At 50.4% G+C, this 57,671-nt stretch carries 47 protein-coding genes and 1 pseudogene (2 of these 48 cut by a window edge); 20 read left to right on the forward strand and 28 right to left on the reverse strand.

The genetic code is table 11. The annotated features are described in order from the left end of the window. The 10 genes and pseudogenes from IPN95_11200 to IPN95_11245 form a co-directional block, all read left to right on the forward strand. Nucleotides 1-614, forward strand: partial view of a hypothetical protein gene (locus IPN95_11200; protein ID MBK9449947.1) — the 3' portion only. The gene continues 31 nt to the left of window position 1, outside the view; the window shows 614 of its 645 coding nt (coding positions 32-645); its start codon lies off the left edge, out of view; it ends in the stop codon at nucleotides 612-614. Beyond that, nucleotides 611-1,225, forward strand: a complete 615-nt coding sequence (locus IPN95_11205; GenBank protein ID MBK9449948.1) for a hypothetical protein — start codon at nucleotides 611-613, stop codon at nucleotides 1,223-1,225. The genes IPN95_11200 and IPN95_11205 overlap by 4 nt, the downstream gene beginning before the upstream one ends. Next, the gene (locus IPN95_11210) at nucleotides 1,222-1,791 is read left to right on the forward strand and encodes a hypothetical protein (protein MBK9449949.1); all 570 of its coding nucleotides are present in this window, start codon (nucleotides 1,222-1,224) and stop codon (nucleotides 1,789-1,791) included. Before IPN95_11205 ends, IPN95_11210 begins: the two co-directional genes overlap by 4 nt. A 177-nt stretch (nucleotides 1,792-1,968) precedes the next feature. Further along, complete coding sequence (locus IPN95_11215; protein MBK9449950.1) at nucleotides 1,969-3,525, forward strand: serine hydrolase; 1,557 nt, start codon at nucleotides 1,969-1,971, stop codon at nucleotides 3,523-3,525. 160 nt (nucleotides 3,526-3,685) lie between these two features. Continuing rightward, a complete protein-coding gene (locus IPN95_11220; protein MBK9449951.1) occupies nucleotides 3,686-4,033 on the forward strand; it encodes a hypothetical protein in 348 nt (115 codons plus the stop codon). A gap of 2 nt (nucleotides 4,034-4,035) precedes the next feature. Further along, nucleotides 4,036-4,893 carry a 50S ribosomal protein L11 methyltransferase gene (gene prmA, locus IPN95_11225; GenBank protein MBK9449952.1) on the forward strand — a complete coding sequence of 286 codons (858 nt, stop codon included), beginning with the start codon at nucleotides 4,036-4,038 and terminating at the stop codon, nucleotides 4,891-4,893. Nucleotides 4,894-4,934: 41 nt separating this feature from the next. Next, on the forward strand, nucleotides 4,935-10,034 hold the full coding sequence (locus IPN95_11230) for a hypothetical protein (protein MBK9449953.1): 5,100 nt from the start codon (nucleotides 4,935-4,937) through the stop codon (nucleotides 10,032-10,034). 42 nt (nucleotides 10,035-10,076) lie between these two features. Continuing rightward, entirely contained in the window at nucleotides 10,077-11,255 is a 1,179-nt protein-coding gene (locus tag IPN95_11235) for a hypothetical protein (GenBank protein ID MBK9449954.1), read from the forward strand. 135 nt (nucleotides 11,256-11,390) lie between these two features. After that, a pseudogene (gene fumC / locus IPN95_11240) lies at nucleotides 11,391-12,795 on the forward strand (class II fumarate hydratase). 203 nt (nucleotides 12,796-12,998) lie between these two features. Continuing rightward, nucleotides 12,999-15,257, forward strand: a complete 2,259-nt coding sequence (locus IPN95_11245) for a patatin-like phospholipase family protein (GenBank protein MBK9449955.1) — start codon at nucleotides 12,999-13,001, stop codon at nucleotides 15,255-15,257. Between the two features lie 11 nt (nucleotides 15,258-15,268). Here the strand turns inward: IPN95_11245 and IPN95_11250 are convergent, their stop codons facing one another. Beyond that, the gene (locus IPN95_11250) at nucleotides 15,269-16,156 is read right to left on the reverse strand and encodes a nucleoside hydrolase (GenBank protein ID MBK9449956.1); all 888 of its coding nucleotides are present in this window, start codon (nucleotides 16,154-16,156) and stop codon (nucleotides 15,269-15,271) included. Nucleotides 16,157-16,294: 138 nt separating this feature from the next. Continuing rightward, nucleotides 16,295-17,020, reverse strand: coding sequence for a glycosyltransferase family 2 protein (locus IPN95_11255; GenBank protein ID MBK9449957.1), 726 nt, complete (start codon nucleotides 17,018-17,020; stop codon nucleotides 16,295-16,297). 56 nt (nucleotides 17,021-17,076) lie between these two features. Here IPN95_11255 and IPN95_11260 point away from each other — a divergent pair, with 56 nt between their 5' ends. Beyond that, nucleotides 17,077-17,151: a hypothetical protein gene (locus IPN95_11260; protein MBK9449958.1), complete on the forward strand. Its 75-nt coding sequence runs from the start codon at nucleotides 17,077-17,079 to the stop codon at nucleotides 17,149-17,151. On the opposite strand, the gene IPN95_11265 is transcribed toward IPN95_11260, so the two are convergent. After that, complete coding sequence (locus tag IPN95_11265) at nucleotides 17,144-17,533, reverse strand: hypothetical protein (GenBank protein MBK9449959.1); 390 nt, start codon at nucleotides 17,531-17,533, stop codon at nucleotides 17,144-17,146. The two genes, IPN95_11260 and IPN95_11265, sit on opposite strands and share 8 nt — an antisense overlap. A gap of 89 nt (nucleotides 17,534-17,622) precedes the next feature. On the opposite strand from IPN95_11265, the gene IPN95_11270 reads away from it, so the two are divergent. Then, entirely contained in the window at nucleotides 17,623-17,862 is a 240-nt protein-coding gene (locus IPN95_11270; protein MBK9449960.1) for a hypothetical protein, read from the forward strand. On the opposite strand, the gene IPN95_11275 is transcribed toward IPN95_11270, so the two are convergent. Next, nucleotides 17,859-18,935, reverse strand: a complete 1,077-nt coding sequence (locus IPN95_11275) for a nucleotidyltransferase domain-containing protein (protein MBK9449961.1) — start codon at nucleotides 18,933-18,935, stop codon at nucleotides 17,859-17,861. The genes IPN95_11270 and IPN95_11275 overlap by 4 nt on opposite strands. Nucleotides 18,936-19,047: 112 nt before the next feature. Beyond that, nucleotides 19,048-20,199, reverse strand: coding sequence for a DUF1016 family protein (locus tag IPN95_11280; GenBank protein ID MBK9449962.1), 1,152 nt, complete (start codon nucleotides 20,197-20,199; stop codon nucleotides 19,048-19,050). A 260-nt stretch (nucleotides 20,200-20,459) separates the two neighbouring features. Between IPN95_11280 and IPN95_11285 the strand changes: the two genes are divergently transcribed. Further along, complete coding sequence (locus tag IPN95_11285; GenBank protein ID MBK9449963.1) at nucleotides 20,460-22,079, forward strand: DUF4139 domain-containing protein; 1,620 nt, start codon at nucleotides 20,460-20,462, stop codon at nucleotides 22,077-22,079. Nucleotides 22,080-22,091: 12 nt separating this feature from the next. Then, nucleotides 22,092-23,786, forward strand: coding sequence for a DUF4139 domain-containing protein (locus tag IPN95_11290; protein ID MBK9449964.1), 1,695 nt, complete (start codon nucleotides 22,092-22,094; stop codon nucleotides 23,784-23,786). 75 nt (nucleotides 23,787-23,861) lie between these two features. On the opposite strand, the gene IPN95_11295 is transcribed toward IPN95_11290, so the two are convergent. The 5 genes from IPN95_11295 to IPN95_11315 all read right to left on the reverse strand — a co-directional run bounded on the left by IPN95_11295 (nucleotide 23,862) and on the right by IPN95_11315 (nucleotide 27,539). Beyond that, complete coding sequence (locus IPN95_11295) at nucleotides 23,862-24,845, reverse strand: cytochrome-c peroxidase (protein ID MBK9449965.1); 984 nt, start codon at nucleotides 24,843-24,845, stop codon at nucleotides 23,862-23,864. Between the two features lie 43 nt (nucleotides 24,846-24,888). Further along, complete coding sequence (locus tag IPN95_11300) at nucleotides 24,889-25,644, reverse strand: hypothetical protein (GenBank protein MBK9449966.1); 756 nt, start codon at nucleotides 25,642-25,644, stop codon at nucleotides 24,889-24,891. Nucleotides 25,645-25,707: 63 nt separating this feature from the next. After that, a complete protein-coding gene (locus IPN95_11305; GenBank protein MBK9449967.1) occupies nucleotides 25,708-26,505 on the reverse strand; it encodes a hypothetical protein in 798 nt (265 codons plus the stop codon). Nucleotides 26,506-26,582: 77 nt separating this feature from the next. After that, nucleotides 26,583-27,236, reverse strand: a complete 654-nt coding sequence (locus IPN95_11310) for a hypothetical protein (GenBank protein MBK9449968.1) — start codon at nucleotides 27,234-27,236, stop codon at nucleotides 26,583-26,585. A gap of 117 nt (nucleotides 27,237-27,353) precedes the next feature. Beyond that, nucleotides 27,354-27,539, reverse strand: coding sequence for a hypothetical protein (locus IPN95_11315; GenBank protein ID MBK9449969.1), 186 nt, complete (start codon nucleotides 27,537-27,539; stop codon nucleotides 27,354-27,356). 114 nt (nucleotides 27,540-27,653) lie between these two features. On the opposite strand from IPN95_11315, the gene IPN95_11320 reads away from it, so the two are divergent. Together IPN95_11320 and IPN95_11325 are read left to right on the forward strand one after the other, a co-directional pair. Beyond that, nucleotides 27,654-28,349, forward strand: a complete 696-nt coding sequence (locus tag IPN95_11320) for a hypothetical protein (GenBank protein MBK9449970.1) — start codon at nucleotides 27,654-27,656, stop codon at nucleotides 28,347-28,349. Further along, nucleotides 28,346-29,254 (forward strand): alpha/beta fold hydrolase, encoded by a 909-nt coding sequence (locus tag IPN95_11325; protein ID MBK9449971.1) that lies wholly within the window; start codon nucleotides 28,346-28,348, stop codon nucleotides 29,252-29,254. The genes IPN95_11320 and IPN95_11325 overlap by 4 nt, the downstream gene beginning before the upstream one ends. Before the next feature lie 215 nt (nucleotides 29,255-29,469). Here the strand turns inward: IPN95_11325 and IPN95_11330 are convergent, their stop codons facing one another. The 4 genes from IPN95_11330 to IPN95_11345 all read right to left on the reverse strand — a co-directional run bounded on the left by IPN95_11330 (nucleotide 29,470) and on the right by IPN95_11345 (nucleotide 33,463). Next, a complete protein-coding gene (locus IPN95_11330; protein MBK9449972.1) occupies nucleotides 29,470-30,690 on the reverse strand; it encodes a hypothetical protein in 1,221 nt (406 codons plus the stop codon). Next, nucleotides 30,680-31,282 carry a sigma-70 family RNA polymerase sigma factor gene (locus IPN95_11335; protein ID MBK9449973.1) on the reverse strand — a complete coding sequence of 201 codons (603 nt, stop codon included), beginning with the start codon at nucleotides 31,280-31,282 and terminating at the stop codon, nucleotides 30,680-30,682. The genes IPN95_11330 and IPN95_11335 overlap by 11 nt, the downstream gene beginning before the upstream one ends. Nucleotides 31,283-31,376: 94 nt before the next feature. After that, nucleotides 31,377-32,270: an Abi family protein gene (locus tag IPN95_11340; GenBank protein MBK9449974.1), complete on the reverse strand. Its 894-nt coding sequence runs from the start codon at nucleotides 32,268-32,270 to the stop codon at nucleotides 31,377-31,379. A 209-nt stretch (nucleotides 32,271-32,479) separates the two neighbouring features. Continuing rightward, complete coding sequence (locus IPN95_11345; protein MBK9449975.1) at nucleotides 32,480-33,463, reverse strand: hypothetical protein; 984 nt, start codon at nucleotides 33,461-33,463, stop codon at nucleotides 32,480-32,482. Between the two features lie 656 nt (nucleotides 33,464-34,119). Here IPN95_11345 and IPN95_11350 point away from each other — a divergent pair. Then, a complete protein-coding gene (locus IPN95_11350) occupies nucleotides 34,120-35,049 on the forward strand; it encodes a DUF4846 domain-containing protein (GenBank protein MBK9449976.1) in 930 nt (309 codons plus the stop codon). A 128-nt stretch (nucleotides 35,050-35,177) separates the two neighbouring features. Here IPN95_11350 and IPN95_11355 read toward each other — a convergent pair whose 3' ends face one another. From IPN95_11355 to IPN95_11365, 3 genes are all read right to left on the reverse strand, one after another. After that, complete coding sequence (locus tag IPN95_11355) at nucleotides 35,178-35,777, reverse strand: M23 family metallopeptidase (GenBank protein ID MBK9449977.1); 600 nt, start codon at nucleotides 35,775-35,777, stop codon at nucleotides 35,178-35,180. A gap of 35 nt (nucleotides 35,778-35,812) precedes the next feature. Beyond that, entirely contained in the window at nucleotides 35,813-36,553 is a 741-nt protein-coding gene (locus IPN95_11360) for a M23 family metallopeptidase (GenBank protein MBK9449978.1), read from the reverse strand. A gap of 556 nt (nucleotides 36,554-37,109) precedes the next feature. Next, the gene (locus IPN95_11365; protein MBK9449979.1) at nucleotides 37,110-38,489 is read right to left on the reverse strand and encodes an exonuclease; all 1,380 of its coding nucleotides are present in this window, start codon (nucleotides 38,487-38,489) and stop codon (nucleotides 37,110-37,112) included. Nucleotides 38,490-39,359: 870 nt separating this feature from the next. On the opposite strand from IPN95_11365, the gene IPN95_11370 reads away from it, so the two are divergent. Next, complete coding sequence (locus IPN95_11370; GenBank protein ID MBK9449980.1) at nucleotides 39,360-40,499, forward strand: T9SS type A sorting domain-containing protein; 1,140 nt, start codon at nucleotides 39,360-39,362, stop codon at nucleotides 40,497-40,499. Between the two features lie 88 nt (nucleotides 40,500-40,587). Here IPN95_11370 and IPN95_11375 read toward each other — a convergent pair whose 3' ends face one another. Continuing rightward, nucleotides 40,588-41,181 carry a PorT family protein gene (locus IPN95_11375; protein MBK9449981.1) on the reverse strand — a complete coding sequence of 198 codons (594 nt, stop codon included), beginning with the start codon at nucleotides 41,179-41,181 and terminating at the stop codon, nucleotides 40,588-40,590. Between the two features lie 138 nt (nucleotides 41,182-41,319). Here IPN95_11375 and IPN95_11380 point away from each other — a divergent pair, with 138 nt between their 5' ends. Next, entirely contained in the window at nucleotides 41,320-42,093 is a 774-nt protein-coding gene (locus tag IPN95_11380; protein MBK9449982.1) for a hypothetical protein, read from the forward strand. A gap of 19 nt (nucleotides 42,094-42,112) precedes the next feature. On the opposite strand, the gene IPN95_11385 is transcribed toward IPN95_11380, so the two are convergent. The 10 genes from IPN95_11385 to IPN95_11430 all read right to left on the reverse strand — a co-directional run bounded on the left by IPN95_11385 (nucleotide 42,113) and on the right by IPN95_11430 (nucleotide 55,764). After that, on the reverse strand, nucleotides 42,113-43,300 hold the full coding sequence (locus tag IPN95_11385; protein ID MBK9449983.1) for an ankyrin repeat domain-containing protein: 1,188 nt from the start codon (nucleotides 43,298-43,300) through the stop codon (nucleotides 42,113-42,115). 206 nt (nucleotides 43,301-43,506) lie between these two features. Continuing rightward, on the reverse strand, nucleotides 43,507-45,117 hold the full coding sequence (locus IPN95_11390) for a hypothetical protein (GenBank protein MBK9449984.1): 1,611 nt from the start codon (nucleotides 45,115-45,117) through the stop codon (nucleotides 43,507-43,509). Between the two features lie 188 nt (nucleotides 45,118-45,305). Further along, on the reverse strand, nucleotides 45,306-46,469 hold the full coding sequence (locus tag IPN95_11395) for a glycosyltransferase (GenBank protein ID MBK9449985.1): 1,164 nt from the start codon (nucleotides 46,467-46,469) through the stop codon (nucleotides 45,306-45,308). Beyond that, complete coding sequence (gene asnB / locus IPN95_11400; GenBank protein ID MBK9449986.1) at nucleotides 46,466-48,331, reverse strand: asparagine synthase (glutamine-hydrolyzing); 1,866 nt, start codon at nucleotides 48,329-48,331, stop codon at nucleotides 46,466-46,468. The genes IPN95_11395 and asnB overlap by 4 nt, the downstream gene beginning before the upstream one ends. Continuing rightward, nucleotides 48,331-49,392 (reverse strand): glycosyltransferase family 4 protein, encoded by a 1,062-nt coding sequence (locus tag IPN95_11405; protein MBK9449987.1) that lies wholly within the window; start codon nucleotides 49,390-49,392, stop codon nucleotides 48,331-48,333. Before IPN95_11405 ends, asnB begins: the two co-directional genes overlap by 1 nt. Continuing rightward, nucleotides 49,389-50,738, reverse strand: coding sequence for an O-antigen ligase family protein (locus tag IPN95_11410; protein MBK9449988.1), 1,350 nt, complete (start codon nucleotides 50,736-50,738; stop codon nucleotides 49,389-49,391). Before IPN95_11410 ends, IPN95_11405 begins: the two co-directional genes overlap by 4 nt. Nucleotides 50,739-50,766: 28 nt before the next feature. Next, nucleotides 50,767-51,897: a glycosyltransferase family 4 protein gene (locus tag IPN95_11415; protein MBK9449989.1), complete on the reverse strand. Its 1,131-nt coding sequence runs from the start codon at nucleotides 51,895-51,897 to the stop codon at nucleotides 50,767-50,769. A 4-nt stretch (nucleotides 51,898-51,901) separates the two neighbouring features. Further along, nucleotides 51,902-53,197, reverse strand: a complete 1,296-nt coding sequence (locus IPN95_11420; GenBank protein ID MBK9449990.1) for a hypothetical protein — start codon at nucleotides 53,195-53,197, stop codon at nucleotides 51,902-51,904. A 148-nt stretch (nucleotides 53,198-53,345) separates the two neighbouring features. Continuing rightward, a complete protein-coding gene (locus IPN95_11425; protein ID MBK9449991.1) occupies nucleotides 53,346-54,368 on the reverse strand; it encodes a hypothetical protein in 1,023 nt (340 codons plus the stop codon). Further along, nucleotides 54,343-55,764, reverse strand: coding sequence for an MBOAT family protein (locus IPN95_11430; protein MBK9449992.1), 1,422 nt, complete (start codon nucleotides 55,762-55,764; stop codon nucleotides 54,343-54,345). The genes IPN95_11425 and IPN95_11430 overlap by 26 nt, the downstream gene beginning before the upstream one ends. Before the next feature lie 666 nt (nucleotides 55,765-56,430). Between IPN95_11430 and IPN95_11435 the strand changes: the two genes are divergently transcribed. Beyond that, on the forward strand, nucleotides 56,431-57,671 hold the 5' portion of the coding sequence (locus tag IPN95_11435; protein ID MBK9449993.1) for a hypothetical protein. Its footprint extends 1,141 nt past the window's final position; 1,241 of the gene's 2,382 nt are visible here — the first part of the coding sequence; its start codon is at nucleotides 56,431-56,433; the stop codon falls past the right edge of the window.

Below are 57,671 nucleotides of genomic sequence, written 5' to 3' on the forward strand. Positions count from 1 at the left end.
ATGACGAACGGCAGGTAAAACATGTCGGCGGAAGGGTGTTTTGGGTGGCGGCTGTCATTCAATTGTTGGCGATGATTTTGTTGGTAGCTGGCTTCTATTTCTATCAGTATCAGCGTTTTCGCCAGATTGAGGAAGCCATGAATTCCCTGCAGTTGGATCGCGGGGATCCACAAAATTCCACAAGCAGCTCCTTGGAGGACGGAACTGTCTACTTTGAAGTCCATTTTTGGTACTGGATGGCCCTACCATTTGGAACTGCCCTTTTTGCTGCCGGATTCGTCTTTTGCTTTGGAGCTTGGCTATCCGGTCGGAATGCTGCAAGGCGTATCATGCAAAAGCAAGTTCCCTATGCAAGAGCTGGCCTTTTTGCCATGCTGGGACCGTCCCTCGCAGCTGCGATCACCTTATTCGGCATCGAAAACATCCTCAGTCACCGCACTTGGGAAGACATCAACAATAGGCTATGGGACGAGGGGATCATTGTATTCCTGGGCTACACGGCAATGTTTTTGTTTCCTGCTGTGATCACCGGCATTCTCGCCGGATTTGTCACGCGGCAGAAGCTGGCAGCGATGGAATTCAAAAGAACGCAGGAAATCCAATCTGAAAAATGACGGAATTCCAGTTGCAACCACCCATTGAAAATGTCGTCACCGAGGCAAAAATGGCCAGTTTCCGGAGGTTGGGGGGAACAGTTTTTGCCATCGGCGGATTCTTCCAAGGATTGTCGACCCTGCTGATTTCACTCGGAATACTTACCCGAAACTACGTTTACATTACCGCGAGTTTCTATGGCGAGGACCTGACTTGGAACGGCTTATGGACGGAATTGAAATCAGAGTCGGCGTTGTTGATCGCGCTGGGATCAACCGCGGTACTGCTGATTGGGCCCTCCTTTGGGATGGGGCGTTGGGCGGGAAGAAAAATCGGCCTCAAAAAGTTGCGCTACGGTTGGGTGGGCTTGATCACTGCAATCATTCTATCGGTTTTTGCCTCGATTTGCATGTGTTTCATCGCCTGCATGCTGGATGATGAACTCGCAAAGGATTTTTGGTACGATGGAACCCTGATTTTGTCACTTTTCACGGCACTGTACCTCCTGCCAGGCATTGCCACTGGAATTGTTTCGGGATTGGTCGTGCGGCAAAGGATTCGGTCGAAGTTGCAGAAAACACTGACGGATACCGGAGCGTCGACACCATCAGGAATATGTCCACAACGATGATTACTGGAACCGAAGTTGAGAATGCGCAGCGATTGAAAACAGCGCAGCGACTGGGTTCGGTGACCATGATGGTATTTGTAGTTCTACTTCTGATCCTGATTTGGTGGATATTTATCGGAATAGAATTTGCAGATCAACCAAGCAATGAAAAAAATACTAGTCCTTTATTGAAGGTTTTTGTAACCCCTTTAGCCCAATTCCTTAAAGGTCGATGGGTGGCATTTTTGTTATCATTTGTGATATTTTTCGGAACTGCTTGGATTACGGGACGTATGGCTGGGCGTCGAATTTTACATTTTGGGGCTGGCCTATGGCCAGCGTTTGGTGCTTTTTTCCTCCTTTTTTACTGCATTCCAATCCTCATTTTTCCGGTTTTCGCTTTATTGGGAGATACCGACGGAAGGCTTTACAGACGTCTTGTGAATCGGCCCGAAGAGTGGCTTAGATTATCGTTTGCGATGGTCGCTTACGTAGTTCTCCTGTCCGCAGTTCTTGGAACAGTTTATCGACTATTGTTAAAATGGTGGTCCAGAAAGAGCAATTTGGAGCAGATTAAGCTTCCCTGATATTTTTAGCTCGGCTTCTGACGAATTCGTAAACGCTCACGGGTTCAGTTTTTTGAGTGCAACCTATCCACGGTTGGCTGAACGGTCGAAACTTCCCGAGAGTCATGATTTATGGAATTCCAAGCATTTGCCCATCCCACAACGATGATGTAATTTTCGCATTCCAAAAATATTCCGATGAATAGACGTTTGTTCCCTTCGTTTTTTGCCGCTTGCCTTTTGGCTTGGGTCCTGGTTTTGCCTGCCAATGCCACCGCCCAGAAGAAAAAGACCGTTGCTGACGCTTCTACCCAACTTCAGCAATTGGTGGAGAGCAGCTTTAATACCTTCAAAACGACCGGGTTGAGTGTCGCGATTGTCAAAGACGGGCAAGTGGTCATGGCCAAAGGCTTCGGCAGTGCCAATACCGAGTCCAATACGCCCGCCGCAAGCGGCTCCCTTTACAACATCGCCTCTTGCAGCAAAGCTTTCACTGCAGCTGCAATCGGCTTACTCGTCGAGGAAGGCAAACTTCGCTGGGAAGACAAAGTCCGCGACCATTTGCCTGATTTTCAGATGGCTGATCCTTATATCACCGCGCAAATGACCATCCGCGACCTGCTTTGCCACCGCAGTGGCCTCGGCACGTTTGACGGCGACCTCCTCTGGTACGGCACCAATTACACCGACGAGGAAATTGTCGCCCATATCCGGCATCTGCCCATCCGGCAAGAATTCCGCGCCGAATTTGGCTACCAAAACAACCTTTACACGGTGGCTGGACTGGTCATCAAAAAAATCACCGGCAAAACTTGGTCAGAGTTCGTTACTGAACGCTTTTTCAAGCCTTTGGAAATGAACGCCACCTACCCGAGCAATGATGAATTGCCCTCGAATGCACCCGTTGCGCGCGGCCACCTCGAAGGCAAAGTGCAGCCGATTTACAACTACGAAGGCGGCAAACCCGCTGCAAGTATTTACAGCAGCGTCGACGATTTGACCCATTGGGTGCGCATGTGGCTCGACGGCGGCAAATGGAACGGCAAACAAATCCTGAGCCCGGGTACGATGCGGGCATTGACGTCGGGGCAAACCATGTTGGGCGTGAGTCCAACTTGGCAGGGCTGGGGTATCCATTTTCGCAGTTATGCACTGGGTTGGAGCTTGTTCGATTATTCGGGGAAGAAGGTCATCGAGCACAACGGCGGCATGCCGGGCTACATTTCGAAGGTGATGATCGTACCGGAAGCCGGCTTGGGATTGATTGTCCTCAACAACGGCAACGACGGATTGGTGAACGACGCCATCCGCTTCAAGGTGCTCGATCATTATTTCGGCGGAAATGGTCAGGAATGGGACAAGACTTTCAAGGCCTTTGCGGACCAAGGTGAAGCCGGACAAAAGACGGAAACCGCCATGCGTGAGGGTAGCCGCGTCCCCAATACGCAACCTTCGCTCGGATTGGCCGCCTATGCGGGCACCTATTTTGACAAAACCTACGGCGACGTCAAAATCGAGCAGTTGGGAGCAGGCCTGAAATTCACCATGTTGCCCACAAAAGAGCTGTTTACGGGCACCATGGAGCACTTCCATTACGATACCTGGAAAGTGCAATTCAATGATCCCTACCTTCCATTTGCCTTGGTTTCCTTCGAATTGGGCCCGAAAGGCGAAGTTCAAGGCTTCAAAATCGACCTCCCCAACGGAGATTTTCACTTCTACCAACTCAACTTTAGAGTGAAAAGTGAAAAGTGAAAAGTAAGTAGTCGTCCACCGCTTGTTTGCGTTGCGACTTTTCACTTTTAGTTTTTCACTTTTCACTTACTTATCCACATTCAGTGGCGGCTCAACTGTGGGTTTCTTGGCCGCATGGGCGCAGGCCTTGGCCTTATATTTGTAGCTGAAAGGAAGAAGAATGAATATCCTGCCACTTTTGTTGATGGCCTGTTGGGCTATTGTCGGTTCGTCGAATCATGGACGGCCGGTGGCGGCTGTGGATCCCTGTCAACTGCAAGGTGCGGTGTTTGTGGAGGAGGTCGAGGGCTTTGCCACCTACCGTGTTTTTGTGGAGGATATTGAAAATTTTGCCGATTTGAGGGTTTACAAAGAACCCGTGCGTGGATTTGCCGACAAACCTGGCCGATGGCACTTCACCGATACAAAAGCTTTCGCCGATTTTTCCGTTGCATTCGTAGACGTGAAGGTGCGGGCTGATTTCTCGATTTATTATACCGAATTCCAGAGCCTTTCCGGCTGCAAATAACGATGGTTGTAGAAGCTTCGATTCAGCTCAATCTCGATATCCCCAAGGAGGATTTTGACCAAGTGGTGGCCGTACTTTCCGAGATCGGCTACTATGCGTTTGAAGAAACACCTTCGGTGTTGAAAGCCTTCATCATGGAGAGCGACTATGACAGCGCAGCATTCGATCAAGCGATTCAGGACTTTTTTCCTGAGCTTCGTTTTTCCAAGACCGTGGAAAGGATCGAAGCGAAGGATTGGAACGCGGAGTGGGAGGCGAATTTCCACAGCGTGACCGTAGGCGACTTCTGCGAAGTGCATCCGCCGCATCGCGCACCTGATCCCAATGTCAAGTACCATTTGCTTGTGGCACCTAAGATGGCCTTCGGGACCGGGCACCATGCGACCACTTGGCTGATGCTCGAGGAATGCAGCCGGCTCGATTTCGCGGGGAAGGATGTGCTCGACATGGGCTGTGGAACCGGCGTTTTGGGAATTCTCGCCCATCAGTTGGGTGCGGCGCATGTCACCTGCATCGACTTTGATCCGTGGTGCGAGGAAAATACCCGCGAAAATGCCGGATTGAACAACATCGCCGATCTGGAAATCCTGCTGGGAGACGCCTCGGCGATTCCGGATAGACGTTACCAGATTATCTTAGCCAACATCAACCGAAATGTATTGTTGGCCGACCGTGACCATTATGTCAATGCACTTTCGCCCGGTGGAATCATCGCCATGAGTGGATTTTATGACTTTGACGAGGAAAAGGTCACCGCGCACTACACCGCTGCCGGACTCCATCTCGTGCAACGCTGCGAAAAGACCAATTGGGTCATGCTGGCTTTTGAAAAGACCGACAATACTGCTCTGAATTCATGAAGAAGGTAGGATTTCTTGCGAATATGATAGATCGAATTCCGATGAGGCGCAACGCAAAACGATTGTTTTCCAATTTGTTGGGCTGTTTCATGTTGATGGGCATCGTTTTGGGCTTTGCTGGACAGGCGCTTTCCCAAAATTCCAAAACCCTCAACGACGACCCTGCCAAATTCATCGTCGAATTTGAAAGTCGCATTGCACCTCTTGGCGACAAGGCGACGCAACAGTACCTGAAAGTCTTCCGGTTGAATTGGGAGACAGGCAAATACACCCGTATGGAGCAGGAAAGGTTTGTGATCCAGACCAATATCATGCTGCTCAAGAACTACCAAATCGCCGGCGAGGTGCTTTCCTACGCCAAGGCGTTCGAATTGCTCCACAGTGACACCGCCAAGGCCAAGCTGAATGTGGACGCATTTTTCAATGTCGCTGACTCCTGCATTTTGACGTTGGATCGCGTGCAGTCTGGCAAATTTTACGGGTTCATTCAACAATACCTCGGCACAGGCGCCGTCGTCAAAACTTCAGGATCGAGTTGGTCGATGAGTCAAATCGACCCTGTTCTTGATTTTACGACCAAAACCAATCCCGAGACCGGCAAGCCCGTCCATTTTGCCTTTTTGACCTTCAACAATACGGATCTCGTTTACCGAAATGCAAAGGACAGCACGCGCATTTACGGCACTTCCGGGGAGTTGAACTTGATGAACAAGGCTTTCAATGCCAAGGGGGGTAAGCTCGACTGGTCCAAAATGAAGCTCGATCCCAACGATGTCTATGCCGAATTGATGGATTACGGCTTGAACCTGAACTATTCCTTCGTCAACATCGACACCGTTATTTTTCATTACAATAGCCTCATTTCCAAGCCGCTCAAAGGTCGTTATGAGGACATGAACAAAGGCTACTCCGACATCAACAAAGCCAATTACCCCTACTTCAGAAGCTACGATGGCGGGGTTGTGATTGAGAATTTTATCAAAAACGTGCGCTACGAAGGTGGTTTTTCCTTGCGCGGGGTGAAGAAGATCGGTTCGGCCTATTTCAAGTTGGTCGACATCCCCAAGGTGGAGGAAAAAGAAGAAAAGAAAAGCGCCGGCGCTGAAGAGACGCCCGATACCTACGAAGAGGATTTTGGCTATAAATACGACGAAAGCGCCTATTATTTTGACGAGGACGACGTCATCGAAGGCGGGGGCGAAGAGAATCCGGAGGATTTGGAGGACTTGGAGTCAGAAGACCCGACCGAGGGAGGTGTATTCGATGACTTCAATCCAGACTTTTTGGACAAGGAGCTCAAGCTGTTCAAGGCGCAGTTGACTATTTTCAGGAATGGCGAACCGGCGATGAACCTGCGTGCAATGGAATTTGTCTTGGACCTGGAGAAGCTCGTGTCCAAGCGCACCGAGGTCGCGATGTACCTCAGCAAAACCGACAGCATCACCCATCCAAGCGTCGACGTGATCTATGAAGTGGATTCGAATACGGTCACGCTCATCAAGGACGTCAAGGACAAGCTCAGCCATCAGGCATTTTTGAGCCCTTACCACAATTTTTACCTCTACTTTGATGCCATCAAGTGGAAGCAGAATACCGATATCATCGAATTCACCTCCATCATTGACAAGGAAAACCAAACCTCTGCGATTGAATCCAAGGATTTTTTCAAGCTGCAGCGTTGGAACCAATTCAAGGGCGTTTTGCCTTTCAATCCAATCGGAGCGATCTACCGTTTTGCACAAACCCATGAAGGTCAGCCGATTTTTGCCGAATCCATCACCACCGAATACAAACTCGACGATGTGATCGACGCCCTCAAAATGGCTTTGGTCGACGTCGAAGGTTCGGGCTTCATCCAATACGACCGCAAAACCGGCGAAATCAAGCCGTTGCCCAAGCTTTTGGACTGGGCAAAAGGTGCCCGCGGACGCAAGGATTATGATGCGATCCAGATCACATCCAACGTCAAGACCGGCAACAATGCCGAGTTGAACCTGACCGACATGAACATCGCCATGAAAGGCGTGGCCTTTTTCCCGCTGAGCGACAGTCAGTTCGTGCGTGTTTTGCCCAACCACCAAGAGGTCACGGTCAAGAAAAACCGGGATTTGCAGTTTGACGGAACCGTTGCGGCTGGAAAGCTGAATTTCTACGGTCGCGTCACCCCAGACAACGTCGACATGTCCGGGATTCCGGGGAAATTCACGTTCCAATACGAGAACTACAAGGTTTTGGTGGACTCCTTGGATTCCTTGCGGTTTATCCTTGTGCGCAATCCGCCGCTTGGGTATGTGTATTCGCCGCTGCAGCGCGCCTTGCGTGCGACCACGATCGAGGGCGTAACCGGGGCGATCTACATCAACAAGCCGACCAACAAAAATGGCTTGGAGCCGCATCCGGAGTATCCTGTCTTTGACAGCTATACCAAGTCCTTCATTTATTGGTACAAGCCCGGCGTGCGCGACGGGGTTTACACCAAAGACAAGCTGTATTTCAGCATTGACCCGTTTGTATTGGACTCCTTGGAGGATTTCAAAGAATCGGCATTGAGCTTTGAAGGTGAATTTTATTCCTCCGAAATCTTTCCCAAAATCAGGCAGAAACTGGCTGTGATGGAGGACTTTACGCTCGGAATGAAGGACGTCACACCGCCCGATACCGGTTATGCAGCCTATGACAACAAAGGGCGCTTCATCGGGGAAATCAGACTCGACGGCGATGGTTTGAGCAGCAAGGGTCAAATGAATTTCCTGCACACCGTTGCCAAGTCCGACAGCTTCCAACTCTATTTTGACACGGTCAAGGCCGTGACCAATCAATTCAATATGCCCGGTGGCCTTTACGAAGGGGCGTATTTTCCTGAGGTTCAGGCCAATTCGGTCAATTATAAATGGCTGACCAAAAAGGACGAGATTGAGTTGGAGACGATGGACAAAGGCGAACCGATCGTCATGTTTGGCGGGGAAGGAACCTTCGAAGGAAAGTTGCGCATTACCAAGGAAGGCCTCCGTGGATCAGGCAAAGTGCGGATGGGCAATGTATTGGTGGAGAGCAAAGACATCATTTTTGGCGAGAAGGATTTTATTGCCAACGACGGGGTATTTACGGTGTTTGACCAAAACAAGCCTGACAAACGCCTTTTTGTTGCCAAAGACAGCAAGGTGAGCTACGATGTCGCCAAGCACCACTCTTCCTTCGTGACGGAAAAGGTCGGTGAAGCCACCGTTGCATTCCCTGAGCAGAAATACCGCAGTTCGCTCGCAAAGGGCGAATATGACCGCAAAACCAACGATGTAAGGCTGGAAAGTCCCTCGATCAAGCCCGGTCAAAACTATTTCTACAGCTCGGACCCCTTGCAGGATAGCTTGGTATTCATGGCCAAGGACGCGCATTACAACTTTGATCAGCAACGGATCGAGGTCAAGGGCGTCCCCTACATCTATGTTGCCGACGCGAAGATTTTGCCCGACAGCGGTGCCGTGGAAATCAAACCCAATGGCTTCATGCAAAAGTTGGAAAATGCCGTGGTGGAAGCCAATCAGGTGACCAACTATCACCGGATGTACGAATCCAGCCTCGAAATCACGCATTCGAAGCGCTACACAGGCAAGAGTAAATATGACTATCCACCGGTGATGGGCAAAAACCAATACATCAACATGGTGGAGATGAAGGTCCAAGGTGACACCATGTCGATTGCAACGGGTGAAATCAAGGAGGAGGAGAAGTTCTATTTGACCGATCGTATTTTCTTCAAAGGAGCAACGCGCCTCGAGGCCCCCAATAAGTATATGCGCTTTACCGGTGAAGTAAAGATCGATTCGGAGAATCCATTTTTTGCTGACAAGTGGTTCAAATACAACGATATCGTGAATCCAGACTCTGTGTTTGTCGAAATCACGCAGACGCAATTGGGTAAGCTGATCGTCGGCTTGGATTACATGAAACGCACGCGAACCTTTTATTCCTCATTCTTGGGTCCCAAAAAGAATGTGGATGATATGGAAGTTGCCCGCGCCACCGGTGGTCTGACATTCGACCGCAACACCGACGAATTTAAGATCGGTCCGAAGGCAAAGTTGACAGGTAAAGAATACCGTGGCACGACCAGCAGTCTCGACGATAAAAATGACATCGTGACTACCGTTGGTATGCTCAAAATCCCTAACAACTTCGCCAAGAACACCATCGAGATGTCGCTTGCAGGTAAATGGCGGGATGAGCGGACCCAAAAGGAAATCACGAGTGACCTGATCGGCAACTTCAATTTCAGCTGTATTTCCAAAGAAGCTTGGGCTAAGCTCTATGCCAAAGCCCAGGTTGTGACGGCGATCAACAATACGGTGGATTGGAACAATCAGGCCTTCCGTGAAGGTTTGGCAGAATTCCTTGACCCCAACCTGGAGCGCGAAGACAAAAACATGCAAATGTTTCTGGATCAGGTTCAAAAGGCCATCTCTTACAATGAGATCAAACCTTCCAAGCTGATTGCGGGTTCATTGCTCCTTTCTGGAATTCAATTCCGATTTGACCGGGAATTCAAGTCTCTCTGGTATTCTGGTGAGGTGGGGATCCTGGGCATCAATCAGGAGCCTGTGAACAAGGTCACGACCTCCAACTCCAAAATCGAATACGCCCGCGGAAAATATACCCCTGCCGGCATCACATTGCCCGATACTTTGCGGATGTACCTTGAGTTTGACGAACTCAACTGGGTCTTTTATGAATTCTATGGCGATGTCCTCTACACGATTTCGAGTGACCTCGACGGGTACAACGCTGTCTTGCGTGCCGAGAAGGAAAAGCGGAAGAAAAATGATGGCTACCGTTTTGAACTCAGCGATGATGCTGCCAAGGATGCCTTCCTCACGAAGTTTGTAAACAAGTATATCTGGCGAACCGGTCGCTCCAACGGCGGTGGTGATGAGGAAGAAATTCCTGAGAATACCCCTGGCGGCAATACTCCTGGGGAAAATACCCCTGGCGGTAACACTCCTGGTGGAAATACCCCTGGCGGCAACACCCCCGGCGGTGACGACAAGAAGGAGGGGGGAATCATCGACGACGGGCTTGATGGCGGAGGCGATGAAAAGAAGGAAGGCGGCGGCATCGACGACGGAATGGACGACGGCGGCAATTGAGGTTTTGAGAGCCTAGTTGTTTTCTGAATAATACCAATTTGAATGATACGCAAAACGTTGCACGTTTTGTACTTGGCAGCTATTGCTGTTGTGGTACCTATGTTTGCCCTTGGGCAACAGCCGATTCAGCAGGTGGATCGCGGGTCGATGATCTCAAATTCCTTTCGGTCAAACGCCATTCGATATCCGGATTCCATGGGAAGGGTGGGCATGGTCTGGTCGGCAAGCGATGTTGATTGCGGTTTGCACCGCAATGCTGTCACCGGGCGGCTTTATACCTCCTTCATGGACGGCTATGCCCACAATGACCCGGATTTGGCAAGAGCATTGGGTAGCATGCGGATGAATTTGAACAACAACGAATTCATTTTCGGCCCGCAGGTTAAGGCAGATTCAAACGACCTTCGCGGTACAGAATGCAAGTTCAATTTCTATGACAGTACGACCACAGTCACCGGAAAATTCGATTTTTTGCCGAATTTCCCGCAAAAGACCGTCGAGATGGAATTCGCAGGTGCATGGAAGGAAACGCATCGGAAGCGCGAGGCAAGGACGGACCTCGTTGGCCGGTTTGATTTGGGATGTATCCCCAAAAAGGCTTGGGAAAAGCTAGCAGACAAAGCAAAAATCACAACCGCAATGAACAAAGACGTCGATTGGCAAGACGAGACATTTCTGGAGGGATTGGCCGAATTTCTTGATCCGAACGGCAAAAAGACCGCAAAAAACCTGCCCACTTTGCGCAAAGAATTGGTCGAAGCTGACGTTTATTACCGGATTGAAGCACCTGCAAAAATTCCATCGTCGCTGTTGCTTTCCGGCCTCAAGTTTTACTATGACGTCGAATTGAATTCCCTTTGGTACAGCGGCGAGGTCGGCCTGCTTGCCATCAATGGGATTCCCATCAACAAGTTGACCACCAACAACTGCAAGCTAGAGTATGTCATGGCACCCAAGCGCCCGAATGGAATAGTGGTTTCGGATACCTTGCGTATTTATTTGGAGTTTGATGAGTTGAATTGGGTCTTTTTTGAGTGTTTTGACGATGTTGTCCGCACCATTTCCAGCGACATCGATGGTTACAATGCTATTTTGGAGGCCTCCAATCCCAAGAAAAAGGGCTTCCGATTCAAAAAAATCGAGAGATACGAAGTTGAGGAGATGCTGAGTTCTTTTCTCGATCGCCATATCTGGCGCACGGGCCGACTCCGGCAGAATTGAACTTGGGAGGCGCCCAACTGCTATTCATTTCCCGATTTTCCTGATGAAGGTCTTCGTTTTGGCCGCGTTTTCACCTCCGATAGATTCGCCAATCCTTCGTAGATTCGCCCAAAATTCACGAAAATCGTTCCGCACATGGAAATCCGGATAGAAAAAGACACCATGGGAACCGTCGAGGTCCCCGCCAATCGTTATTGGGGCGCGCAAACGCAGCGTTCGATCATGAATTTTCCGATTGCGCGCGACATCAACCGCATGCCGATCGAGATCATCCGTGCATTTGCCTATTTGAAAAAGGCGGCTGCCCTCGCCAACCGCGATCTCGGGGCCTTGGCCGATGACAAATGCGGTCTGATCGGGCAGGTTTGCGACGAAATTCTCGCCGGCAAACTCGACGACGAATTTCCCTTGGTCGTCTGGCAGACGGGTTCCGGCACACAAAGCAACATGAACGTCAACGAGGTCGTCGCCTACCGTGCCCACGTGGTGCGGGGTGGCTCCTTGACCGACAAAGACAAATTTGTGCATCCGAATGACGACGTCAACAAGTCGCAATCGAGCAACGATACCTTCCCGACAGCGATGCATATCGCGGCCTACAAGATGTTGATGGAGACGACCTTGCCTGGCATTCAGGCCTTGCGCGACACCTTGGCAGCCAAGTCATTGGCCTTCATGAGCGTGGTCAAAATCGGGCGCACTCACTTCATGGACGCGACCCCGCTCACGCTCGGTCAGGAGTTTAGTGGCTATGTCGCGCAACTCGACCATGGCATGCGCGCGATCCGCAACACGCTCCGCGCACCTCAGCGAACTCGCCCTCGGCGGTACAGCGGTCGGCACCGGCATCAATACACCCAAAGGCTACGCGCCCTTGGTCGCCCAAAAAATTGCCGAATTGACCGGTTTGCCCTTCATCACCGCCCCCAACAAGTTTGAGGCACTCGCCGCCCACGATGGCATTGTGGAAGCCCACGGCGCCCTCAAAACCGTGGCCGTAAGCCTGATGAAGATCGCCAACGACATCCGCATGCTCAGCTCCGGCCCACGTGCCGGCATCGGCGAAATCTACATCCCGGACAATGAACCCGGCAGTTCCATCATGCCGGGCAAGGTCAATCCCACACAATGCGAAGCCATGACGATGGTCGCGGCCCAAGTGCTCGGAAATGACGTTGCGATCAACATCGGCGGCTCCAACGGCCATTTTGAACTCAACGTGTTCAAGCCGATGATGATCTATAACTTCCTGCACAGCGCCCGCCTCATCGGGGATGTTTGCAATAGCTTCAACGAGCGTTGTGCCTCCGGCATCGAGCCATTGCATGAAAACATCAAGAAGCACGTCAACAATTCGTTGATGCTGGTCACGGCACTCAATACCAAAATCGGCTACTACAAAAGTGCTGAGATTGCCCAAAATGCACACAAAAAGGGCCTCAGCCTCAAGGAAAGCGCCTTGGAGCTCGGCTACTTGACGTCCGAAGATTTTGACGCCTGGGTGATTCCCGGCGACATGGTCGGCGATCTTGGCGTTTGAATTTGAGTGCGAGAAGGATTTTCAGGTGTCGTTGGCGCTACCCAAAGTTTGGGATGAGCGCCAACGACACTTTTTTCCGCCAATTCCGCGAACTGCAATGGCTTTGCACACAAGCCGCAAGATGGACCGCTCATCTGCCAACTCTTTCCACGGACTGACCACTCTTTTTTGCACTGAATCGCCACGCTGACTATATTACAAGCATGTTCAAGGCCTTTTGGGAGATATTGGAGAGCGGGTACTATTCTTTGCCGGCGCAGTTGCTGGTGATGCAGGTGCGTTACCAAAAGTATGTGCTCGCTTGCTGGGTATTCTTTTTTCTCGCCATCACCAACAACTTCGGGGAAATGTTGGGCGTGCCCTACCTTTTCCTTGAACCAGAGTACTTGGGGCATATTTCGTTCACCAGCCTGTTTTTGACGGGTTGCGGAATGGGAACCTTCATCGCGAGCTATATGATCTCCACTTACGTGAGCGACAGCTACCGTTTTCACTTCCTGGCGATGGAGAAAAGACCCTTTTTGGTGTACTTTTTGAACAATCTCCTGATTCCCGTTGGGTTTTTGGCGGTTTATTCGATCAGCTTTGTCCAATTTCAGAAGTACAGCATCGGGCACTTTGAATGGAATATTCTCACCAAGCTTTTGGGCTTGTATGCGGGATTGTTTTCGGTGATTTTGGTGATTCTGCTTTACTTTTCAAGGGCAAGCAGGAATTTTGTCGCGATCATCGGTGAGCGTGCTACACGCAACCTGAATCCCCGCCGCGTGATCATTGCCAAGGCACGCGCGGGCATGGGCCTGCGTACACGTGTCGACTATTATCTGGCTACACCTACCCGCCTCGCCTCCCCTGACCCGAACGAGCCTGCAGAATTGCGCCAATTGGTCAAAATTCTGAATCAAAACCATGGAAACGCGCTTTTCCTCGAATTCATATTGCTGCTGCTCATCATGGGTTTGGGTTTGTTGGAGGAGAATCCGACGTTTCAGATTCCAGCTGGCGCAAGCGTGTTTTTTCTGTTTTCGATCTTTTTGATGCTGGTGTCGGCCATTGTCTTCTGGTTCAGAAAGCTTGGTCCGATTGCCATGATCGCCGTGGTGCTGATTTACCTCGCCTTTGACAACATCAGCGTGTTTCAAAATGAGCATCCGGCGTTGGGAATGAATTACGAAATGCCGCCTGCCGATTATACCTTGAAAGGTCTTTTGGCAGCGAGCAGCGAAGAAAATATCCAAGCTGATATTGCGAACACAACAAAAACGCTTCAAAATTGGTCCGCTGATTTCCAAGCTTATAACGAATTCGGAAGAAAGCCCAAGGCGATTATTGTCTGCACGTCGGGCGGTGGCTTGCGTGCGGCTTATTTCACTACCCGGATTTTGCAAAAGCTCGACAGCATCACTGCAGGGCAGATGATGGAAAGCACGCGCCTGATCACAGGCGCTTCCGGGGGAATGGTGGGTGCGGCCTATTATCGCGAATTGTACCTCAAGAAAAAGCTCGGCGCAATCGAAAACATCTGGGGAAAGGAGTACAGTGACCGCATTTCCAAGGATTTGCTTAACCGCACGATCCTCAAAGTGGTGACCAGCCTTTTTCTTCCGACAGCCAAGGAATGGGTAGGCGGCTCGAAATACGACAGTGACCGCGGATGGTCCTTTGACAGTCAACTCATGGCCAATTTGGGCGTTTGGAAAGATCGACGCCTTGCTGAATACATTCCCCTTGAAGAGAGTGCCTTCATTCCGCAAATGATCTTTTCGCCCGTTGTCATCAACGATGGTCGCCGACTCTACATTTCGGCCATACCCGCAAGTTACCTCACCCGCACCTATGACTTCGAAGGGAAAGTGGAAAGTGGCGTTTCAGGAATCGATTTCCGGAGGTTTTTCAAGGATCAGGACGCCGACAGCCTCCTGTTTGTCACGGCCTTGCGCATGAATGCATCCTTCCCGATGATTACGCCCTACGTAAGGCTCCCAAGTGCGCCGCCCATGGAAATCATCGATGCCGGCGTGGCCGACAACTACGGATTGGAAACGGCAAGCCGTTACATGCGGTATTTTGCCAAGTGGTATGTCGAAAACACCTCCGGCGTGATGCTTCTGCAAATTCGGGACTCGCGGCTGCAATCCATGGACTTGCCCAAATACCACAGCAAAAATGCCGTGAAGCAGCTTTTGGATCCGATTGGATCGACTTACAGTGCCTATTACATGAGCAATGACCTCACGACTGAGCAGTACATTCACACGATGGATGAGCTCATGCAAGGCAAGATGAAATATGCCTCCTTTCAATACGAGCCCGTGGATACCGGGGGCATTCGTGCATCGCTCAGTTGGCACCTCACTCCAAGCGAAATCGCCGGGATTGAAGGTTCTCTGGAAAGCCCCGACAACAAGGCGCTATTTGAAACCGTAGCGAATTGGCTGCGCAATGACGCGGCTGAAGAATAGGATTATGGTTCTTATTCGCTGGTGAGAAAACGAATGAGTTTTGCGCGATCTGCTGAAATCGTAATCCAAGTGCGGGAATTTTCAGTCAATTCCGAACCCCAACCTCCGCCGCTTCGGTAGAGGCTCACTTCCCGAAATTCGCAGATGTCAGGTTGCGCAGCAACGGCGGCTGCCAAGGGATCATGAAATTTTTTGCCGCCTGCGTGGCGCTCGAGATAGATGTCCATTCCACGAATGAGTAAATCCCAGGCGGGGCTTTTGCCCTTCATTTTCAGCATTTCGTGGTGAAATGCCTGGTCATATACCATTCCGTGGCAGACGTTTTTGGAGACCAAAATCCGTTCACCAACGTTTGGATTTTGAAGCAGTTTGAAGGCGGTTTGGACATCGCCGTTGAAGTTGTAAGTCGGGCAGGTATTCATCCCTGCAAATTTCTCCAACCTGAATTCCTCTGGCACTACCCTGTCACCTGCAAATCCGCCTTGTGCCACCCAACGGTGGACCGGTTGCGCTTCAGAAAGGCTTTTGAAGCCTTTGAGGGGTGCACCTGTCAGGAGCGTCAATTCCGGCCATTGTGCAAGGGATTGGAGCAGCAAGGAGGAGGCGTCCATGTCCGGTGTACGCGGCGCAAAATTCCCCAGCCAGTCGTAGTAGAACTTGGAAACGCAGTTTTTGTCGTAGCCAGGGACAGCGCTAGCAACCGGAATTTCGCCAACTCCGCATCTTTCAAGTACGGATTTCAGCATGCCAACTTGCTCGTTGGTTCCCGGTGTCACGGAAACGGAACGCAGGCGATACGCGGGGTGGGCAATAAGCAGCAGGAGGGTACAAAGGTCGTCGGGATCACCGGTTTCGGTGTCAAAATGGACGTCAAGCGGTAGTCTGGGATGGTGGTTCATTCGTAGAATAAGCAATAGGGTTATGTTTCATGCGACAAAAATGCACGCAACAAGCCTTTGGCAAGCGCGAAGTGCGGGTGAATGGTAAAAGAAGGAAAGTGAATGACCGATTGGCTGGGATTCAACGGTCAATGCAGGCTATTTCTTCGCCCAGATATTGTACTTCAGGATGCAATACAAAGCGCGGAACGCGTCTTTCCAGCCAATTTTTTTGCCTTCTTCGTACGTCCGGCCATAATAGCTGATGCCGACCTCGTAAATTCTGATGCCAGGAACCCGGCTGATTTTTGCCGTCACCTCCGGCTCAAATCCAAAGCGTTTTTCCTTCAGTTTGATGCCTTGGATCAGTTCCCGACGAAAGAGTTTGTAGCACGTTTCCATGTCTGAAAGGTTCAGATTGGTAAACATGTTGCTCGCATTGGTGAGCCATTTGTTGCCGATGCTATGCCAGTAAAAGAGAATGCGGTGCGGGTTGCCTCCCATAAAACGGGAGCCATAGACCACATCTGCAAATCCGTCCAGGATGGGCTTGAGCAGAAGGTTCCATTCGTGGGGATCGTATTCAAGGTCAGCATCTTGGACCACGACCCAGTCGCCCGTCGCCTTGGAAATTCCAGTATGCAGCGCGGCGCCCTTGCCTTGGTTGACTTCGTGGTTGAATAACACAATCCCGCGCTCAGGATGCTGCGCGATGTAGGCCAGGATGATCTCTTTTGACTTGTCTTTGGAGCAGTCGTTGACGCAAATCACTTCCTTGGTGATGCCCTGAATGAGGGTCACTTCGTTGATCTTGTCCAAAATATTGGTGATCGTACGTTCCTCGTTGTAGACCGGGACCACAATGGTCAGCTTCTGATTTCCCATTTTTCCAAAGATAGCGCGCAAAGATAGAGATTGGAAAGGGAAAAACCAGCGTTGTAATGGAACCTCAAAGGTTGACACGATCCGATAAATGGATCATTCACCCATACAGTTTGTCCCATTCGCTCACCTGAAATGATGCGACATCCACACCTCAATGTACCGGATCGGATTCTCAGGCATAAACCGGCGGAAGGTGATGATGTTGGGATCACGGGAGATGTTTCCTGGGAGATTGACGCCGTTTTCCCGGAGGATGACCGCCGGAATACCTTGGCTTCTTGCATATTGCCAAAGTTGCACCACCTGTTGCCAGTTGATTTGGCTTGTGATTAGTCCGACAAATATCCCTGAGACAGCCACTTCGTCGTACATGTGTTGCCCTTTTGGATGGTCGGGATGGTCATAATTGTACACCGCGGTGTAGCCCTGCTGCTCCATCAGGCCACCGAGTTCGTAGACCATGTGCGCATCTGACTGCGGAATCGAATAAGCGATGAATGCATGCGTTCCCATGACGCTAATTTAGGATTCGTTGAAGGGGAATGCAATGGCGGATTGTGGTATCGATTGAACATCGCTCAATTTTTCGTGATTTTTGAAACATGAGTGAAATCCACAACCCTCAAGAATTACGCGCAGAACTCTTCGATCAAATTCGGATGATCGAGAATCCTAGTATGCTTGGTGAACTGAAGGCTTATCTCAAGCAGCTTCTGAACAGAGGGGACTTTTGGGAGAATTTGACTGATTCTCAAAAGGCTCATATTGAAAAGGGTATAGCCGACAACGATGCAGGACGAAACAAGCCTTTTGAAGTGGTGATGCGCAACAAATACGCCTAGGGTCTCCCATACACCACCTTCCGAATTTCAATCAAAATCGCATTCAGCTTCGCAACATCGGGCTTATCGGGCAAATTGCTTGCCGCGAACCGCTCCGCGATCAAGGGCAACCTTGCTTCCGCCTCGGCCAAAAGTTCGTCGTAGTCGCGCTCGCCGCGACGGATCGCGAGCAATTCTTCGCGGTTTGGGCGTCGCACATGCAGCTGACCGTCAGCTATCTCGGCAGCCATGTCGAGTAGCCGGAAGGTATGCATCATGTTTTTGGCATCGTAGTTTTTACCGTGAGCAATCGTGCTTTCGTAGCGGACTTCGCTGCGTTTTTCCACCCAATCCCAGTAGTTTTTGTAGTCTTTGCAATAGATCGTATAGCCATCCTTGTTGAAGGCCATAATCGCCTGACGTTCCATGCCTTTGGGAACGGAACTGAGTGAAACTGCATTCGAATGGTCCTTTGCCGCAATGCCTTTGAATCCCAGCGTGGTGGCTGCATTTTCGCCGCCATAAAACAGCGCGTAGATGTCGTGCATATGCGGAATGTTCACCAATCCGCAGTCTTCCTGTTTCCATCCGCGTTGCGCAAGCCATTCCAAGAGAGGGACAGCGCCTTGACCCTCCGGCACAAAGCAGAAGTCCAAAATGCCTTTGCGCTCCTTGTCCATCGGATTGACGACCTTCTTGTTCAAGCCGCGCGCCTTGTAAATCTGCGCTTTCGCGTAGCCCGCAAAGGCCTCTTGACAAAGTTTGCTCAGCACATCCTCGGCACGGATCAAATCCATCACCGGGTCGCGAAATTGGACGCAGTCCTGCGGCACCGCCAACAATTCCAGCATCGTCGGATTGTTTTTGGCCAGCAAGTCCACAAATCGGCCCAATTCGTAGAAAACGACGTCATTTTTCTCGTCGGCGACTTGCTCGACGTAGTTCAGGCCATACAATTCGTCCTGCGGCAAAATGAAAACTCCACGGATGTCGACGTCGGACGTGGCAATGTTGAGACCATAGGCATGGCTTCCCGAAATGGCTTCCAGCAAGATGAGGTTCCGCTCGCGGAGGGTATCAAGGGTGAGTTTCATGCTGCGAAGATGCGGGGTGTTTGGGGAAAGTGGTTACAACGGATGATCGAATTGTTTGAGATTCTGAGGGGATGGTGCCTTTGGGTGCATCAATAGATGCATCAACTTGATATTATCTGTTAAAATCTGACTTCCTCAATTCGTTCTCAATGTATTTTTCCAATTGTTCCTTGCTCGGTAAGCGGATGAGATATTCTTGAACAAATAGGTTTTCATCCATGCCGGCAGTAGCATATTTCACCAATGCATGATCTTTTGAAGCGACTAAGAGAATTCCAACTGGGGGATTGTCAGTGCTATCGCTGATCTCATGTTTGAAGAAGTGTAGGTACGTATTGAGCTGGCCGATGTCATAGTGCTCAAAGGCTCCCATTTTGAGGTCTAATAGAATATGGCATTTCAGGATGCGATGATAGAACACCAAGTCGATGAAGTAGTAATTTTCACCGATTAGAATTCGCTTTTGTCGCGCTTCGAGACAAAAGCCATTGCCGAGTTCAAGGATGAAATCCTGTAAATGATCCAACAAGGCTGATTCGAGGTCGGATTCCTCTATGATTGCCTTTGCCGGAATGTCCAAGAATTCAAATGCGTAAATATTCTTGATGATATCTTTAGGGTTCAAAGGCGATGTCTTTTCATTTACAAGTGCAGAAAGTGCGCTTGGATTCTCTGATAGTCCACTTCGTTCAAAGTAGAGGCTGCTGATTTGCCGCTTCAGCTCGCGCACACTCCAGGTACCTTTTATACATTCTAGTTCATAAAAGGTGCGCTTGAGCGGTTCGGTTATTTTGATAAGTTCGATCAAGTGCGAAAACGACAGTTTGGTTAGGATCTTTTCAGGTGGAGTTTGGAGATCCGGTTTGAAAACTGATGGTGCCGCCCGATCAACATCTTGAGCAATTCGCTGCGTTAGCGTTTTCTCTAATTTTTGGGACAGCGTCCCAAGAATTGGATCGGAAAGTTGGTGAGTGAATTTTTGGGACAGTGTCCCAAGAATCTGAGGATAGACAGAATAGAACTGCCTACATCTAGATAACTCTGGCGCAGTAAGGCCTTTAATGGCAATTTTTTCGGCGATGCATTCAAGCAACCTCGCCCCATATTCCGCACGGTCATTGCCCTCCTGCTCAAATTCGACAATATAGTACCCGATCAACCAATTTCGGATCGTCAATGCTTGGTTCACAGCATTGGCCGCTGATGCCTGAAGATGTAGGTGAGTTTCTTCGATCGATGCTATCAGTTGCTTGAAATTTTTCATAGAGGTTTTTACCGTTAGACGTTTGAAAAGTACAGGAATGCTACTAAAATGAGATATATGGATGCAAATGTAGCATATATTTCAATAATGCAAAATTAAATGGTTATATTTGTGGAATAACCTCCCTTTATACTAATTTTTTACCCATTCGAAGGTCGTCTCTGAAGTTTCTTCCTGACCAAAATCACATCTCCGTTTTATGGAATCTGCAATTTCCATGCACCCAAGAGCTAAATTTGACGGATTCAGAACGTTACCCTATGAAAAAAACATTTTTGACATTGTTTCTCAGCGTTTGGGCACTTACGATTGCCTACGCACAAGAACCCACGCCGCTTCCCGCCAAATCGCAGATCACCGATGTGACCGTGTTTTTGAGTGGTGCCCAAGTGAGCGAAGAAGCGACCATCGCCCTTGCCAAAGGCGACAACATCGTGGTCTTTGAAGGACTCGCGACCAATATCGACGCAAGGAGCATTCAAGCTGCTGCACCCGATATTGTCCTGATCAATTCGGTGCGACACGAGGTGAATTTCATGAAGGAGCAGGTGCAAACGCCGCGGATCATCCGCCTGCAAGACAGTCTGCGCTTGATCCAAGAGAAAACCGAGGTGCTCAACAACGAAAAGACCGTTTTGACCCAAGAAAATGCCTTGGTACTTGCTAACCAAAGCCTCTCCGGCGAGCAAAAGGGCGTTTCCACGGACGAATTGCGCAAAGCCGCTGATTTTTTCCGCACAAGACTCCGCGACATCAACGAGCGCCTGCTTCAAAACCAACGTGCGCAAACCAAACTTGCCGAGGACCGCAACCGCATCAACCAACAATTGCAGGAACTGAACTTCGAAAAGAACAAACCTAGCAACGACATCGTCGTCAAACTCAAGTGTGACTATGCCCGCACAGTCAAAGTGGGCATCCGCTACTTTGTGCCTGATGCAGGTTGGGCACCAAGTTATGACCTTCGGGCAAAGGATACTGAAAGCCCGATTACGCTGGATTATCGCGCCGAAGTCTGGCAAACGACGGGCGTTCAGTGGAAGAACGTCAACCTGACCCTTTCCTCCGGCGATCCGCTGCAAGGCGGTACAAAACCCGAACTCGTGCAATGGAACCTGAGCTTTGGGCAACCGGGTTATGCCATTTATGACAAGATCGTTTCTGGCAAAATGGAAGCAGCAGGCCAAGTCAATGAGCACTCCGGCGGGGAATATGACCGCCAAGAAAACAAACCCACAACCCTGGCCGACTACACCACGATGCGCAACACGGCAACCACCGCCGAATTTGCCATCAGCGTGAAGCAAGACGTCCCGAGTGACGGCAAGCATCAGCAAGTATCGGTTCAATCGGCCACGTTGCCGGCTCTGTTTGAGCATTATGCGGTGCCCAAATTGGACAAAGATGCCTTCTTGATTGCCCGTATTACAGGCTGGGAATCATTGAATCTCCTTCCAGGAAACGTCAATATTTTCTTCGAAGGCACCTATATCACAGCCGCTTACCTCGATCCAACTTACACCACCGATACGTTGGATTTCAGCCTCGGACGCGACAAAAAGGTGATCATCGAGCGCAACATGCTCAAGGATTACAATGCCAAGAAGGATATCGGCACCAACCGCGAACGCACATTCGGCTATGAATTTGTGGTGCGCAACACCAAAAAGTCTGTCGTCCACCTCAAGTTGATGGACCAAGTGCCTGTCTCGCAAGATGAAAGCATTGAGGTCAAGGACATTGACATCTCCAACGCAAAGAAGGACGAAGCCACAGGGCTCTTGACCTGGGACTTGGAATTGCAGCCCGCTGCGACCCAGAAGTTCAAACTGATCTATTCCGTCAAGCATCCCAAGAAAAAAGTCGTTCCAGGCATCTAATCCGATCATCCAATGAAAAATTATCATAAAATAATTGCGGCATTCGTCCTCGTTCTCTTGACCCGTCCGGTCTTTGCGCAGCAAGGCCCTGAAATTGAGGTCAAAAGCAAAATCGAATCCGTCACGGTCTTCCTTAGTGCTGCGCAGGTCAACCGCACGGCCGATGTAAGCCTGAAAAAGGGCCGCAACGTCGTCTATTTCCGTGGTTTGGGCACTGGCATCAATCCGCAGAGCATTCAGGCGGCCGCCCCGCAGGCCTTTTTGATCAATTCGGTGATCCACGAAATCAACTACCTGGACCGGGAAGTCGAGTCTCCGAAGGTCAAAATGCTGCAGGATTCGCTTGAAATCATCAAAAAGCTTGTCGAGGTCAATCAATTGGAAATCGGCGTCTTGGAAAATGAGAAGACGATGATCAACCGCAACCAAAGCATTGCGAGCAAGGAACAAGGCCTGAGCATCGACGAATTGCAGAAGATGGTGGACTTCTACCGGGCTCGTTTGTCGGAAATTTATGAGAAGCAGCTGGCTTTTGCGCGTTCCAATACCAAGTTGGGCAACCGTCGCACTGCGATCTCCAATCAGCTCAACGAATTGAACGCCCGTCGCAACCGCGCAAGCAACGATATACGGGTGATCGTCGAGGCCACCGACGCTGCGGTGGCGCCCATTGGCCTGAGCTACATCATCAACGAGGCGGGCTGGGTGCCGAGTTACAACATCCGTGCAAAGGATACACAGTCGCCGATTACCTTGGAATACCGCGCCGATGTGTATCAAAACACGGGCGTGGATTGGGAAGATGTCAAGCTCACCTTGTCTTCCGGCAACCCAAATGCAGGCGGCACGCAGCCTGTCCTGAATCCATGGAATTTGTATGTGCAGGAGCCGATTGTTTATACTACCCGCTCCGCATCGGGCGGTGCCCCTGCATACTACAAAAACGACGCCAAGGCTGCACCTGAGCCGGAAATGGCGGAAGATGAAAGCAAGGAAGAAGGTTACGCGACTGAGGATATGGAAACGGATGCCTTGGAAGTCATTGATTACAATTCGGCCTCCACGACCCTTGCCAACTACACCACAGTGCAAGAGGGAGCCACGACGGCCGAATTCCGCATCGCATTGCCGCAAACCATTCGCTCCAATGGCAAAGCTGAGCAAGTCACCGTTCGCACCGCCAATTTGCCTGCATTTTACCGTCACTTTGCCGTTCCCAAATTGGACAATGATGCATTCTTGACCACTGGACTCACCGGTTGGGACACCCTTAACTTGCTTCCTGGTACAGCGCAAGTGTTTTTTGAAGGGACGTATGTCACCGAAGTCAACATCGATCCGGCCTACACGAGCGACACGCTGAATCTCAGCCTGGGCCGCGACAAAAAGGTGATCATCGAGCGCAACCAACTCAAGGATTTCAGCAAGGTGCGCACGATTGGGCTCAACCGCGAACGCACATTCGCTTGGGAAATCAAAGTGCGCAATACCAAGGATATGCCCCTTAATTTGACCATTGAGGACCAGATTCCGGTCTCGCAAGACAAGGAAATCGTCGTGACTTTGGTCGATGCAAGTGGTGCAAAACTGGATGAAGCTACCGGAAAACTCACTTGGGAGCTGAACATCGGCAAAGCCGAAACCAAGGTCGTCAAGCTGATGTACACCGTGAAATATCCGAAGAATAAGTTTGTTCCCGGGATTTAACTCCTTGGGCAACAAGTCAAACCAGAAATTGGAGGGGGTGGGCCGATACTGGTTCCGCCCCCTTTCTGTTTTGGGTTATCGGGTGAATTCCGGATTCGTCAAGAATTCCGTGTCGGTGAGGGCGTGAAGGAAGGCGATGAGATCCGATTTCTCCTGGTTGCTGATGGTAAATCCCTGTGTGAGTGGATGTTGATTGGGGTAATGTGCCCCGCCGCTAGCGAGAAAATCGATGACGGCTTCTAGACTTGAAAGGCTTCCGTCGTGCATATACGGAGCCGAGACGGCGACATTGCGCAAACTCGGGGTTTTGTAGGCCCCGCGATCCAATTCATTCAGTGTCACACGCATACGCCCGGAGTCCGCAGTAGTCACCGGCAAGCCGATGTTGTAAAAACCATAGTCTGTAAAGTCAAACCCCGAATGGCAGCTTGCACACTGGAGACGATCTCCAAAAAACAGATTCATTCCACGAATTTGGCTGTCATTCAGCACGTTGGGATTGGATCCATATTGGTCGTAGGGCGAATTTCCGCTCACGAGGGTGCGCTCGTAGGCTGCAATGGCGCGCGTGAGCGCGAAGGGGTCGGGATCGCGTCCATAGGCTTGCCGAAACAGGGCAGGGTACTGCGGATGCCGCTTCAGGCGGGCGATCAGCTCCAGTAAATCCATGTCGAGTTCGGCATGGTTGTCGAGGGGTGCAAGCACCTGCAATTCGAGCGTCGGGACGCCACCATCCATGAAAAAATAGGGATGCCAGGCCAAATTGAAAAGGGTAGGGGCATTCCGAAATCCTTGAATTCCATTGACTCCGCGCGAGAAAACGGCAGTGTCGGCAAATGCATTCGCCTGAAAATGACAGCTCCCACAAGAAATGCTGCCATCTCGGGACAAAATCGGATCAAAAAACAGTCTTTTCCCCAAGGCCACGCGGTCCTTGGTGAGGAAATTGTCGGTCGGAACAGGCATTGGAGGGAATCCGGACGGGATTTCCACTTGGTAGGGCAGCGAATCAATGGGCGAATCGTCCTGATCGCCTGTGCAAGCACAGAATCCGAGCATCCAACACCCGATTCCCAGGCTCAGCCATCGATTCCCTGTCATTTTACCGCCGTATCGCTGCTTTGAGGTTCCGCATCACCCGGCCCGCAAGCACGGGATCGTCGGTGGTATGCGTGAAGTCGTCCACAGTTACATCGATCGGGTCCGCGGTGCTAAAAAAGACTTCCTGCAAATCGATGATCAGCGTCAAAGTTTCCGTTTCCTTCTCGGCCAAAACGATGTTCAAGCCGCTGAATTCGACATCTTGACGCAAGGAATCCAGTCCCGGGTGGAATAGAAACGGATTGATTGTGTCAGCATTTGTCGAATCAGCAATGCCTTCTATTTTGGCAAAAATGTAATTCGTAAACCAGCTCCAATACATGCCCGTCACCGAGCTTAGTGGATGCTCGACGGGATAGTCGCTGGGATCGCCGTGATTTTGAATGGAATCCAGTCCTAAACTGAATTTGATTCCGGTGTATGTGCCAGCGGCGACATTTCCAGCAATCGATTGTGACGCTGGATAATAGAGGTCAATCAAGGCAACATCCTTTACCAGTGTGGTAGAATCGTCGGGCCTTACGAGGGAAAGATTGCTGATGAAGCACTTAAATACCTGAATCGCATAGTTGCGACCGTCAGGAGCCGGGTAATATTGCTCCAATGCAAGATTGTTGTTGCCCCATTTGACCACAAAATCAACCTGGATTGTCGCAGGATCTGGCAATGGCGGCTCGGGTTCATCTTTGCAAGCACTGATGCCAAGCACTGAAATCAGTCCCAAAACCAGCAAGAAAGGTAACAAGTACTTCTTCATAGGTGCAAAATTAAACCCGATATTGAACCAAAGTCTTGAATGCTGCTAAAAATCAGCGAATTCCTATTCAATGGTGATCCCAGTGATAAAATTGGCCATGATCTGCTGAGCCAGAGGAAGATTGTCGTTCGTTTGGGTAGTTTGACGCGTCAAATCCACGCCGGCCAAAGCTTTTTCCCAGTCGATCGTGAGTGAAAGAACCGCTTGATCACCACTTCCAATGGTAAAATCGTGATGCAGGTCCACACGGGTCAGCATCTGATCCAAGGCAATATGGTAGAAGAAAAACTTGTTTATCTGCCCGTTCATCGTCGCGGTTGAGTCCACCAACCCTTCGATTTTGAGGAAAACGTATCCGCCACTCCAACTCCAATGATCTTGGCTGTTGTTGAGGATCGACAAGGGATGCTCGATCGGAAGGAGGGTGGGGTCGCCGTGATTCATCGCCGAATCCACACCGACATCAAAGGAAAGTCCGTGGTATTCGCCAACGGGGACTTCTCCCAAGGAGTACGTGGTGGTCGTTCCTGAAATCTGGAGATACTTCTCCACCGCAGTATTTCCCGAATGTCCGGTCAATTCCGGGCTGGAAAGGTGGAAACGGGCAACCCTGAAGAGGTAATTGCGCCCATTGGCATCCTGAAATGGAGAATAGAAAGCAAAAGGTTGATTACCGACTTTGTGGGTCACCTCCAACGAAAGCGTGGCTGGAGAATAGGCGCATGACCCATCGTCCACCTTTGCATCGGGATCAAAATTATCGCTGAGCGGATCCGTGCATCCCTCTTTTTTGCATCCGCTTGCTGCGATGAGCAACATCAGCAACAACATGGGAAATCCAAAGCGCATCATAGTTCTCATAGGCTAAAACTACGCCGCTGCCTCAGAAAATTCAAGCACAATGGCGACAGATCCCCAATCTTGGATGTCGGACGGGTTTACCAACGGACCAACCGTCCACGGACTTTTCCGCCCGTAAGGGTTTTTGAATCGCCCGCGGCGTTGTACACCGTGCAGGAGAAATTTGCAGCAATGACCTTGTGGGTTGCAGGAATGCGTTCATTGTCAACGAAGTCCGCATATTCATTGATGACGACGGAACCCGTACCCAAGGGCCCGTTGTCGGTGTTCCATTCCACGCCATCGGCGTCCATGATTGAGACAAATGCACCGGCAACGGCTGTCTGACTCACATCACGTGCCACGCGGCCAATTTGAAGGCTACCCGTGGTTACAAGCGCCTCGTAAGCCGATTGTGTCAGGATTTGCCCCGGCGAAATGCCAATGATGCCCACGGCACCGCTTTTTGCCAATGTTGTCGGATTGGGATTGGTGGATGCTGCATTTTTGGCCAAGCAGGTGAAGGGAACATAGCACCAACCGTTGTCGGCTTCAGCTCCGTAGAAGTCGCCGACGATGTTGTAATAGTCGTTTTTAGATTCTTGATAGGTGATCGTGTCGCCGTCCAATACAGCTTGGAAATAGTAATCCTCCGTGATCAGGTTGGGATTCAGGTCTGTATCCTCTTTACAGGAAGCGACAAAAAGGCTGCTCAAAAGGCAAAGTGCAACAAAGACTGGACGAATGCGCATAGGATTTTCGGGAGTATTTTTCGAGTTGTACTATTTTGCGGAATTCAAGCAAAGATCATTCCGAAGTGCCTGCCAATGCTGAATTTCATTTTCAAAGGCGAGGCCTGCGAAGCATTTTTATTGCAAAATGACGGCGATCGTGGCAACCAACATTCCAAGCAAAACAAATGTCGCAATGAACCGGATCGCTGTGAATGGATTCAGATCTCCTTTTTTGGAGCCAAAAACAATGAAATAGATGATGCCACCAAGCATCAACATGATAGCCACAAAATACAGAATCAAAGAAATCGTACTGATCATGCTTACCTCCGACGTGAAATTAATTGATTTTTCCCCAATTCCAGAACCGAAAAGCTGCCAAATATCAATAGCGCTATTCTCGGAAGGCTTTTTTAATTTTCGGACATGATTGGAATGAAAGAAAGGAAATGGATGGTACGGCATCGCGCAGCCTTTTTGTTGCTGTTGCTAGGCCTGCTCGCGAGCTGCGCGCCTACGCATTATGCGCGGCCGCTCAAGCATGGCGAATTGGCGATCACCGGTACGCTCGGGGGTTCGATTTTTGACAACTTCGGATATCCGTTGCCAGTTCCCAATACCACCATCGGTGCCGGTTATGGCATCACGCCCAAACTCACAGGTTATGCCGCCTTTTATCCGACGTCGGCCGCATTTGGGGTGATTCAGTTTGATTTGGGCGCCGTTTACGGCATTTTGGAACCCAAAGGCTGGCGCCCTGGCGTCAGCGTCGCCCCCGGATTGAACCTTGCCGGCGATGTCTGGGAAAGCCAATTCAAACTCTGGCCGCAACTCGATGCCAATGCCTACTGGAACTATGGAAAACACAACAATTTTGTCTATGCCGGCCTTTCTTCGTGGTATGAATTGGCGGGGAAAAGGGCGCACGGGCAAGATCAGCCGCAGTTCATCCTCCCGGGATTCCAAATCGGGCATACGTTGAGCGGCAAACGCCTGGACTTCACTGCCGAATTGAAGCTCAACAACATGATTAAAAACAACCAAGATCTCACCATTTCGTGGTGGGGATTGGGCCACAACGGCGCAATGGGCATCTATTTCGGACTCACCAAACGATTCGGCGGAAAATGAAAAGGATCCACAGCTTTCTCGCAATTGCCGCATTGGCCGCGCTTGTCTCTGGCTGTTTCCGATTGGACAGCAACCTTTACAGCGCCGACAACACCATCACCGAGTACCTTAACGACGACTATCCTGTCACGGACGATTGGGACATTGTGCCCGATACCTCTTTCAATTTGGCTGACAGCATGGTGCACCTGTTCACCTTGGATTCGCAGACACCCGACGAATCCACGCCGACCAAAATCTACGCCCAATACCTCGGCGACATCAGCCGGATAGCCACGGATACCGTCATTCTCTATTGCCACGGAAACTACGCCCACATGGACGCCTATTGGCAGCGGGCAAAGATCCTGGCGAATGTCGGCGGCAAACACCGCTTCGGGGTCCTGATGATGGACTATCGCGGTTTTGGCTTGAGCGAAGGGGCAGCGACAGAAGACGGAATGTATGCCGACGTACAAGCTTGCATCGATTGGTTGCAAGCCATGGGCCTGACCAATGACCGTTTTGTGATGTACGGTTTCAGCCTCGGTTCGGCCCCCGCCACAGAACTGACCGCCAATCCCAGAACGCTAATCCCGAGCTGGTTGATCGACGAAGCCCCCTTCGCCAGCGCGGAAATGATGGCCCAAGAAGGAACAGGCCTCGCCGTGCCCGGCAGCTTCTTCACCAACCTCAAGATCGACAACGCCGAGGAAATCAAAAAGGTGCAACAGCCTTTTCTCTGGATTCACGGCATCGAAGACGCCTTCCTGAGCTACGAAAACCATGGCATGTCGGTCTGGAACAACTATCAAGGCATTCGCGGCGAAAAAGTCAGCGTCCCCGGCGGCGGTCATGGTACCGTTGTCAAGACCATGGGCGTAGCGGCGTATAGCGAGGCGGTGTTGGGGTTCATCGTCCGATAAGCTGAATTGTCTGGATCAGAATTTACGGAATTCTCAGGATTTCCAGAATGGGTGCTATCAATCTGATATTTGCAGCATCCTCGCTGAAATTCAGCACAAAGTGTGATTCTGTAAATTCTGAGAATTCTGATCAAAAATGCCCGCCCACAAGTGTGGACGGGCCAACCGCTAACAAAAGAACGATCAGAAAAGCATCCTGATAAAAAGCTTTCACACTATTGACCGTCGGCGACGGACAAGAGTTGCGTGAGGTCTTGCAAATCCTTGACAGGAGTAGCGGATATTTCCATTTTGAGGGTGTGCACGGCGTCAGATTCGGGTAGAATGCCGACTTCTTTGGCGATCGCGAGGCGGCCATCGGGCAAAAAGCCGACCAATTGGCTGGTGTTGCCGGCGACCATGCCGACCTCGAAAACGAAGTCTGCGGTCTTAGGCCAGTGGAATTGGACGGTGTTCATGCCCTTGGGCAGGCTGTAGAGCGTGAGCAGGCGCAATGGCTGATCTTGGGTGTCGGTGAAGCGCATTTTCTGCATGAGCAGGCTGTTGTTGTCGCCTGCCGATTCGCCTAGACAAACGATGCCGAGGGATGAAATGTCAAATTGCATCACCTTGATTTCCTTCCCGGCTGCGTTGACGGGCTGCTTTTGGGGCAAAACCTGACCATTTTCATCGAATTGCACGACGCCGAAGCCGTCTTCCTCTGGCAGGGAGGCGACGCCAACCTTGCGTGCAATGGGTTGAATGGACGCATTTTCGCCGCCCGTCCAATGACGGTCCTTGACGTCCAGGGCAAAGATGGATTGCGCCTTGGAAAAGTTGGGGGCGACTTCGCGTTCAATGCTGATTTTTTGGCCGGGCTTGAGTTGCAACGGCTTGCCGGCTTGCGTGGCCGTCACGTCGAGGACAAGCATCGGACTGATCATGCTGTTTTCGGTCTGCATGGGTAGCCCCATCGCGATCAGGTCGGCGGGTTGCGACACATCACGCACGACCAATTCGACCTCCCCGGAAACGGGTGCGCCATTTTCACCTTCGAATGCATTGGCGGGGACCGTGAGCACTAGCCCATCCGGTAGCGTGACCTTTTGTGGTTTTGCAAAATCGGCCTTCAGGCGAATGCTTGGTACTGACAGGGTTGGCGATGGCGGCTTGAGAAAGCTGTTTTCCTCGGCCATTTTGATTTCGGCGGGCAATTCCACGGTAGCGTTGGCTTTGTCCTTCTCCTCCTTTTCGACGGCCCAGAAGACCAGAAAAGCAATGGTAAGGATCAGCGCCAAGCCCATGAAGGCCTTCGGATTCTTGTAGAGCGGTCTGTTGTAGATCGGCTCGGTGAGATTTCGGTAATCGGCAAGGATGCGACCAAAGTCCTTGTGCTGGGCGATCTTGTCATCGCTGGGCACCGGCTGGTCGATATTGATTTTGTATTTATGCTTCATAATTGCCTCCCAATTTTGTTTTTAATCGTTTCCTGAGGCGTTCCACGATTCTGTAAACCTTGACTTTTGCGTTGTTTTCGGTGATGCCCAAGATGAATCCCACCTCGCTGAAGGGGCGGTCTTCAAAAAAGCGCAATTCGATGATTTCCACCTCGTCGGGACTCATCTCGTGCAGCGTTTCGATCATCACTTCTTGGTAGAGTTCGGCGAGACCGCTCGTTTTTTCTTCGTCCACCATGCCCATCACCTTGTCGATATGCGACTTCTCCATGCTGATGGTGCGGTCTCCCTTGGCGTTGCGGAAGTGCTGATTGACCTCGTTGGAGGCAATGCGGTACAACCATGCCGAGAAAGGCACACCCCGGTAGGAGTATTTGGGGAGATTGACCATGGCCTTCAAAAAAACCTGTGCGGTAATGTCGCCCGCAACTTCCTCTTCGCCAGCGCGCTTGTACACAAAAAGGAAGATGGGGCGATAGTATTTTTCATAAAGCACTCCAAAGTGGCGCGGATCCTTTTGGGCCGCTTCCACCAGACGCAGCTCCTGCTGCAATTGTGTTTCCGTCAGTCTTTGGCGTTCCAAAGTCTTCATTGCGATTAAATCAGAGTGCTTTTCATCCATGTAATGAAAAGTCCTCGGAAAGATACAGCAGGAATCGGAGATTTTTTTTAGGGGAGGTGTGGTGCTATTGCCAGATGGGCTCGTCGGTCCAAGCTGGGTGAAAGCCCATGTAGGACTTGTTGATTTCTGGGTATTGGGCGAAGAGCGATATGATGTTGTTGCGGAGGTCGCCGTCTTCTCCAATAGTTTTGAGAAGATAAAGCATACAGGAGAGGATGCCGAAAATGCGCCTATCAGTTTCGGAGTCCATCATTTTTAGAAATTTGAAGCGTCTTCCAGTTGGAATTGTTGGTCTTAAAGGAAGCCAGCGGTTCCAGATTCGGTTATGATGCGCGCAGCAGTTCCGAATATAGTTGATACTCAAAAGCCAAGATGAAAATATGGTTACTGGAAGACCGAATCTGGCCGCGATATCCTTCTTCTCGGAGCTATCTTTCATGTTGCCATAAAGGCTACAAAGCTTTCCAAATGTTAAGAGCTCCATTACCATCCAAAGCGGTGGAAGGGTAGGAATATGGTAACTTTCGCGATATCGCCGAATAAAGTGTTCGCTACTTTCTTTGGAGGATTCGCTAATGAAGTCAATCAATTTTTGGTGATTGTCCCGTTCATGAAACCGAAGATGGTCAGTGTACCAATGGGGGCCAAAGGAGATAGTGGTAATGTTGCAAATGGAAGCTTTGATCGCAACTTCAAGGGTTTCAATGGCTTCAAGCAGGATTAGTCTTAATCGCTTGTCGAATTTGTAACAGTTTAAAATGTCATTATCGGATGTACCTTTTACAAATTCATGACTATCTGCATCCATTTGGAATGGATACATATACCCCAACAGTCTAAAAAAGCCAATTTCATCAATCGCTTTGGAAAGCAAATCTTCATTATGAATTTCTAATCCTCGGTTGCGAAGCAAGAGGACATGGTCGGAGGTCGTGAGTGCAGGTTTGTCAAATTTCATACAAAAAAAAGACCCGAGAAAGTGCGCTTAGGTCAGAGGCGTCTCGGGTATGATGTCGCAAAGATATGCATGAATTTGCTTTTTACAAAACAAAAGCCCCAAAAAATCCCGATAAATTCTTCGTGAAACTCATCCTACCCACAAAAACCAACCTGACCACCCACGATCTCCGCAAGTGGCCGGGCCGATTCCTTTTTAAGTGAATGATCCTATAAATGCTTCGCGATAAACGCCAAAATCCGTGGCATTTCCTCTGCCAGCAATTCTTCCAGCGGCTTGAAAGGCGAACCGTCAAAATATCTTGCCACTGTTCCATTGCCATCCGGGCTGCCGTGGTCTGCGTCGATGGACTGCCGCCATTTTTCGGCATGCGTTCTCCATTCCGCTTGATCGACCGTATCAGGGGCAGTAAACCAGACATTCCAACTCAACACATTCCCCGACTTGAGCATATTGCCCGCGGCCATGTTGAAAATGTCCAGTACCAATTGGTTGAATTCGTCGACGATCGGGGTCCCGGTTTTGACGAGGTTGCCGATCTCGACGCCCAAATGTCCCACCGACCACGCCAAAGCCTCATGCTGGGCAAATACTGGAATCGGGAATTCTGTGCTTTGACCTTTTGTCAACGGAAAGAGCGGTTGCGTAGGATCTCCTGGTTTGAAGGTGGCAACCTGGATGGCATTGTCTTTGTTGAAGGGGAATTTGAGGTTGTGCGCGCTGAAGAAATCGGCAATCTGCTTGACAAGCGGTTTGCGGTTGGCACTTGGGCTGAACCAAATTTGGCCGACGACCGACATGTCGGCTGCGATTTCCTTGTTGGACTCGTCGGCCCAGCCCCGGTTTCCGGTCACCGTGACCTCGACATTCAACGATCCGAATGCAGGTGAACAAGCACCCTGTTGCGGACAAATGATCGAATAAACCCTCCCCTCGTCGGTGTAACCCAATCGGGAAATGTCAGGGGCAAACATTTGATAACAACGCTTGGGATCAGCCGCGCCGGGCTCACTCAGCCAGCTGAACTCCGGCCAAACCACCTTCTGCTGCCGTTGAAGCTTGTCGATATTGTCCATGTTCTTCAGCATCGGCAAGGAGCTCAAGTCCGGCGTCGGATAGGCAAAGGCCGGATTGGATGCCGGAAATCCACCGACCCAGCCGGGAACGGGCGTTGGGTTGATGAGCGTACGCAATTTGTCGTTTGAGAGATCGACCGATAAGTTGATGTCCGGCGTGGACGCATCTGCGTCTTTGATGGGATTCTCCTTGGTGGTCAGGAGCACGGTTCCGCCATCATCGACGACAAAATAGAGATCAGGTTTCCGGTCAAAAATGAGGAATCTAAATGCGGAGGAATCAAAGCTGATTTGAAAGGCACCGGAAGCATCCGTAACGCCAATTCCCAGAAAATCATCCTTCCCGATCAAGTCCTTGTCATAAGCGACAACATTGAGGCCGGCAACACCGAGTTGGGTAGCCTGATCCCGTACCGTCCCACGCACAGTGTAGGTGGAACCTGAAATTGTAACTGCATTTCCCATAGAAGGGCCAGAAATTAGTTGGGCCTACTCTTTTTCAGGCGATTGCCGGATTTACGTACGTGAAATTGCGGCAACGACTTCAGGATTTTTGGCTTTCTCCTGTACCTGCTACAATGATAGCAATTTTGAGATGTTATATGATCATTGGAGACATGAATTGGTGTATTCGTGAATGTTTTGCCTTCAGGTGGGGGATGATGAACGCTGACAGTCAAGATGAACGGAGTTGGGGCGATGTTCATGAGAAGGTGCTTGCCTTCACCGCAACGCAAATCTTGGCCCTCCAATTTTCTCCCTAACTTTGCTGGATGAAGCGACTGTTGTTGTTCCTCCCGCTTTTGGCCATGGCCTTCGTGGCCTGTCAGCAGAGCCCAGCCAATTCGACCGACTACGGTGCGATCGGTGAATCGATTGCGGAGAAAAATCCGCAGTTGCCGACCAAGTTTGTCGATACCACGGGTGGCACCTACGCCTGGGTAAAGATGTACAATGCCATCCAATCATTGGAAAACCGCATCGCGCCGCCGAGCGGCTACCAACGGATGGCCTTCCCCAAGGGGAGCTTCGGCGAATGGCTCCGCGGCGTGCCGCTCAAACCCGGCAAACCAAAGGTGATGCTCTTCAACGGCGAACAAAAATACAATCAGGACGCGCAGGCCGCCGTCCTCGACATCGATGTCGGCAAGCGTGACTTGCAGCAATGCGCGGATGCCGTGATGCGTTTGCGTGCCGAATACCTCTTTTCCCTCGGCAAACACGATGCCATCCATTTCAACTTCACCAACGGTGACAATTGCCCGTGGACCAAGTGGCGCGACGGTTACCGACCAACCCTCACGACGGGCAAAACGGTCTGGAACAAGAAAATGGCGCCTTCGGAAACACATGAAAATTTCCGCGCTTACATGGATTTGGTGTTCACGTATGCAGGAACGGCCTCGCTGGAAAAGGAATTGAAGAAAATCGGCACCCTCAAGGACTTGCAAGTCGGCGATGTTTTGATCCAAGGCGGATTCCCCGGCCATGCCGTTCTGGTCATGGATGTTGCAGAAAATCCCGACAACGGCCACAAGATGTACTTGCTGTCGCAGAGCTACATGCCTGCGCAAGACATCCACATCCTGAACAATCCGATTGACCCCAAGCTCAGTCCTTGGTACGATGCGGAGGCCGTAGGCCCCGTTGAAACCCCGGAATGGACCTTTTTACAGCAAGATCTGCGGCGATTCGTGGATTAATGGAAAATGGAGAATGGAGAATGGAAAATGGGGAATGGAGAATGGAGAATGGAAAATGCGGAATGGAGAACGCCGGAATACGTTTGAATGTGCTTCACTGCTAATTACTCATTTCTCATTACTCATTTCTAATTTCTCATTTTCCGGTGCGTTTTGATGAACAGTGTCGGATTGAGGTAGCCTTCCGTTTCCTCGCTGTATCCACCTCCGATGGGGAGGAGGGTGTCTTCTCGGATTTCAAAGTGGAGGTGGGCAGCATAGGCGCCATGGGCGTCCCCGATGGTGCCGATTTGTTGGCCGCGCTGGACGGTTTGCCCTGGAGTGGCAATCATCGTGTCGAGGTGGGCATAGAGTGATTCCACGAATTTTGGTTCGGTCAGGGTGCCGATGTTGTGCTGGATTACGAGCACATTCCCCCATCCGGCGCCATTGTCTGCTGCGAATTTCACTTTGCCGCCTGCAATCGAGAAAACAGGGTCCCCTAAGTCGGTATCTCCGCCACCAATGCCATTCCAATCATCACCGAGGTGGAGGTTTTCACCGAATCCCTGCGCGTTGTAGTATCTTTTAGCATCGGGCGGGCCAACGGGAAAGTCAAATCCATCCACCGGGTTGATGTCGGTACCTTTTGACTTCGGCGTATTCCTAGATGGGGCATTTTCGAGCAGTGGTTCGCCCTTTGGCTTCGTAGAGGAGGTGCAGGAGGATGCCATTCCGATCGTCAGCATGGTCGCAAGTCGGAATAGTAACAGTATAGTGCCTTTCATTTGGAAGGTGTTGAACGTTCTGGCCGATGTGCCTCGATGAAGGCCGTCGGATCAACAAAACCCAAGGTGTCCCCATCATACCCGCAACGGATGTCCTTTCCGGCTTCTTTGCGCATTTCGAAGTGGAGATGGGCATGGTATTTTCCCTTGGCATTGCCGATGGTGCCGATCACTTCGCCGCGTTTCATGAGGTAGCCCTCACGCACCCAGGAGCTTGCGACGTGGGCGTAGAGACTTTCGATATACTTTGGTTCAGAGGCGGTTCCGTAATTGTGCAGCAAGCGAATGACATGGCCCCATCCATTGTTGTAAACCTTCGAGAAGAATACAACCCCGTCGGCCGTTGCATAGACATAGTCTCCAAAGTCGCTGTTACCGCCTCCGTCACCGTTCCAATCTTCTCCGAGATGCTCCAAACCATTCGGCAAAAAGCCGCGTGCCTTGAAGTACCGTTTGGCATCGGGCGGCGCGACCGGATAGTCAAATCCGTCACAGGGATTCAGATTTGCATACAATGCAGTGTCGATTTCAGGTCCTAGAAGGATGGGTTTCGCAGAAGGAAGGTCTATTTCGGCGGTAGGAATGCTGTCAACGCTGTAGTCAGTGAGATTTTCGACCGCCGTTTCACCGCATGCTACACATAGAAGTAACATTACAGCACCGAGGCCAAGGCCTTTGAGGGTGCAGAAGAAGCCGTTGGATGCTCGCTGCCCTTTTGATGATGTAGGTTGCAACATGGCGCAAAAATAGTTGAAGTCAGCCAAATCCCGCGGTTGGTGAATGAATCTGAGATCCTTTGTGCATTTAATCGGGTAAGCAATGCAAGGCACAGGAAACGAATTGTTAAAAAAGCGCGTGATTTTCATCATGATTTCCAGCAGGTTCGGTATAGGTATGGAATCGTTCGTCGAAAAAATCGCCTACTTTAACGGTTTAGATTAAAAATTCTTCGAAAAATTTGATGCATCTCTGAAATCCGATTGTATATTTGCTCTATCGAATTGAAACATAGAGATCATTCGCAGGGTGGTTTTCACCGTTTTTTCGGCCTAGGCCTCAACTGCGTTGATATAAATTTAGAGGGTGATTTTTGATTCTTTTCATGAAGCCCCGGGTCCCAAACCCGGGGCGACTTTTTTTAGGCCCTTTGGCTTCCTGCAAGAACCCTTTTGTCGTTGTTTCCAAACCTATCATACACCATCAAGCAGCGGTTGAAACTGCATTTTTGCTTCCAGGAGAAGGGGGATTTTGTGTCATTCGCCTGCGTATTGAACCCAAAGGCAGCAGTTGTGCTCAGAAAGGCACCAATTTGCTGAGCTTGTTTTTGGACAGGTACTGCCGCAAGGTATTCCGCTCCACTTCCGTCGAAGGAAGTGGTTCCAAGATGGACTTGATCCATTCGGGATCGTCCCATCCTTGTGCGGAATCGAGAAAAGCATACCCAAGCAATTCGCCTTTTTCAATGCCAATAACGGCGATTTCATCCAACGTGCGGCCTTCGCCCAGCCAGAAAAACGCGGGATGCGGTAGCCCAAGACCTTCGACTGCAGCCATGAGCCTCCCATTGTAGTCGGCGGCAGTTTCGGTAGCACTACAGGCACCGCTGCAAGTTCCTCCTTGACCGTGGTGCCAACTGCAAGCACCTGAGCCTGCCTCAAGTCCCGACAATTGTGGGCAAAGGCGATGCCGCCGAATGCGGGCCTCCAGGGCTGCGCGCGCATCGGCCTCCGTGGCAAATTCGCCAAAGCCGGCCTTTCCTTTTTGCAGTTTGTCTACGTAGAGCCGCAGATATCCGCGTTGATCTTGGTAGGAAACGACTCCAAATTTGCCTGCGGGCTTGCGCTTGGCAGATTCCGCAACCAATTCAAGACGGGCTTGCTCGGAATCCAAACGCAGCAGGGCGATCAGTTCATTTCCTGTTAGCTCCCAAGTCACATCACAAAGTTCGGAAACCGCGATCGTCGATTTGGGGCCGAGCTTCATCCATTGCTGCAATTCCTTGAGTACTGCTTGCCTGATGTTGCGACTTGCATTGACGTGCAAGGCTTTTCCGTTGGCATCATGGTAGAAGTAAAGTCCGGCCTCCTCGGGTAACAAGGCAAGCTGCTTGCGGTCGATGCCGGGGGGTAGGGCAGCAAAAGGATCCTTGACAGGCTTCTGCATCGCTTTGCTGAGACTTGGCTGCAAAGCAATGAGATGCTCGAGCAGTAACACTGTTGCATCGGCGTCGCCCTTTGCGCGGTGACGGGCATGGTTGGGGATGCCTAGCCGGCTGCAAAGCGGACCAAGGCTATAAGATGTAAGGCCCGGCATCAACACGCGGCTCATCCGCACGGTGCAAAGCTTTTCCCGGTCGTATGTGTAAGCGAGCCGTTTGAACTCCTCACGCAGGAAGCCATAGTCGAAATTGACGTTGTGAGCCACAAAAATGCAGCCTTCCGTAAGTTCAACGACTTGGCGGGCAATTTCATAAAATCTTGGTGCGGAGGCGACCATGGCATCAGATATGCCCGTGATGTCTGTGATATAGGGCGGAATCGGCCTTTCCGGATTGACAAGGGAGGTGAACTCACCCACACGTGCGTGGCCATCGTGCAAGACGATGGCAATCTCCGTGATGCGGTCCTGATCTGCCCGCCCACCGGTCGTCTCCAAGTCAATTACTGCATACATCAAATTTGCATTCCAAATAGAAGGGGCAATCTACGTCAAGCAGTTCCTTGATTCAAGCCCATGTCGTTGTGGATTTGTGGGTAAGGACTAAAAAAAGACAGAGGGAGCAACTCTCTCCCTCTGCTGTCAAAACGACCAACCTAAGAACCACAAACTATTTGGAAATCCTTTATTTTACTACAAGTTGCCGCCATGTTCTGGTGTCAGCGCTACAAAAATGTTACGATTGGAGTCCCCCAAAAATTCAAATATTGCCCAAAAGTAACAGTGTAAAGACCAATATCATCCTTCTTTAGCATTTTGAAATGGTGATCTGTTTTTGTTTTGACACTAATGGTTGGTTCAAAAAGTGCCAAAAGTAACATCGAAAGCATCGTAGAATCGGAGGTAGAACTTTATTTTGATCCCAGATCGATTCCGAAAACGGAGATCAATTATTTGAAAAAGCGGGATTTTGAAATTGGTCTTCCAAAATTGACCGTTCGTAAATCCCTTGCATCAATTGGCAGGTTCATGCGAGGTTTTGTCCGGCGGTCGCAATTTCGTGTTGCTCAAAAAGTGAAAAATCTCCCCCTTGTTAAATGCCGTTTATGGAGTGCGAAGCGATTTAAATTCGCCGGAATTGCTTACATCCTTCCACCAACCTTCGAGAAATATATATTTCAATATTCGAAGCATAATCTTACATCCATTTGCCTTTCTGCTTCATTGGGGTTGCCTTTATCGATTTAGACGCGAAGTTCATTCTGCGTAAAAATCTTACGAAACCCCCTGTGCTTGCACTATGCAATTGGATTGCGCCCCGAATTTGTTGGTGGTATCATTGGGTATCGGTTCGATCAATTGTATCCACTTAAAAGTTGTGAAGCCATGAAAAAGTTCTTCCCTTACTCCAGCGTTACTTTGGTGCTGACGATTTCATTCATTGTCATCTTTGCAGCCAATCTTACCTTTTCCAATCTCGTTGCCCAGTGCACCGTGATCGGAACAGGAAACACTACCGGTAATGTCAACTACGGTTCGTCCAACAATTGGGCCAATCCCAACAGGGCCAACCTGAGCGACGATCTCTATGCGCGTGTTCAACTTGCCAACGGGGAAGTGTCCAAATATCTGCAAGTTTCGGACTATGGCTACATGATTCCTCCCGGCGCCACGATTGACGGAATTCAGGTGAGCATTGAAGGGTTTCAGGAATCATTTCTCGCTGACTTTGCCGATGCTTCCATTGTTCTGACGAAAGCCGGTGTTCCCGTTGGAATCGATCATGCTGGTACGGGCTACTACGACGACAAGGACTACGTCAACATTTACGGCAGCAATACCGATTTGTGGGGCGAGTCTTGGACCCCTGCTGACATCATGGATCCCGGGTTTGGTGTCCTGTACAGCGTAACCCGCCGTTCTGGTTCGGGAACCTACTATATGAATGTTGATTATGTCGAAGTTACGGTCTTCTTTTCAGGCGATGGATGTCTTTTGCCGGTGACCTACCGCACCTTTGACGCAGCGTTGAACGACGACCATTCCGTCAGGTTGGATTGGACCACTGAATCGGAAACGGACAATTCGCTGTTCAACATCGAACGTAGCCACGACGGTGTGCATTACAGCAAGATCGGCTCCTTGGAGGCAAGTGGTGGTACTGCGGCAGCCAAGGCCTATAACTTCAACGATCATCAGATCTTGGAGGGAACCGCCTACTACAGGCTGCAACAGCAAGATTTGAACGGATCCTCGGCCTACTCCGAAGTACGCATGGTCACTGCTGCGGATGACGATGGCTTTGAGATTTCGGCTTTCCCGAATCCTGTCGCCACCCAACTGACGGTATCCGGTAACACTCTAGGGACTACCGCAAAGCTGTTTGATGTCACCGGAAAGCTCGTGCTTCAGCAAAGCTTGGATGACCGCTCGACCATTGATGTGGCAACGATGGAGCAAGGTGTCTATTTGCTGCAAGTAAGCGACGGGCGGCAGAGCCGCAATCTGAGGGTGCTCGTCCAATAATGAAATCTGATCCGCTGTCGGCGGACAAAGAAGCAATCATTTTGATCTGCAAATCCCACGGGGTGGCCAACTTGGTCACCCCGATTGCTTATTTGAAGGCGAGACGCACGCCGAAAGTGAGAAAATGGCAGCGCCAATACTCACGGGTCAATTGCCAGTTCTTGTTCATGTTCGTCAATGCATAGGTCCAACGACCCAGAATGCCGATGTTTTTGTTGACGAAAAACGTTGCGCCGCCATTGATCGAGAGGTTAAAACGATTGAATTGCGGCATCAGATCCAATTTTTGCTGACCAAATCCAGCCTTTGCCGAAATCAGGATATTTGCCGAAGGGCCGACCTCAAGCTGCAAATTTTGGGCGTTGATGTCCCCAAGCAGGCAGTAGCGAACGAGCAAGGGCACATCAATGACATTCAAGTTGTATTGTTCGTAACCATCGACCATCTCGCGGCTGCCGCGGTTTCCGATCGTAATCTCGGGACTCAAGGAAATGCGGTCGGTAAAATCGTACCAAGCAAATCCGCCAAGGCTGTAGCCCAATTTGTTGTACCCACCCCAGTTGTCGCCGTCGATCTGACTTGCCACGCCGGCAGCAATCAAGCCGCCGCCCACATTTTGGGCTCCAAGGAATCCTCCCATGCCGAAGAGGAGGCCAATCAGCAGCATTTGAATCGTTTTCATCCGGCAAAGGTAGAGACTCAGCAACATTTTTGGTTGACATCTATCGAGAGAATCCATGAAATGCCTGAAATCAGCAGGAAACGATGGCTTCGAATGGGAAAAATGCTATTTTTATCCGTAGAGTCAATCAATTCGGAAATGAGAACAAGGAAAACGGTGTTGTTGATGCTGTTGGTGGGGACAATTTGGGGTCTAACAGGATGCAAGGCAACCAAGGAAAAGCAGCAAAAGCCGTCGGCAACCAGAGAATTGCCCGCGCTGCTCGCAACGGCCTACCGCGAGGACGCTGCGCGGCTTGCAGTGCGTGAATACAATACGACAACGCAAACGGGAGAACGTATTGCCGACATTCCCACCGATCGCATCAACTACTACTTCGAATTGCTTTCCAAGGTTTATTGGATGTGCGTGGACACTGATACCATTCCGGATTTGAGCATCATCCACACCCGCCCAACGCCGAATCTGCGACAGGTAAATGTGGTTTTGGAGAAGGATTCGCCATTCAAGGAGAATTGGAGCAAGGGAATTACCATGACCAATAACCTTTATCTGAACCAATTGATCGCCAAATACAAGCTTGTGATCAAGAATTACCAGGAAACATCCATCGGGCCATCGATGATTTTTGAATCACCAACCCCAATCAATTCACGGGAATTGGCATTTCTCTTCAAAAATTTTGAAACGATACGCACGGCGGAGTCTGCGGGGATTGTCGGTGACGGAAATGACATCACATGGGGGACCGACAGTAAAAATGCCATGGCGATACGGTATAGCATCGGCGCGGGGGACTGCCCCAGTGGATGTACGCAGCGCAAGATTTGGACATTTTATGTATTGCAAGACGGTTCGATCCAGTACATGGGTGCACGCGGGTCGATTCCCAAGGAGTCGGAGCCCAAATAGGCGATCAAGTTTCAGGAAATCAGGGCTTTAGTGCTTCGGCCATTTCCGTGTCGCGCCAGTGGCGTGCAACATCCTCGGGCGTCAAGCCTGCGGGCATGTTGGCGCCGCGCGCAAGCGTGGTTTTGACCCGCTTGTCGGCACCCCGTTTCATCAACAGCTTTACCATTTGCACATCCCCGCCCATGTCTGCAAGCCAATGCAGCGGTGTCCAGCCATATTTATCAGGGACATTTGCATCCAATCCATGCACTTTGGACAAAAAGCTCCGCAAACCGTCGATGCGCTCACTACCGGAAACAAGGTGAATCGGCTGGAAGCCTTCCTCGTGATCCAAAGTCGTTTTCGCTCCTGCTTTGAGCATCATTTCGATGAGGTAACCATTGCCAGAATGGCATGTGAGGCTGAACGCCGTATTGCCATCGACGTCTTTTTCATTGGGTTTGAAGCCCCATTCGAGGAGGATTTGTACCAATTTGACGGCGTTCACATAGGCCAAATGCGCCTTGGGACCCCAAGGTTGTGCCGCAATTTGGGCTTGTTCGTTCAGGTCCAAAAATTCCGACTTGCCGTCTTGGATGAAGGTAAACATCCCATTTTGAAGCAGGTAGCTCACGGGTTTGCCCAAAATGGTGCCTTCACTCGACCAATTTTTGACGCGCAATGTCCGTAGGCTCCGTGCAGCTTTGATCAGTAGCGTCTCCTTTGCATCGCTCAAGGCATATTTGTTGGCGCCTGCCTTTTTCAAAACTTCGAATGCCTCCAAAGCACCCAGTCCACAAGTTGTCGCAAGCGGCGTATTGCCGCCTGCATCTCGGGCTTCGATGTCCGCATTGACCTCCAATAACATCCGAACGGCATCGGGAAAATTGGATGCGGCGGCTACATGGAGCGCGGTTCCGCCGTGCGGGGTTTTGGCCTCCAAATTGGCCTTGGCCAAAATCAACACTTTCATCACCGGCAAATGCGACTTGCTCGCCGCCAACTGCAGCGGATAAAAGCCCTTGACATCCGCCAGATTGGGGTCGGCACCAGTTGCAAGCAATGCCTGGACGATCTCGACAAATCCGCCAAACGCAGCACAATGCAGCGCTCCCGAATTGGGTCCCATACTATTGGGGTCGGCATCCAAGGCGAGCAGCGCCTGCACAGTCGGGAGATCGCCGCCTTCGGCAGCTTGGATCAGGGGTTGAGTGAAGTCTTGGGACATGGTGCTTTGCTTTTGTTGATCGTTCGCTGATCTTGAGTGATGCTTCGAATTTCGATGTCGAAAATTTGAGAATGCAAAATTAAGCCAATCAGTAGACTTTCGCTCACCTCTGATGATTTGCGTCTGCCGATCCAAGAAAGAACAAAACCCATCCGAGCTTCAGCCAGAATGGGTTTTGTCTTATGCATTCCTCAGAATGTCAAGCCTTATTGCAAATCCCTTTTGTCCAGTGGCATGTGGTCACTGTATTTGCCGCCACCGAGCTTAAACTTGCCAGCATTGGGGCCTGCAGGGATGATTTCGCCGATACCGACCATTTCTTCGGGATCGTAACCGTATTGGACATGGTCTGCAGGCCATTGGAACATTTGGCTCGAAGGCGTGCGGTTGGCAGCTTTGGCTGCTGCCGGCTCCATGTCGGGCTTCAGCCATGCTGGTCCGCGCGCTTGGATAAAGCGGCCTTGGCCAAAATTGGTTTTGGGCTTGCAAACCAATTGATAGTCCACAATCCCGGAGTGCGTCGCGCCGTTCAATTCGACGAGGTCAAAGCCGGTTGGGGTCAAATTGGTCATGGTGACGCCTTCGAAGTTCAGCATATTGACAGGGGTCGCAAAGACACGGATCGGATTCGCAGCGTCCACAACAATGATATCGGCCAAAATGGGGTCGAGATCCACGTGGGCAAAGCCATTGACCATGGTTACGGTGCCGTAGTCTTGGTACCAGTATTCGGGGGATTCAGGACAGAGCATTTTGACCCGGCCATGATTGGGGGTTGGGATGATTTCGGCAACGGCGCCCAAGCCTGTGATCTTGGTGGCTCCAAAACCATCGTTGCCGCCGACGTAGGCGTAACCCACGTTGACCCCAGGATAGGTATTGCCCTCAAAATAGCCGCCGATTGTAAAACCGCTATTGCAAAATGCACGACCGACAACCCCGATGGCATCTTCGTTTTGCGAATTGGCCAAGCCGTTGATGCCGACGGTATACCCGGGGTTTCCAGCGGTAGTTCCACGGTTGCTGTAAGCATAAATGGCGTTTTTGAAGGCCCCGGGTCCCATGGTTGCACTTGTATTGTTCACCTGCGCATAGATGGCCGATGGGTTGAAAGTCGCGCTCGTATTGTCTACGAGATTGTAGGAGGCCATCCAAACCGAGGAAAAGTTGATGTTGGCTGCCACCGTGGCTGCACCTGAAGACTGCGCATATGACGAAGTATAGCCTGCGGTGGGGTTGGCTGCCCAAACACCCGAACCTTGGATCGCGCCGGCGGTACCGACAGTGAAGTTGGTTTCGTAGCCGAGCCAGCCACCGACGTTGGGGCTGTGTGCCCACAAAGCATCTCCAGTCACAGCATTGACCTCCATTTTTTGTGTGGCAGGGGCGGTGGGAGTCGTTGCGCCAACCAGCAACTTCTGTGCATTGGTCATTCGGTAGACTTCGGTATTGTTGGTGCGAAATGCCACATCGACGTTGTCGGTGCTTCCCATAAAGTTGGTGGCAGGGGCAGTGCCCGCATTTCCGAGGGTCATCCAGGCATTGGCTGGGGAGCCGGTCGTGCCGCCGCGGTACATCACACCGTTGGCATCCACCATCACAGCGCTGAAGGGTGCTGTTCCCAAGGTAAGCGTGCTCGTACTCGACAGGCCGCTCACGCGAATGGTTGCGGCATTTGGAGCACCCGCGTCGCTCACGTGTAATTTCTGGGCAGGGGCGGCAATCCCGATTCCCACATTTTGTGCCAGAAGAGGTGAGCAATCGTAAGCGCAAGCAGCTAGCATAGCCAGCAAGGACAGCGTAATTTTTAGCTTCATCGAAATACGTTTATACTTTACACGAGACTTTACCAACGAGCCGATTCACGGGCGATCCACAGCAACGTCGAAGATACAAGGTTCAATTTCCTTTTCAAAGGGCCGCCGTTTTTTTGAATGGCTTTTCCAGCGAAAGTAGATCCTGAAAAATCGTTTTCAACGATGGTTTAAACTGTGAAACCTGAAAATCAGGATTCCAATGCTGCATTGAGCATACATTCACTTTCCTTAGCCAAGTTTCCCCGATCAAGATAGGCTTCTGCGAATCTCCAGCTGGATTTGGCCCAAAGTTCCCACTCAACTTGATCCATTGCTGCGAGCCGGTCGATGGCAGCGCGGAACCCTGCATGGTCTTCCAGCTGAATGTCGAATCCTATCAATTGGTTTTCCAAGCCTTGCCAAGGCGTTTGGTCACTGATGAGCACGGGCCGCCCAGCGAGAAACGACTCAAAGATTGCATGGCCAAAATTTTCGCCTAAAGTAGGCATCACAAAACAATGGGCAGTAACCAGCTTTTCAAAGGCCGCCTGCGGCGGAAGGCCATCCTGCTTGTTGACCGTGACATTTTTGGGCAATTGCGCAATCAATGCCAAGCAACGTTGCCAATAACCCTGCTCGGTATCAGGTCCGATGATGTCGAGGTGAATGTCTGCGGTTTGCGTTTGAAGCAATTCCAGCAAAAAATGTAGTCCCTTTTTTTCGGTCAAACGTGACAAAAAAACCATTCGAAGGGTGCCTGACTGCTTGTCCAATGATTGAAACGGCGGTTGGTGCATCCTCGGAAGATTCGAAGCTTGCAATACCTTGGTGTCTTCGCCGAATATGCCTTTGATATCCAGAACTTCTTGGGCATCGGTGGCTTGGAAAATCAGGTGCTTGTCGATTCCCATAAGCCGAATGATCCGCAGGAAAATTTTCTTTTTCAGCGGTTTCAGGCTCAGTGCGCCCGCATGCAACATCCCTCGCGGTGCAAGCAATACCGGAACTTCCGGCTTGGCTGCGCGACTGCTCCAAAGCGGAAAAATGGTGAATCTCAGCGAAAACATGCTGTTCAGATACAACAAGTCATATTCGGTCTCGCCAAGCAGCTTTCTAAAATGGCGGTAGCCGCGGCCTTCGGCACTGCAATACCAAACGCTACAATGGGGACCCGATTCCACCCAACGATCGGTCGGAATTTCCAAATATGGCTTGGATTCCCCTTGATCGGTGTCGGAAGTGACAATCAAAAAATCATATTCGTCTCCAAGCGCATCCACCAAATTGGCGATGGAAGTGATCGGGCCTCCGCCGCGAAATCCAGGAAGGTACCAATCGATGGCAATCAAAATGCGTTTGCGGGGCGTTGTCATTCGGAGATTTCATTTCGTTGCAACCATTCCTCCAAGACGACAAACAGCCAAATATGCGGCCATAGCCATGGCCCCTTTCCGGCTTGGAACGCATGCCAAATGGATGGCAGCGCCTCGTAACTGCCGAGAAGTCCCCGTTCATTAAATTCATGGATGCGGTCATGCGCAAAGGACTTCAAATCACCGCGAAGCCATTGTTCCCAAGGGAAAACGAATCCCATTTTCTTCCGGTGGACCAAATCCTGCGGCAGCAGATCCCCCAAAGATTCGACCAAAAGCTGCTTGGGATAACCCGGTGGCTGTTTGATCGCGTCGGGGATGCCCATGACAAATTCGACGAGGTCATGGTCAAAAAACGGCACCCGTACCTCCAAAGCATGTGCCATGCTCATCTGATCGGTGTCGCGAAGCAAGACACTTTGGGTATAGCTATTGATCTCCAAACCGCCGATTTGGCTGAGCAGCGGCAGTTTTTTGCGCGTTACCGAATGGTTTTGCAGCAATGCTTGAAGCGGATGCTGTACCGTCGTCGGCAGTTGAAGCAAATTTTGAGCAGCCTGCCAATCGTACACCGTGCGAAAAACGGGGTAAACGTCGTCAATCGAGGCAGAAGGAAGGCGCAAAAGCGCGGTCTTTTTATCTGCATCACGTCCCTTTTTGAAACTGCCGTAGATTCCAGCGATGGCGTTGCGTAGGCCTAGTGGCAAATGCATGAGCCGACTGCGACCGATTGCAGGCAATTGCGAAAAGACTGGATATCCGGCAAACAATTCGTCGCCGCCGAGCCCGGAGAGCGCGACTTTGACACCTTGAGCCCGTGTGACTTGCGAGACGACGTAGCTGTTGATGCCATCGGCACTGGGATGGTCCATGGCGGCCAATGCCGCAGGAAGTGCATCGAGGAAGTCTTTGGGCTTCAGGAGAATCGGGTGGTGGCGCGTCGCGAATTTCTTTGCAATCAGCCCTGACCATTCCGATTCGTCATATTCTTTTTCCTCAAATACAACCGAAAAGGTGTCTACCGGCTGCGCCGAGGATTGCGCCATCAAGGCGACCACAGCACTCGAGTCAATGCCACCCGACAGGAATGCTCCCACAGGAACATCGCTGACGAGCCGACGGGCAATGCTTTGGTCCAAAAGACCTCTAATTCTCGTGCGAATGGCGGCCGCATCCATTTGTCCAGCCTCCAACGAGGCATTTTCCCAGATGTCCCACCATTGGGTGAGGCTCCATTTGCCATCCTTCCAGATCCCATAGTGGCCCGGAGGAACCATTTGCACGCCTTCGAGCAGGGTGCCGTTGCCGTACACGGTTTGGTAAACCAAGTAGCTCCCCAATCCTGCGCGATCCACGCGAGGTTGGAACAACTTGCTTTGCAACAACGCGCGTATTTCAGAGGCAAAAAGGAGTCGTCCATCTTCGAAATGGTAATAGATCGGCTTGATTCCCAGTCGATCCCTTGCAATGAAAAGCGAATTTTCAACTCGGTCCCAAATCGCAAAAGCCCACATTCCAGCGAAACGTTGCAGGCATGCGGGTCCCCATTGAATGTACGCTGCGAGGATTACCTCGGTGTCGGTTTCTGTGCCATGGGCAAAGCCCAAAGCCTGCCTGACCTGCTTGAAATTGTAAATTTCGCCGTTGTGGATGAGCACGTAACGCCCAGTCGCATCGTGCATGGGTTGATTCCCGCGCGCACTCGTGTCCAGAATGCTCAATCGCCGATGCCCTAAATGGACGGGGCCCTCTTCAAAAAAACCTTCGGAATCCGGGCCACGGTGGGCGATGGCGGCCGTCATGCGCTGAATGGTTTCCGGCGGGACCGGTTGTTTACCTACAATGCCTGCAATACCACACATCAGCCTTTGCCCTCCGTGATATGGTAAAGCGTTGCAGCCCAGGTATCTGGCGAAATTTGCTTGCTCAATTCATGGCTTCGGCTTCCCATTTTTCGCAATTCGTCGTCGGTGCAGACAATGAGATCTTTGAAAACAGCTTTGAGCGAATCTTTGTCCCTGCGGCGGTGAACGAATCCATTGTAGCCTTCTTTTACAAAGGCAGTGATGCCGCCTGCGGCGTCGGTGGAGATAAGGGGAAGGCCTGCGGCTGCGAATTCGTGCAGAACAACGCCCCAGGCATCGCGACGGCTCGGCAAGACAAAGGCGCCAGCGGTCATGGCCAGTTGGGGAAGTTGGTCAGGCTGCACAAAGTCCTGAAAACGAATATTATGCGTTTCTTTCAGTTCGTCCTTGAGCGGGCCATTGCCGACAAGGAGCAATTCCCAATCATGGGATTGTTCCTCGCTGAGTTCTTTGAAGGCATGGTACAATTCGAGGACGCCTTTGTAGTCGAGATACCGCCCGACGTAGAGAATTTGGTGCGGATATTTATCGGCTTTGGCTGCTTTTGCGGGGCCATAGACGGCCTCAAACAAGGCAGTGTCTGCCGAATACATTCCGGTGAGGATCTTTTCGCGGGGAAAGCCGAGTCTGCGGGCGTATTCAAATTGGAACATGCCGGGCACCCAAGCATGGGTGAATTGTCTCCTGAAGAGGAACGGAGAGAGCCATGTGGCGAGCCGCTGACGGAAATCGCCGCGCCATTGCGTGTCAAAGGCGGCAATAACGGGCTTGCCCAACTTGAAAAAGGCGCGCGCCACTTTCAAGTAAGGTTTGTCGATCCAGCCGGAGATATAAAGGGCATCCGGTTGAATAGAATGCGCCAATTGGAGCAATCCAGCGGTGTCAAAGTCCTTTCTTTCGTAGTAAAAGATGCGCGGATGATCGGAGAATCGGAACGGAGCCTCTGCATTGATCGGCCAACGCACGACATGGACTTCTGCGTCATGCAATTCAGCAAACCGTTTGATGCAGGAGACGAAATAGCCCGCTATCTCGGAGTAAAGCACCAAAACCTTCATCGAATGACTCCTTTCGCGGCTTCGTGGGAAAAGTCGCCAGCGAGATTGGAGACCAGGAGTTCCTCTTTGTTGGTGTCTACAATGAGGAAGACCAGAAATATAAGGAAAAGAACGTGAAAGGCGCTAAGGGACGAGAATAGCCAAGATTCGAAGATTGCTGAGAAGAGAATCGAAAACATGAAAGGGATCAAAAAGCGCCAGTTTCGCACCATTCGTGCCGCATTGAGCAGAAATCCCAAGAAGAAAACTGTACCAACAAAGCCTGTATTGACGGCAAAAGCGAGGTAGGAATTGTGCACGCCACCTTGATGCCCGGATTTCCAAAGTTGAAACGAGGTTTCATTCGTGAAGTTGTACTCCTCACAGGAAAATCCGCAGCCGATCAGCGGAGCTTTCTTGATCAACTCATAGGCATGCGCCCATGCAAAAATCCTGCCTGATCCAGAATCCAATTCCTTGACCCTGAAATAAGCATCAAGTCCCAGTGTCGTGAAAACAGTCTCCAAATCCACTTTGTATAAAATTATCGCGACCCCAGGCAGGAAAACAAACATGAAAAAGATGCGGCGCGCTGGCGTACCACGCAGGCCGAGATACAACATCCAAAACAAGCTGATCGAAAAAATTGCGTTTCGGCTACTGCACATCAGCAAGGAAACGGTGATCAGAATCCAAACAAATGTCTTAAACCGCTTGGGGAAACTATGTTTTTGAAACAGGTATGCCGTGATCGGGGTCGCAAGTGTAACGAGCATTCCCATCCCGTTGGGATTTCCCATGATACCATTGTACCGAGTACCGCCATACGAAATAAATTCTGGGAACAGCGGTAGAAAAATGAAACCGAGGATCAACAATGTCACAATCAGGTAAAGAACATCTGCCATCAACTGTATCCCATATACCTGTAGCTTGTGGTGGACATAGTTGAACAATACGAAGTAGAAAATGGCAAACGAAATAGTTTTGCTGAAGGCAACGCCAATCGTGGGGCTGAAAATGAGCGCGAGCAAAGCAACCGCCAGAAACGGTAGCAGGTAAAGCATGATTGCGTTGATCTTATAGCGCTGATTACGTACTTCAAAGATCGTAATCAAAAAAATCAACATCATGACCTCTACGCGCAGATCCTTTATAAATTGGAAAATGTCGACCCTTGAATCACCGAGAATCAACACGAAAAGGAAAAGGATGACAATGGAGGAGTGCAGCTCCCGGTACCAAAGATAGACCACGGCGGCGGCACATATCGCCATTCCCAATACACTGGCAGCAACGCCAGCGATCAACATCGTCGGAAGGATGAAGAGAAAAAGAATCTGATGTCGATCAAAAAATTGTAACAAAGTATGTCCTGATAAATGCGAGGCAAAGCTACAAAGAATGCCACATTTCCCGAAACAATCGCAAATGCGCTTCTGCAACCGCTTCCCATGTAAACCGTTTCTGGACGCGATCCAAGGATGCGGCCGACAACATCCCGAATTGTGAATGGTCCATCTGAATCATGGTGCGCATCGCCTGCATGAGGTTCTGAACGTCATTTTTTTGAAGAATGAGCCCATTTTCAGCATCGACCAACTCGCGCGTAGCGCCTGTGTCCGTTACGAGAATCGGCATTGCGCGGGCCATCGCTTCAAGCACCACCGTGGGCATACCCTCAAACAGCGTGGGCAAAATAAAAACATGGTTCTCCAAGTAGGCGATGTCGAGGTCCGCGTCACTTACGAATCCATGAAAGTGGACGTTTGCAAGCGGGTAGCGGCTCCTCATTTCCTCAAAAAGCGGACCCTTGCCCGCGAGATGCAATTCAAACAATGCCTGATGGCCTTCTCCATTCAGCTGCTTTGCAGCCTCGAGCAAAACACCAATCCCTTTGTTGTAGGCAAAACGACCTACAAAGAGGAATTTCAAAGGTGTGGACTTTTTCTTGATCAGTTGTTCCTCTGGCAGTTGAACCAGATGGGTGGCATTGGGGAGCACCACGACGCGATCGGCGTTGCCTACGCGTTTGAGAATCTGCGTCAAACTGCCTCCGAGCGACACGACGTGGGCGGCTTTTTTGAATATTCTGCCAAAAATGTAACGATAGGGCCAAGTTTTGAGCTGATCCTTCCTCCCCAAAACTTGAAAGGGTTCCAACCCGTGTGGATTTACGATCAATCGATCCTTGACCTGATCGATTCCAACCCAAACCGATAGCCCCTGCGAATAGATCAGTTGCCCCGGCCGTAGCAACAATTCGTCCAAAACGAGCTTTGAATAATCCCGTAGTTCAAGAAAATAGTGCTTTTTGCCTGGCAGCGGGGCAAGCTGCACCTCGGTGACATGGGGTAGATCTTTGAAAATGTGTTCCCCCAAATGTGGGTGCAAAACCGTGATTTCCAGTTCCTCGGTTGCAGCAAGCGCTTCGACAAGCAAGCGCGAATGCCGCTGCATTCCGCCTACAGAATAGGGGAAGATGCCATCGGTACAAAATACAACGGGAATGCGGGGTGATGCCATACGCCTAAACTTCCTTCGCTTGCGGATGATTGGCTTCCTTGGAGCTTCCGAAGTTGATTTTGACAAAGCGGTGCAGACCCCAAGCGATCCAGAGCATCCAGATAGGTACGATCAGATAAAGAAACCGGGGGTAGGAGGAAAGTACCGAGATGCCCCCAAGATAGACCATCGAAAAAACGAGCAAGACAAGGATTTCCAGCGGAAATTTTTTGTAGTACAGCAGCGTAGGGATCGCCATCAAGGATGCAAAGACGATGAGAAAGATGTTGGGTACGAGATATTTGAACAACCCATTCGAAGGTTTTTGAAAGGAAAGTGGATGGCTGAAAAAAGTGCGCCCCAAGTTGGCGACCCAGTTGTATACAAATTTCTTGGGATGGGCCTTGATGTTTTCAATGGCACGTTTTTTCAAGGCATCGTCCTTTGCTGTCGGACTCAAGGGGTTGATTTCCGCAAAAAACGCCCCATGATTTTTGAGCAAGGTGCTGTCCTCCTCCAGGGTCTCGACATGCCAGTCGCCCAGTTCGTTTTCATACGGTGTCGCCATCCAGTACAGTTGCAATCCGCCTGCATTGCCCCAATAGAATGGTTTTCCCGTGATTGAAAAGGTGTATACAAGATAGGGGATGCACACGACCATGGCAAGCGCAAAGAATTTGGTCATGTGAGCCATCCGCTTGGATCTCCCTCGCAGCAACCAAACCGTGAAACAAATGAAGATCATCACGATCAAGGCATAGCCAAAAATTACTTTGGTGAGTGCCAGCATCCCCAGCAGAAATGCTGGCAAAAGCAGTGTTTTTAGGCGAAAATCCTTGAATCGGAAAGCTTTGCAAACGAGGTATACGGGGGCTACCATGAGGAACATGCTCCACGCCTCCGTCATGATATACGGTAGGCTGACCTCATACATCGGATAGTAACCAGCAAAAAGGATCGCGCCCCAGAGGCTTTGCTGCGGCGAGACATAAAGTCGCAGCAATTTAGAAAACAGCACCACCGAACTATACAATAGCAAGGCATTCAGGAGCTTGAGTACCCACAATGGACTGTCAACCGTCACAAAAGGCACCAAAAGCATGGGGTATCCCGGACCACTCCACAAAAATTGATGACCATCTTTGAAATGGAAGTGGCCGTTGAGCAGATTTTCGGCGAATCCCCAATAGCGCCATTCGTCCGAAACCAATTGATCATGAGGACTGGTCGTAAGTGCCAGAATGCAATAAAGCAGTAGAAATGGCAAATAGACCAACCAAGGATTGGTATTTGCGAGGGTCTCTTGGAGTTTCCGGAACATCGAAGCAAATAAGATTTAAAAATAGAGAATGGATCAATGCGAATCACTCGTCCCAGTCAAATTTGCAACACCTCCCGCATCTGACAGCTTTGGGCAATCTTGTCTTTTGCAAACGTGGATCGTAAGGGATCATGTGCCCGATCGCTTTTCATTCTCCGTTGTTTGTTGTTGATTTTGAATCGAATAGGCTGTCTTTTAGCATTTTTGATGTTTGGATTGCGCCCAACTGACTCACATGCGAGGTGTTAAAGAAGTATGAATCCGGCCATTGTCGGGTATCGAAGAAAATTACCCTCGCATTGGGAATGACATCGATACGGTTCAAGACTTGTTTGGCACGTTCAAAGTCAGCATTGGGGAGCGATTCGAAGAAGGAGGAATGATATGGAGCGACTGCGATGAAAAACATCCGCTTGGGATGGGTTTGAATTCGGTGAACCAATGTATCGATCAAACGTGTCTCAGGAAGGAAACGTTCTATGCTGTCCTTGCGCTTTTGGATCAAAATGGCCATTTGAGATGGGTCTGATACGGCCTTTTCAATCGCAGCACCTTTGTTGACGGCCTTGGTGAGCATCAGACTTTCATTGAGCCGATCCTTGATGAATGCGTCAATCGCACCGTAGTACCGGATGCCCGGGATGCGCATGTGGCTGCTGTAGAAATCGTGGTGATCGAGGAGCGCCTTGACTTCAGGTATCTGAGAATGCGGTAAATAGGAATTCCGATCCCCCATTTGATCGCCAAACATCGAAAAGTCAAAGTTTAGAACGATGGGTGAAGTTTTTTCCGTTTGTTCCAGTTCCTGTTTCAGGAAGATATCCATCACAGCATAGCCAATCCCATTGATCCCGTAATTGTAAAAGTTGGGACCGATCGAATCCGGTATGTAAGTGCAAAGTGCTCTGGAACTTCCGATAATCGGAATTTCATCAGGGCGTGACTCCTTGATGCGGAAAAGTTTGGCTGCTCCGTGGGTAGAGGTTTGACTGATCAATTTTTTGCTTACAAACCAGTCCAGGGCAAGTGCAAAAACCGTTGTGAGCAGCAGAAGTGGCAAAAGAATGCGGAGGATCAACTTTCTGAGCTGCACCAATTGCGACCTGCGATCAGGTAAATCCATCGTTGCGGTTGGCGTTTGCTTTTCAGAACTGGAAGTAGATGAAGTCACTTGATCCTCCTTTCCCGAACAATAAAATCACAATGCCTGTCACGACCAAAAAAGCCAAATTGTGCCGCATTTTCAAGTCTTTGGGAAGCAAGTAGGAAAGCAGCAGAAGCCCGATCACCAACAAGCTCACCGCAAAATTGAAAGGTCCGTTGTAGCCAAGCACCTCGCCGAGGTTGAAATGAAGATCGGGCACAAACAGCTTTTTGAGCACCATTGTCGCCTGTCCAAGATTTTTGGAGCGGAAAAATACCCATCCGATGACGACCAATGAAAAAGTCAATGCCATCGTCAACAGTGCCCATATTCGGGGAATTTTGGACACAAACGCTGATTCCCGGAGCTTTTTTCGGCCATTTTCTGTAAGCTTTTCCCAAACAAGGAGTAGCCCGTGAAAGGCGCCCCAGATGACAAAAGTCCAATTTGCCCCGTGCCAGAGGCCACTCACCAAAAACGTCAGAAAAAGGTTGTAGTACATCCTCCATTTGATCACGCGACTCCCTCCCAAGGGGATGTAAACATAGTCGCGAAACCATCCGGATAGGGACATATGCCAACGCCGCCAGAAATCCGTGATGCTCCTGGAAAGGTAAGGTCGGTCAAAATTTTCGACAAGGTTCACGCCCATGATGCGCGCGCAGCCGATGGCAATGTCAGTATATCCGGAAAAATCGCAGTAGATCTGGAAGGCAAAAAACAGCGCTGCAATCGCAATGGCGATGGTTCCGAAGTCTTGCGGATGGCCATAGACCTCATTGACATAGACCGCCAAGCGGTCAGCTACCACCACCTTTTTGAAAAATCCAAAGGCAATCCGGTTGAGTCCTTGAACCGTGCGGTCGTAATCAAAAGCGTTGTGTGCTTTAAGCTTGGGCAACATGTTGCCTGCTCTTTCAATAGGCCCTGCCACCAACTGCGGCCAATAGCATACAAACAGGGCAAAATAACCGAGATGGGTCTCTGCTGGGATTTTTCGTTGGTACACGTCAATCGCATACGCCATCGATTGAAACGTATAGAAGCTGATGCCCACAGGCAGGATCAGATGCAAAATCGGCAGGGGCGCGCCTCCGTTCGTCATTTCGATGACGGCATTGCCCGACCGCATCAGAAAATCGAAGTATTTGAAGAAAATGAGGACTGAGAGGTTCATTCCCAAGCTCGTCCAAAGCAGGATTTTTCGTTTTCGGGGATCCTTTGCCTCCCCGAGGGTGCGCACGACGACATAGTCAAATGCCGTTGAGAACATGATCAGGAGCACGTACTCGATGCGCCAGCACATATAGAAGTAGTAGGAGCAGAGCAAAACAAATACCCACCGCAACTTGTAGGGCAACAAGAAGTAGCCGATCAATACGAGCGGCAAAAAGATGAGAAATTCGACCGAGTTGAAAAGCATCGTGTTCCTAAAACCTCTGCAAATTAGTGATTCTTGCAGAAACTCAAGTTCGAGCGGTCATTTGATCCACACGGGTGACCTCCATGGATTCTGATGGAAAAAGAATTCCCCTCTAACGAAGGACTCATTGGAATTTGCAACCTTTCTTGATCCTTCCGGCACTTGATGTCGGCATCCAAGTCTTAACGATTTGGCAACAAAGTCTTCTTTCAGGCATAAATATTATTCAATGGCAGATCATACCTCAATGTTGCGTCAATCATGCACTTGGTTCGAATCACTAAATTTCCAATGAATCCTCTGCTTTGGCGAGAAATGCATTGTTTTTCTTTGGTGATTTTTCTGGAATACGCTTGGAGTCAACGGCCAACGGGACCGTAACGTGGGTCTGATTGGGGATGTAAGGTTTGTTCCGAAAATGCGAAATTCTGCCTCCAATTAAGATACGATTAGACTTAAATACCTATCGGATTAGTCGTTAATTGTTTTTATCTTTGAGCTTGCAGGTGGTAAGAATTTTGGTGATTACCTGCAGCGTTGGTAGTGGTTGCGGTACTTGTATCGCGTTTTTGGATCGTTTTACGAGTTTTTTTTGTTTGAAAAGCTATACCCTACGGCATTCCGCTAGGGTCGCTTGGTATTCGGGGTTTGAATTGTTGAAGTCTTATGGATGCTAGAAGCCGTCGTTTGCGGAGCATTGTTTGCAGTGCCCTCTTGTTGGGTTGTATGCTTGTGTTTCGTTATTCTGGATTTGCGAGTTCTCCCAATTGGGCAATTCCATCCGCATTTGGTGAATCCTCTTCTCCACTTGCCGGCGAGACCGTGACCACAGATTCCATTTTTGGAGGTCCGTTTTGTGCCGGTCAGCAGGTGAATGTCGATTTTTCCATCACTGGAAACTTTGTCCCGGGGAATGTTTTTTCAGCTGAACTTTCAGACGCATCCGGCAGCTTTGCAAACCCTGTGGTCATTGGTACCCTGACAGATACGCTTCCTGCAACCATCATTGCCACAATTCCGCTTGGTCAAGGGAATGGCAGTGGCTATCGCATCCGTGTTTCAGCATCCAATCCTTCCACTGTCGGCATTGCCAACCCCAATGATTTTACGATCTACGAAATGCCCGCTACACCCACGATTACTGCAAGTGGCCCCGTGCAGTTTTGCCCCGGTGGCAGCGTTGTACTCACTTCCAGCAATTCCCTCTACAATCTTTGGTCTCCGAATGGGGAATCCACGATGGATATCACCGTCACTACGGGTGGAACATATTCTGTAGTAGGCAATAACAACGGCTGTATCACACCTCCGTCCAACGCCATCACCGTGACGATCAGCCCGGTTCCTCCCGTGCCGACGATCACACCTGGCGGTCCGACGACCTTCTGCGCAGGCGGAAGCGTGATTTTGACGACGAATGCACCTTCGGGACGTATTTGGCAACCCGGCGGACAAACAACGGTTTCGATCACGGTGACGAATAGTGGCAGCTATACGGTCATGCGCAGCAATATTTTCGGATGCACCTCGACGTCGTTGCCGACAGTGGTGACCGTGATTCCATTGCCGACAACTCCCACGATTACGCCAAGCGGATCAACTGCTTTGTGCACTGGCGACAGCATCACTTTGACAAGCAGCAGCCCGACAGGGAATACTTGGTCCAATGGAGCTACAACCCAATCCATCACAGTGGATACAGCAGGCACCTTTTGGGTCCTTTATTTTGATGGTACCTGTACCTCTGACACTTCGGCACTGGTCAACGTGACCTTGAACAGCCGCCCAACACGGCCGACAATTACAGAAAATGGTTCAACCGAGTTTTGTGAAGGTGACAGTGTCATCTTGATGAGCAGCAGCCCCACCGGCAATACTTGGTCCACAGGTGAAACCACACAAAATAT

Source organism: Bacteroidota bacterium, from assembly GCA_016718825.1.
In the GTDB taxonomy this organism is placed as follows: Bacteria; Bacteroidota; Bacteroidia; order J057; family JADKCL01; genus JADKCL01.

What these genes read in the sequence shown, in the direction of transcription:
- IPN95_11205 (MBK9449948.1), top strand. Translation starts at nt 611, where the DNA reads ATGACGGAATTCCAGTTGCAACCACCCATTGAAAATGTCGTCACCGAG.
- IPN95_11210 (MBK9449949.1), top strand. Translation starts at nt 1,222, where the DNA reads ATGATTACTGGAACCGAAGTTGAGAATGCGCAGCGATTGAAAACAGCG.
- IPN95_11215 (MBK9449950.1), top strand. Translation starts at nt 1,969, where the DNA reads ATGAATAGACGTTTGTTCCCTTCGTTTTTTGCCGCTTGCCTTTTGGCT.
- IPN95_11220 (MBK9449951.1), top strand. Translation starts at nt 3,686, where the DNA reads ATGAATATCCTGCCACTTTTGTTGATGGCCTGTTGGGCTATTGTCGGT.
- prmA (MBK9449952.1), top strand. Translation starts at nt 4,036, where the DNA reads ATGGTTGTAGAAGCTTCGATTCAGCTCAATCTCGATATCCCCAAGGAG.
- IPN95_11230 (MBK9449953.1), top strand. Translation starts at nt 4,935, where the DNA reads ATGAGGCGCAACGCAAAACGATTGTTTTCCAATTTGTTGGGCTGTTTC.
- IPN95_11235 (MBK9449954.1), top strand. Translation starts at nt 10,077, where the DNA reads ATGATACGCAAAACGTTGCACGTTTTGTACTTGGCAGCTATTGCTGTT.
- IPN95_11245 (MBK9449955.1), top strand. Translation starts at nt 12,999, where the DNA reads ATGTTCAAGGCCTTTTGGGAGATATTGGAGAGCGGGTACTATTCTTTG.
- IPN95_11250 (MBK9449956.1), bottom strand. Translation starts at nt 16,156, where the DNA reads ATGAACCACCATCCCAGACTACCGCTTGACGTCCATTTTGACACCGAA.
- IPN95_11255 (MBK9449957.1), bottom strand. Translation starts at nt 17,020, where the DNA reads ATGGGAAATCAGAAGCTGACCATTGTGGTCCCGGTCTACAACGAGGAA.
- IPN95_11265 (MBK9449959.1), bottom strand. Translation starts at nt 17,533, where the DNA reads ATGGGAACGCATGCATTCATCGCTTATTCGATTCCGCAGTCAGATGCG.
- IPN95_11270 (MBK9449960.1), top strand. Translation starts at nt 17,623, where the DNA reads ATGAGTGAAATCCACAACCCTCAAGAATTACGCGCAGAACTCTTCGAT.
- IPN95_11275 (MBK9449961.1), bottom strand. Translation starts at nt 18,935, where the DNA reads ATGAAACTCACCCTTGATACCCTCCGCGAGCGGAACCTCATCTTGCTG.
- IPN95_11280 (MBK9449962.1), bottom strand. Translation starts at nt 20,199, where the DNA reads ATGAAAAATTTCAAGCAACTGATAGCATCGATCGAAGAAACTCACCTA.
- IPN95_11285 (MBK9449963.1), top strand. Translation starts at nt 20,460, where the DNA reads ATGAAAAAAACATTTTTGACATTGTTTCTCAGCGTTTGGGCACTTACG.
- IPN95_11290 (MBK9449964.1), top strand. Translation starts at nt 22,092, where the DNA reads ATGAAAAATTATCATAAAATAATTGCGGCATTCGTCCTCGTTCTCTTG.
- IPN95_11295 (MBK9449965.1), bottom strand. Translation starts at nt 24,845, where the DNA reads ATGCTCGGATTCTGTGCTTGCACAGGCGATCAGGACGATTCGCCCATT.
- IPN95_11300 (MBK9449966.1), bottom strand. Translation starts at nt 25,644, where the DNA reads ATGAAGAAGTACTTGTTACCTTTCTTGCTGGTTTTGGGACTGATTTCA.
- IPN95_11305 (MBK9449967.1), bottom strand. Translation starts at nt 26,505, where the DNA reads ATGAGAACTATGATGCGCTTTGGATTTCCCATGTTGTTGCTGATGTTG.
- IPN95_11310 (MBK9449968.1), bottom strand. Translation starts at nt 27,236, where the DNA reads ATGCGCATTCGTCCAGTCTTTGTTGCACTTTGCCTTTTGAGCAGCCTT.
- IPN95_11315 (MBK9449969.1), bottom strand. Translation starts at nt 27,539, where the DNA reads ATGATCAGTACGATTTCTTTGATTCTGTATTTTGTGGCTATCATGTTG.
- IPN95_11320 (MBK9449970.1), top strand. Translation starts at nt 27,654, where the DNA reads ATGAAAGAAAGGAAATGGATGGTACGGCATCGCGCAGCCTTTTTGTTG.
- IPN95_11325 (MBK9449971.1), top strand. Translation starts at nt 28,346, where the DNA reads ATGAAAAGGATCCACAGCTTTCTCGCAATTGCCGCATTGGCCGCGCTT.
- IPN95_11330 (MBK9449972.1), bottom strand. Translation starts at nt 30,690, where the DNA reads ATGAAGCATAAATACAAAATCAATATCGACCAGCCGGTGCCCAGCGAT.
- IPN95_11335 (MBK9449973.1), bottom strand. Translation starts at nt 31,282, where the DNA reads ATGAAGACTTTGGAACGCCAAAGACTGACGGAAACACAATTGCAGCAG.
- IPN95_11340 (MBK9449974.1), bottom strand. Translation starts at nt 32,270, where the DNA reads ATGAAATTTGACAAACCTGCACTCACGACCTCCGACCATGTCCTCTTG.
- IPN95_11350 (MBK9449976.1), top strand. Translation starts at nt 34,120, where the DNA reads ATGAAGCGACTGTTGTTGTTCCTCCCGCTTTTGGCCATGGCCTTCGTG.
- IPN95_11355 (MBK9449977.1), bottom strand. Translation starts at nt 35,777, where the DNA reads ATGCTGACGATCGGAATGGCATCCTCCTGCACCTCCTCTACGAAGCCA.
- IPN95_11360 (MBK9449978.1), bottom strand. Translation starts at nt 36,553, where the DNA reads ATGTTGCAACCTACATCATCAAAAGGGCAGCGAGCATCCAACGGCTTC.
- IPN95_11365 (MBK9449979.1), bottom strand. Translation starts at nt 38,489, where the DNA reads ATGTATGCAGTAATTGACTTGGAGACGACCGGTGGGCGGGCAGATCAG.
- IPN95_11370 (MBK9449980.1), top strand. Translation starts at nt 39,360, where the DNA reads ATGAAAAAGTTCTTCCCTTACTCCAGCGTTACTTTGGTGCTGACGATT.
- IPN95_11375 (MBK9449981.1), bottom strand. Translation starts at nt 41,181, where the DNA reads ATGAAAACGATTCAAATGCTGCTGATTGGCCTCCTCTTCGGCATGGGA.
- IPN95_11380 (MBK9449982.1), top strand. Translation starts at nt 41,320, where the DNA reads ATGAGAACAAGGAAAACGGTGTTGTTGATGCTGTTGGTGGGGACAATT.
- IPN95_11385 (MBK9449983.1), bottom strand. Translation starts at nt 43,300, where the DNA reads ATGTCCCAAGACTTCACTCAACCCCTGATCCAAGCTGCCGAAGGCGGC.
- IPN95_11390 (MBK9449984.1), bottom strand. Translation starts at nt 45,117, where the DNA reads ATGAAGCTAAAAATTACGCTGTCCTTGCTGGCTATGCTAGCTGCTTGC.
- IPN95_11395 (MBK9449985.1), bottom strand. Translation starts at nt 46,469, where the DNA reads ATGACAACGCCCCGCAAACGCATTTTGATTGCCATCGATTGGTACCTT.
- asnB (MBK9449986.1), bottom strand. Translation starts at nt 48,331, where the DNA reads ATGTGTGGTATTGCAGGCATTGTAGGTAAACAACCGGTCCCGCCGGAA.
- IPN95_11405 (MBK9449987.1), bottom strand. Translation starts at nt 49,392, where the DNA reads ATGAAGGTTTTGGTGCTTTACTCCGAGATAGCGGGCTATTTCGTCTCC.
- IPN95_11415 (MBK9449989.1), bottom strand. Translation starts at nt 51,897, where the DNA reads ATGGCATCACCCCGCATTCCCGTTGTATTTTGTACCGATGGCATCTTC.
- IPN95_11420 (MBK9449990.1), bottom strand. Translation starts at nt 53,197, where the DNA reads ATGTTCCGGAAACTCCAAGAGACCCTCGCAAATACCAATCCTTGGTTG.
- IPN95_11430 (MBK9449992.1), bottom strand. Translation starts at nt 55,764, where the DNA reads ATGCTTTTCAACTCGGTCGAATTTCTCATCTTTTTGCCGCTCGTATTG.